The organism is Bacillus sp. C1, assembly GCF_054570475.1.
This window is the reverse complement of record NZ_JBTMZT010000001.1, coordinates 1-57,047: the sequence shown is the minus strand read 5'-3', so window position 1 is coordinate 57,047 and position 57,047 is coordinate 1. Positions and strand designations below refer to the sequence as shown.

Sequence of the window (57,047 nt, the reverse complement as noted above, 5' to 3'; positions counted from 1 at the left end):
AACATATCCTTTGTTTTCTGCATCTTTAATCGCCCGATAAGCTGTTCCTTCACTTACACTCAAATCTTTTGCAATTTGACGCACAGAAATTTTATGCCCGACCGGCAGGCTATTGATATGTTCTAAAATTTGATTATGTTTGGTAGCCAAATGGTTTCACCATACTTTCTTTTCCCTAAATTCTTCATGTGTTGTATTTTTAGTATACTATATTTCCGAAACTGTTACACTGTACTTTTATGTAGCTGTACTATTTTGTTTATAACAAAATTATTCTTACAACAGTGTAATACTATTGTCATCTCATTCGATAGTTTGCCCCTGATTTCAAATGTACAATAAAAGCAAGAAATCAAACAAAGGAGCGATTGAAAATGAAAAAATTTTTAGAAGTTGTAGGTGCTGTCTGTTTAGCTTTCGTTAATGGAAAAAAGGTAGCGTTGGAACTAAATGAAACACCACAACAAACATTACGAAAAACAAAAGAAACATCAAAACAAGTACAGACTTTCCAACCCATTTTACACACATAAAAACCCTTCACTTGTTGTTTTCAAATGAAGGGTTTCTATCTTATAGTGTAATACTTTCTCCAGCTTCTAATACCTTCCCTGTACTACTTGTTAGTTTTTGAACAAAAAGATGCGGGTCTTGTTCAATCACCGGGAACGTATTATAGTGCATTGGCACAACCGTTTTTGCTCCAATCCACTCTGCAGCTAACAGTGCATCCTCTGGCCCCATTGTAAAATTATCACCAATCGGTAAAAATGCTACATCAATGTTAGTAAGAGAACCAATTAACTTCATATCAGAAAATAACGCCGTATCTCCTGCATGATAAATTGTTTTCTCTTCTGCTGTAAATAAAATCCCCGCTGGCATTCCTGTATATGTAATCGTCTTATTTTCTTCATCAATATAACTAGACCCGTGGAATGCTTGCGTAAACTTCACTTTTCCAAAACCAAATACATGCGATCCACCAATATGCATCGGATGCGTATTCACACCTTGCCATCCTAAAAATGTCGCAAGCTCAAATGGGGCCACAACAACTGCATTATTTTTCTTCGCAAGCGCAACTGTGTCACCGACATGATCCCCATGACCGTGCGATAAAATAATGGCATCTACCTTTACATCTTCAGCCTTTAAATCTGTCTTCGGATTTCCTGTTAAAAACGGATCAATTAAAATAACCTTTCCATTCGTTTCAACCTTTACAACTGAATGCCCATGATAAGATACTTTCATCGTTATATCTCTCCCTTGTTTACATTCACACCTATTATTCTACACGATTTCGCAATTTCCTGTCTTTTCAAACAGCGATTTACTTGTCATAACACTTTCATCCGATGTAAAGTTATACATGTAACTGAAACCTTGGAGGTGCCAATCTATGAATACTAGATTAGAAAACTTAATGCAATGGCTACAAGAACAAAACGTGGAAGCTGCTTTCTTAACTTCTACACCGAATGTCTTCTATATGACCAACTTCCATTGTGAACCACATGAAAGACTACTCGGTCTATTTGTATTCCAAGAAAAAGAACCTATTTTAGTCTGTCCTAAAATGGAAGAAGGCCAAGCTCGAAACGCTGGCTGGGCTCATGAAATTATCGGCTTTAACGATACTGATAAGCCATGGGATATGATCGCAAAAGCAATCAAAGATCGCGGTATTGATGCGAATAAAGTAGCGATTGAAAAAGAACATTTAAATGTAGAACGCTATGAAGAATTAACAAAATTATTCCCAAAAGCATCTTTCCAATCCGCTGAAGAAAAAGTACGCGAACTTCGCTTAATTAAAGATGAAAAAGAACTTTCTATTTTACGCCAAGCAGCTTACATGGCTGACTACGCTGTTGGAGTTGGTGTAGAAGCAATCAAAGAAGACCGCAGCGAATTAGAAGTGTTAGCAATCATTGAACACGAGTTAAAGAAAAAAGGCATACATAAAATGTCATTTGACACAATGGTATTAGCAGGCGCAAACTCTGCCTTGCCACACGGTATTCCAGGCGCAAACAAAATGAAGCGCGGTGACTTCGTACTGTTTGACTTAGGTGTAATCATTGACGGTTACTGCTCTGACATTACACGTACAGTAGCATTTGGCGATATTTCAGAAGAACAAACACGCATTTACAATACTGTTCTAGCTGGTCAATTACAAGCGGTTGAATCATGTAAGCCAGGTGTTACATTTGGTGCAATTGACTATGCTGCTCGCTCTGTTATCGCAGATGCAGGCTACGGTAATTTCTTCCCGCACCGTCTTGGTCACGGGCTTGGCATTAGCGTACACGAATATCCAGATGTAAAAGAAGGGAACACATCTCTACTAAAAGAAGGGATGGTCTTCACAATTGAACCAGGTATTTACGTACCAAACGTAGGCGGCGTTCGTATTGAAGATGATATGTATATCACAAAAGATGGATCAGAAATTTTAACGAAATTCCCGAAAGAATTGCAATTTGTGAAATAAGAAAAAAGGTAGCGAATGTGCTACCTTTTTTCAGATCGTGGAGAAAGGGAAATACTACAAATTTATAAAAAGAAACATAGTGATTTGCCGAGGTTTGTTCGTATAAAGTGGTGAATGAAATTTTATCAACGATTTTTTAAATATATCGATCGCTTCTCATCATATATCAGCGCAAATTGAAATATATCAGCTATTCGACAAAGAATATCGACTAACCAACAAAAAAAGCAAAATCTCCTAACTCCTGTTTCCCAACAAACTCAAAAAAAGGTAGCGCGGTGCGCTACCTTTTTTCCATATCATTTTTCTCTACTATTTCAAATTTCTTCACAATCATTCGTTCCGGATAAGTTGTAAGGATCTCAGAAGACCATACTTTTATTTTATATCCTGATTTCAATTGTTTATAAGAACTTTTATCATCAAAGCTCAAAACCGTATTAGCTGGAAACTCCCCATTCATTTGCTGCTCCATATAATTTTGCAACTCTGTTTTTGTGTCAAATTTTTTATTCATGATAAAGTATACCGTATCACCGTTTAGCATCACATATCCTTCTTCTGTACCAGTTTGTTTAAACGCACATGACGTTAGTAGTGTGAGAGAAATACCTAGAAAAACAAATATACAAAGTATTGTAATTTTCTGCTTCATTTCATCCCCCTAGACTCTAATGTCTTGTATGTATTTCATTTTTATCATAACATTAAAAGTAAGAATATTCTAAATTAAAAGGAGAGATATAATGGAACAACTCCAGCAACAATTAGAAGAGCTTCGTACCAATCATTATAAAATAGATTCTACAATGAACTTAAATGAGTTAAGTTCAAACATGCTTGAAAATATTGGTGCAACTGATGGATATTTACGAGACACATTAATCTATACAACCTTTTATCACCTAATTCACAATGACCATATTTCGCACAAACAATTGCAAAATTTATTATCCGAAAGTATAAGTGAACAATATTTATTTTACAACATTCATACTGACGATTAGGATGCTGTATTCACGCGATCATTTACAACATTATTACTTGCTTTAATTTTAAATGCCGATACAAAACATAACTTTTTATCACCGCCTGACATCATACAGGTGAAAGACAAATTAGTTTTATACATGAACCAAGAACACGACTTCCGCGGATACGTTAACGATTGCGGATGGGCTCATAGTATCGCTCATGTCTCGGATACATTTGAAGCACTCGCCAAAAACCCAAAACTTGAAGCGGAACATTATCCAGAAATACTACAAACCTTGTTAGAAAAAGTTAGTGTCCATACAATGTATTATAAGTATGAAGAAGACGAACGAATTGTCTATCCTATCGTCGCGATGTTGCAAAATGGATTAAATGAAAAAGAACTCATTACAGCTCTTCATTCTTTAGTAAACCAAATGCAAGTTCAAAAATCTGCATTATCTATCGTGGCTTATATGACGTTATACGGAAATATAAAATCATTCTTACGAAGCCTCTTCTTCAAATTAAGATCCTTATCCATATGTGAAGAAGCGGAAAAACAAATTGAAATAGTATTAAACGAATTAAAAAGATACTAGTAAAAAAGAAGGCCCATCAAAATGTGCCTTCTTTCATCTCACTAATATTTAATTGAAACTTTACAATCCAAACTGAGAAAAGGTGTACGAAAATCGCGATAGCCATACATGTTCCGTTCAAAAAATTTAAAATCGGGTGCGAGTATACATGCTCTAAACCATAAGACGCTCCAATGAAAAACATTGTTATGTAGATATAGATTGCTCCGTGTATTTGCTTCATATAGGCCCCCTTTTCTCTATATTATAACACAAATTTTCAGATTATTCTAATTAATACTTTATGATCAATATTTCTCAACCATTACATATATGTTGCCCCTTTTAACTGTCGTGATTCCTCTGTTTTTTCTATGCAATCTTGATTAAGTAATTATAAACCGCCTTCGATTTTTTTATTAATAATGATTTAAACGTATCATGGCTCATTCTGTTCTCCTTTCTATATACACGATGTTTGAGGGTTTGAAATGTATACACCTTTTCTAAAAAATTCCACAAACAAAAAAGCCCATCTATTTGATGCGCTTTTAAACATACAAAGAATATTACTTCATCGCTTCTTTAACAACATCTTGGATCATTACAACTTCGGTTTTCATATCAGTAGCTGGTGCCTCTTCATCAATACATTCATACCAAAATTCTACATGCTTTTTATCGATTTCATGCTGAGAACTTTCGACATCTGTCCCGCCTTCTCCTTGCACAGAATACCAATATAAGTACTCTTCTTCATCTTTTATTTCCCGGAAAATTGTCTCTACATACATTTTCTCGTCATTTAATGTCAAAAGCACTTCTTTCATATGATCATTGAGCAGTTTCATCCATTCATCAACGCGGTGACTCTTTCCTCGTTTTACTTTGAACCTTGTTAATTCGACGTTCATTTTTATTCCCCCATCATTTTTCGTACATATAAAACATATTCTATTGGATGACAAAAACCTAGGTTACTAGCTAGCTTTTGTGAAGGAATGTTATCCATATTACAATCCCAGCACGGCGTAATCCCATTTTGGATGCAATGTTCTATAAAATAAGTTGCGACTAACCTAGCAAATCCTTTTCCTTGGTAGTTTGCATCTGTTGCGATATCAATTTCAGCAAAACGATTACTCCTAAAAATCGAAACACATTCAGCTACTACCTTTTGATCTTGTACGATACAAAATCCAAATCCATGTTTCAAAAACGATTCTTTTAATCCCCAATACTCTTTATAATAAGACTCCGTAAATTCCGTACTTTTTTCTATTATGTTTTTATCAATTCGTATAACCTTGTATGTAACATCAGCTAATTCTCTTTTCCTATCTTCAAAACGCTCTCGTTGAAATAGAAATTTCTTTCGAGGGATTTTCCGAAAAGAATCCTTGAAATGATTTTCAATCACTATCTCCCACTCTTTACTAGAAGTAAAAAGTGTAAACCGTTTATTCTTTGTTAAAATGTCATTTTCAAGATAAAAAAACAACGCATATTGAAACTCTTGATCATGAGTATCTCCAAACAAATAGTAAATACCATTAGCAGTCGCAATCATTCCTGCTGTTAACCTCTCATTCACAAAAATTTCACCATCTATCATTTGATTGCATACTGCATAGGCAAAAGTAGATGTTTGCTTATTCGTTTCTAAAATAGGAAAAATCTTATGATATTCTGCTAAAACTAACCTTCTCATACGCACTCCACAATAACAGTATCCGCTTCTACGTTTTCGAAGCAAAGATTAACAGTGCGCTGCAAAGCTCTCGTTCGATGAACCGTACCTGCTGGAATTAATATTGAATCGTTTCGTTTTAATACCGCTGTTTCTCTGTCTTTGAAATCGATAAGCAATTCTCCTGCTAAAACAATAAACAATTCATCCGAATTCGAGTGAAAATGCCAGTCATATTCTCCCGTAAACACCGCAATACGTAAACAATGGCTATTCACATTTGATACAACAAAATTTTTGTGCTGCTCTGTAATATCTTTTGTGAGTTCTAGAAGATTTACTTTCTCCATCGTTTCTCCCACTCTCCTGATCCTTTTTCTATTTTCCCCAAAACCAGCCGATTGCAATTACAATTGCAATGATCCAAAACTCCATTTCTCCAAAATCAAATGTCCTTTTTTGCTTTCTTACTTTCTTCACTTCTTCTTTTAATTCTTGTACGGTTTTCTCTAAACTAACGATAGCTTCCCGCATCTCATTCAAATCATTGCATTCTTGTACTTTTGCTTCTGGTTCTTTCGTTACATTCATGATTGTACTCTCTTTCTATAATGCTCTACTTTATCCTAGTAATCTCTTTCAAAATCCCAGCGGTTCATTCTGAATCATGCAACGTTTTATGTTTAATCTCCGCCGCCTCCGCAATCCCCACCCCCACTATCGCTTGCACTACTACAATCATTATCGCTAGCGTTTACAAATCCAGTTGATGAATCGGAGGAAGAAGAATATTTCTTTTTCGATTTTCTCCTCTTATTTTTTTCACTTTCACGGCTTGGCCATATTGTATCAAACACTACAAAAAACATACCAATTGGTATAAAAAAAGCAACCCACTGTAAGATATCTTCCAAAAATTCAGGGGTTATTTCTAACTGATAAAATATTCCAAATAAATATATAGATACAATCACATATAAAATCATACTGCTATATCTAGCAATTTTCTCTATACGAAGAACCAACTTCTTTTGAAATGGTATATTCTGTTCCTGCTTTTTCTTTATATATTTCTGTCTTCTGATTTGTTTTTTCTTCCTATTCTTTCTCCCCATGACGTCCCTTCCTTTATGTTCTTTACGCATACAATTACAAACTATCACAAGAAGAATTATATTAACAAGTAAAATACCCTAATTTTCCAACATTTCAAAACAAAGCATTTACTCTCTAACTTTTCCTATTGTAGATAAAACTACAACGCATCCCAAACCAAAGCTACACCAAAAAGCAAAATGCTAGCTAAAGGATCTAATTGTAAAAGATTGATTGCCAATGTCATAGTATTGTTTCCTTTACATTTTGTAATGTTTTATATACTTTTCGTAAAGTTATATTTACAAATTACCTAAAATTAGTTATTATAAATGTAATAATTTTACATAAAGGAGATATAGTGGATTTGGTTACAAATAAAGTGAAACAATTCCGCGTTGTTAGAGACATCACCCAAGAGCAACTTGCTTCCGCTGTTAACATCACCAGGCAATCCCTCATCGCCATTGAGAAGAACAAATACAACCCCAGCTTAGAATTAGCCTTAAAACTATGTGAATTTTTCGATTGCAAAGTGGAGGATTTATTTCGATTAGATAAAACTGGGGAGGAATAATAATGAAAAATAAATTTAGCCCAGAAATTGTATCGCATATTACTATTCTTGTATTAGGGACGACATTTTTTTATTTTAATGAAGAAGGTCTTCGTTCTGCTCTTATATTTGCTGGTGGCTATACTATCTTTGGCTTATTAATAGAAATGGCTAAGCGACTATTTTTTAAGAAAAAGAAGAAGGAAGTCGAACAGTATCCGTTACCCGTAATGGACGAAAGAATTGAAAAACTAAGCTTGAAATTTGCAGCTCAAATCTTTGGACTTTCTCATTTAATCGGTGCTGCAATACTTTTTGTTTTATTTATAACCAATAAAGATTCGATGCTACGAGTAGAATATATCTTGTATTATGTAATGGGTGTTCTTATCTTTACAATGTTTTTCGGCTTAAATATTGTAAAAAAATTTGACCAATAAGCCCAAGAAAAAAGACCTTCCCTATACAAGGAAGGTCTTAAAATAGTTTCTTTTATGATAAAGCAGGAGCTTTTTCAAGAAGCTCTTTCGCATCAGCGTATTGTAAGCCGTGTGCTTCTGCAACTGCTTCGAATGTTACATAGCCATCTAATGTATTAATACCTTTTAATAATGCAGAGTTGCCTAGGCAAGCTTGTTTATAGCCTTTGTTTGCAATTTGCACTGCATATGGTACTGTTACGTTTGTTAATGCAAGAGTCGATGTACGTGGAACCGCACCTGGCATGTTTGCAACTGCATAGTGAACAACGCCATGTTTTTCATAAGTTGGGTTGTCATGTGTTGTAATGCGGTCAGTTGTTTCAAAAATACCACCTTGGTCAATTGCTATATCAACTACAACAGAACCTTGTTCCATTGATTGAATCATTTCTTCTGTTACAAGCTTTGGTGCTTTTGCACCCGGAATTAATACTGCACCAATAACAAGATCAGATTCTTTTACAGATTCTGCAATGTTATAAGGATTAGACATTAATGTTTTTACTTGGTTACCGAAAATATCATCTAGTTGACGAAGACGGTCCGCACTTAAGTCAATAATCGTTACGTCAGCACCTAAACCTACTGCAATTTTCGCTGCGTTTGTACCAGCTTGACCACCACCGATAATTGTTACTTTACCGCGTTTCACCCCTGGAACGCCTGCTAGTAAAATACCTTTACCGCCTTTTGTTTTTTCAAGGAATTGTGCTCCAATTTGTGCAGACATACGACCAGCTACTTCACTCATCGGTGCAAGTAGTGGTAAAGAACGGTTGTCTAATTGGACTGTTTCATAAGCGATAGATACAACTTTGTTATCAATTAAAGCTTTTGTTAATTCTGGTTCTGGAGCTAAGTGTAAATATGTGAATAAGATTAAACCTTCACGGAAATAACTATATTCACTTTCAATTGGCTCTTTTACCTTCATAACCATATCTTGATTCCATGCTTCTTCAGCAGTTTCAACAAGTTTCGCACCAGCTTGTACATATTCTTCATCTGTAAAGCCAGATCCTAAACCTGCACCCTTTTGAACAAAAACTTCATGACCATTGTGTACTAAATGTACAGCACCAGCTGGCGTCATTGCCACGCGGTTTTCATTGTTTTTAATTTCTGTTGGAATACCGATACGCATTATTAATTCCCCCTTGAGTTATGAAATGACCCCTGAATCATTTTTTAAAGCGCTTTCTACGCTCTTATATTTTAACATAATATCTCAATATTTGACAAAAAATAATGCGAGTTTTCCGATAGAATTTATCTATTTTTGTCGATATCGATGAATGACATCGACAGCACCTGTTACTTCTATAATTGTCCCTGTAATCATATCGGAATCTTCCTCGCATAGAAACGCAATTGTACGAGCGATATCTTCCCCTGTTCCCGATCTACCAATTGGTGTCTTATCGTCTTTTCTTAAACGTGCCTCTTGAATCGTCGCCTCTTTCATTTCACCAATAATATCTCCTGGACAAACCATATTCGCTGTAATGCCATGTTCCGCTTCTTCATAAGCAATTGTCTTTGTTAACGAAACAAGCCCTACCTTCGCGGCAGCAAATGCTGAACGATACATCCAACCAGGCGCACTATCTGCTCCTTGAAATCCGTAATTGATAATACGGCCAAAACGCTCTTTTCTCATAATTGGAACGACAAGTTTTAATAAATGAAACACTGCTGTTAGGTTTCCTTGTATCATTTCATTCCATTCATCATCTTCATAATCAATTAAATGCTTACGTTCAAAGACGTAAGGGCCTGCATTATTAATTAAAAAATCAATTTTGCCAAAGCGCTGAATCGCTTCTTCTACTATTTTATGTAAATCTTCTTTTTTCGTGACATCCGCTTGTACAAACTGCAAACGTTCTTCCATATGCTTATATGTTTCTTTCATTGTTTTTACAGCATTGATATCACTATGATATGTTACTGTCACCGAATATCCTTTAGCCAATAATTTCTCTGTGACTTTTCTTCCTAAACCTTTCGTACCGGCTGTAATGAGCGCGTGTCTCACACACATGCCTCCTTTTAAATTACTATACTCCATATGTAACAAGTTCTCCCCACAATTACAACTAAAAAGAATTAAAACAGAGTTTTCGAAATTCTGTAACGTTTCTAGGAAGCATATTATCATAATTTGTTTTATAATTAAGTTGTAAAAGGTTAGAGAATGAATTGGGAGGAATCTACTATGAATAATACATATACAAATATTTTAATTGCAGTGGACGGTTCCAAAGAAGCAGAAAAAGCCTTTAAAAAAGCAATTCAAGTCGCAAAGCGCAACGATGCAACATTAACAATCGCTCATATCGTTGATGTGAAAGCATATTCTGCAGTTGAGGCATATAGCCGAGCAATTGCTGAGCGTGCAAACCTATTTGCAGAAGATCTATTAGAAGACTACAAAAAGACTGCACTTGACGCAGGTCTTGAAAAAGTAGAAACTATACTCGAATTCGGTAATCCAAAATCGAAAATTTCAAAAGACATTGCTCCAAAACATAAAGTAGATTTAATTATGTGTGGTGCAACTGGTTTAAACGCTGTAGAACGCTTCTTAATTGGTAGCGTCTCTGAACATATTATTCGCTATGCGAAATGCGATGTCCTTGTTGTTCGCGGTGAAGAAGAGCAAGGGGAATTATAATTTATAAACAATATAAAAACACCAAACCTATATAGGCTTGGTGTTTTTTCACTTTACATACTTCCCAATAAATACAAAGCATGCTATACAAACTATGAAAATCGCATATAAGGATGGCGGTAAAAACTTCATTACCCATAATCCCATTGTAATGGTCGCAAGTGTCAAATAACCCAATTTCGCATAGTATGTCATTTTTTTTCGTAAAAGAAATACATGTACATAACCAATTGGTGGTGTAACTAAACAAAGAACGAAAATAAACGTTGAATTGAAATACCATTTTTGTTTAGCAAGCTGTTCCATTTCTTCTTCTACCATTCTATCTTCTTGTTCCTTTATATCTTTTTCAAAAGAATCTTCATCTTCTCCAGTCTTTTCATTCATATACGGAATGAAGTGAAAAAAGAAATAGTAAAAAAATATTGTTGCCCCAATCTTTAAATCAAATCCTCTTTCTGCTATGCGTTCACTCATAAAGCTTAAAACAATTGGAAAAACGAAAACGTATGTCATCATCCAAAATGTTTTTTTTCGCTTTTTTCTCTTCCTCTCCTGTTCATCCTGTTTCTGTTTTTTCCGATAGAGCCATAGCGAAATACAACAATCCATTACAAATATACAAAAAATGAAAAGAGCGATATACATAGGTTTTATATATTGTAAAGTAACAATACCAGGGAAAGCATATTTCATCATAATGACCGTATATAAAATAATGACAACCCTATAAAACAACTCCATCTCCCCTTATTTTTAACATCCTAATAACAAGACATTAACATACAAAATACAGATATTGTTATAAATAAGTAAATTTCGGTTACGCTAAGAAAAAAACGAAACGAGGGATACTACATGGGCGATCACGAACGAATTATTTTAGATGTAAATAATGAAGAAATTGAAATGCTCGACACGATTTGCTCTCATTTTCAAGAAAAACACGGTGTTGAGCTAAGTCACGGCGCACTCCTCCGTGATTTAATGGATATTGAATATATTCGGATTACAGAAAATCGGCATAAATACGAATAAGAGAACTACAAAATGGCTGTTTATAATAAAAGACGTTCAGTAATTGGTAAAACCATCTTACTGAACGTCTTTTTAATCATTTATATACGATTATCTCTATGCCTTTTTAACAAATTCAGATTTTAATTTCATAGCCCCAAATCCGTCAATTTTGCAATCGATATCGTGATCTCCATCAACTAAACGGATACTCTTTACTTTTGTACCTATTTTTATAACGGATGAAGTCCCTTTTACTTTCAGGTCTTTAATTACTGTTACAGCATCACCATCGTTTAAAATATTTCCATTTGCATCTTTCACAACTTTTGTGTCTTCATTATTTGCAGTTTCTGACTCAGCCCACTCATGCGCACACTCCGGGCAAACAAATAGACTTCCATCTTCATACGTATATTCTGAATTACATTTCGGACAGTTTGGTAAATTTTGCATGTTTTTTATTTCCTCCATTATAAACATTTCAATTCCCTTTCCTATAGGCTCGTAAACATAACCATTACGAACTTGGAATTCACGAAAAACAGGGATATTTCTTATATACTGCCATAGTATTTTCGGATTGACAAGCTAACTTTATGTGAACATATTTTCTAAAAAAAGAGGATACTCTGCTCCTATATGGAACTTAGCATCCTCTCAACCTTATAAATTTACAGTCTCTCCCACTAACACCTTCGCTTTTTCCAACGCTACTTGAATTTGTTCAAACCCTGTCCCGCCAGCACTATTACGACGTTTTACCGCTGCATATGGTGAAAGAACTCCATATAAATCCTCTTCAAATAACGGACTCATTTCTTGATATGTTTCTAGCGGTACGTCTAATAGGTAGATTCCTTTTTGTGTGCAATGAAGAACGAGCTTTCCAACAATTTCATGCGCCTGGCGGAACGGCAGTCCTTTATTCGCTAAGTAGTCAGCAATTTCTGTTGCATTGGAGAAGTCTTGTGTTACAGCTTGCCCCATTTTTTCTTTGTTTACGGTCATTGTTTCTAGCATACCAGCCATAATATGAAGGCAGCCTTCTACTGTTCTCACTGTATCAAACATACCTTCTTTGTCTTCTTGTAAATCTTTGTTATACGCAAGCGGCAGTCCTTTCATGACCGTTAATAAACTAAATAGGCTCCCGTATACTCTTCCTGTTTTACCACGAATGAGCTCGGCCATATCCGGATTTTTCTTTTGCGGCATAATGCTGCTTCCTGTCGCATATTGATCGCTCATTTCAATAAACTGAAATTCTTGACTGCTCCATAAAATGAGCTCTTCACAAAAACGTGATACGTGCATCATTAATATGGATGAATTACTAAGAAACTCTAATATAAAGTCACGGTCACTTACCGCATCTAAGCTATTTTCATAGATTCCGTCAAAACCGAGAAGCTCCGCACTATACGCACGGTCAATCGGAAATGTCGTTCCCGCAAGTGCACCTGCGCCAAGCGGGGACATATTAATGCGCTTTAGTGAATCTTCATAGCGGTTTACATCGCGCTCTAACATCCAAAAATACGCAAGCACATGATGAGCGAACGAAATTGGCTGTGCACGTTGCAAATGCGTATATCCCGGCATAATCGTTTCAACATTTTTCTCTGCTTGATGTACAAGAACCGATTGCAGTTGTTTCGTCTCCTTTATAATATCTTTCACTTTATGACGTAAATATAAATGCATATCTGTCGCAACTTGATCATTACGGCTTCTTCCCGTATGAAGCTTCCCGCCAACGTCACCAATTTGTTCAATTAACATCTTTTCAATATTTAAATGAATATCCTCAGCATCTACTGAAAAAGTTAATTCGTTTGCTTGCGCTTTTTCTAGTAAATGTTGTAAGCCTTCTTTCATTTTATCGGCTTCTTCTTTTGTCACAATTCCTTGTTTCGCAAGCATTGTAACATGAGCGATACTTCCTTCGATATCTTCTACTACTAATTGTTGGTCAAAGGAGATGGAAGCCCCAAACTCCTCGACCCATTCTTCTGCTTCTGCTGTAAAACGACCGCCCCAAAGTTTGCTCACGCTTCCACCTTCTTCTGATTTACTTGGCTGTATACTTTTGTTGGAAGACCAAATAAAGAAATAAAGCCAATCGCCGCATCATGATTAAATTCATCATCCACTGTATATGTTGCTAATTTTTCATCGTATAGGGAATACTCAGATTTACGTCCTTCTACAATGGCATGACCTTTAAATAACTTCACACGTACCGTACCTGTTACTGATTTTTGTGTTTCTTGTAAGAAGGCAGCAAGTGCTTGTTTTAAAGGGGAAAACCATAAACCGTTATAAATAAGCTCTGTTAGTTTTTGCTCAATCATCGGTTTAAAATGAGCGACTTCTTTTACAAGCGTTAAATCTTCTAACTCTTTATGTGCTGTAAGCAATGTCATCGCTGCTGGACATTCATATACTTCACGTGATTTAATTCCAACAAGACGGTTTTCCACATGATCAATACGTCCAACCCCATGTTTTCCAGCAAGTGTGTTTAACGCCTTGATGAGTTCAGACAGTGAATAGGAAGTGCCGTTTAACGTTGTTGGTACACCTGCTTCAAATCCGATTTCCACAAATTCTGGTTTATTCGGTGTATCTTCTAATGCTAATGTCATTTCGTATGCCTCTTCTGGCGGCGCTGCCCATGGATCTTCTAAAACCCCGCACTCATTGCTGCGTCCCCATAAGTTTTGGTCAATAGAAAACGGACTATCTAAATTAATGGGAATTGGTACATCATTTTCTTTTGCATATGCAATTTCTTCTTCACGTGACCATTTCCACTCACGTACTGGCGCAATGACTTCTAAATACGGATCTAATGCTTGAATAGACACTTCAAAACGAACTTGGTCGTTCCCTTTCCCTGTACATCCATGTGCGACAGCACTTGCTCCTTCCTGCTCTGCGACTTCTACTAGTTTTTTCGCTATTAATGGGCGCGATAATGCCGAAACAAGTGGGTATTTTCCTTCGTATAACGTATGACCTTGCAATGCCATCAATGCATATTCATTCGCAAACTCTTCTTGAACATCAATCATGTAAGATTTAACTGCCCCTACTGAAAGTGCTTTTTCTTTTACAAACTCTAAATCTTTACCTTCCCCTAAATCTAAACAAAGTGCAATAACATCGTAATTTTTCTCTTGTAACCATTTAATTGCAACGGAAGTATCAAGCCCTCCGGAATATGCTAAGACAACTTTTTTCTTCTCCATTTTATATCCCCCTAAAGTATAAATATTCATCATAATTAATATTAATTCAAACTTTAACACCTTTCACAAAATGAATCAAGAGATATTAGCAAAAATTTTTCTAACAATTCCATCGAATTTCCGTCTTTTTTTCGGTACAATAAAGTGAAACTTTAATCAGTGGGGGTTTTCTTCATCCCCCACCGATTATTAGTTGAACCAATCGGGCTTTTACGGGCAGTTTGATCTCTCACCTAACTTCTTCGCTTTCGCTGAATTTTGAGGTGGGAGTCTTACTGCCCGTTAATGCGGGGTGAAAGTAGAATATGGGGGTGCCTATATGGAGCAATATTTTATATACGATGAACACCTAGGAATAGAAGTACCTGAATTGCAGGAAGAATGGGAAGATATCCCTGAAAAAATGCAGCATGCTATTTTATTAAAGTGGGAACAAATTCGCGGGAAAATACCAGATCGTATAAAAGAGCTTGAACACCATATTAATCAAAAACAGCATCGGTTAAATAACGAGGAAAACTTTGAGATTTCTTGTAGACTTAATTCTGAGATTGCCGACCTTGCCTCTGTCATTAACGATTTATGGCTTTGGTATCGTCTTACTCAACATGTATCTGAGGGGAAAACACACCATTAAAAAACATGCCCCCCTCATTTACTGTGGGTCATGTTTTTTTCATAACAAGGTTTGCAATATATGTTTTGCGCTGATTTCGCTAAGCATACATCAAATGGACCTACTAACAGATCCCTTTCTTTCGGTAACTTTACAAAAGCAACTAATTCTTCTTCATACTGAATTTTCTTTTGACAAAGAGAACATACTACATCTTTTCTTTTAAACATATCTTTGAACATAACGTCTCCTCACCTTTCATCTATCTATATAAATATATTCTCATACAAACTTGTTTTTGTAAAAAAATTACACATTATACATTCCCTGTGTCATATACTAACGAAAAGAGTTTGTATGGAAATATGATTCTAAAGGAGGTTAATTTGTATGAAAGCTCTATTTATTATCGGTTTAACTTTTCTAAGTGTCATTAGCTGGGACGCTTTTTTCAAAGAAAAAAGTGACAAACAGGAAACAAGCGAGTAAATTGTAGTACTCCTTTCTTATTACTTCTTGGACAACTTCTCGCTCTTCCTAAACAAATTGGACTATCCTACAAAAATATTTAAACAGAGCAACACCATTCCTATAAACTTACAAATTCTGTAGATTTTCTCCGGTTATTGTCGGTTTCCATCCGCATACATTTTATGAAAGTATGATATAATAATATAAAATCTTTTATAGAAAGGATTTAGATATCATGATCGCTCGAAGGAGCATGTGGCATCGAATTGATGAATCTTACACGTAGCGTATTTTTTTGCTTAGATACTTTAGTCTAGCGAAAAAAATACGAGAGTGGGGAAATTATGATTGCCCGAAGGATAATTTGGCAACGAAAAGACTCTTCTTACACATAGCGTTTTGTTTAAGTCGTATTGTTATTCGCTAAACAAAGCAAAGAAGAGAGCAGGATTGCTAAATGACAAATCCTACTCCAAGTTTTGTTTAGTCATTTTTAGGCTTAAACTAAAACGAAAGTAGGGAGAATTGATGGACGAGAGGATTATTCGTTATTTCTTCAGCGATATATAGCGTCGTTAGTTTGATGTAAACTAACTGAAGGCTATATGAGCTCGTAGTTAGTTTACAAGATGAAAAGAACTACTAACTACGGAAAGAAGGAATAACGATGAGGAACATCCAAAGTCGACAAATTATTAAAGAAATTTTTATGGTTTTAATCGGTTCATTTATTTTAGCAGCAGCGCTATATCACATTCATTTCCAAAATCACTTAACTGAAGGTGGTTTTGTAGGGATTGCACTGTTTATCCAAAACTTTTTTGATATTTCACCGTCTATTTCAACTGTATTAATGGATATCCCAGTCATTTTATTATGTGCTACATTTTTAGGTAAAAAGATGGTTGGCTATTCATTCTTAGGTTCAATTTCATTCGGAGTGTTTTATTCTTTAATGGAAAACTATTCTCCATTTACGGTAGATTTATCAAATCATTTATGGGTAGCTGCAGTACTAGGTGGCGCGTTAGCTGGAATTGGACTCGGTTTTATATTACGATTTGGTGGTGCAACCGGCGGAGACGATATTTTAACAATTGTATTAAGTAAAAACACGCGCTTTACAATTGGTCAAATTTTCTTCGTCTTTGATGCGATCGTACTTGCACTTTCATTATATTATTTAACTTGGACAGAAATTGCTTTTACTATTCTTTCAATTGCCATACAGGCAAAGACGCTCGATTACATTTATTATCCGGCGGAAGAAAAGAAAACGGTATCGATTCCAATGTCAAAACAACATGCAACAAATTAAAAAGCGAAAGGCTTCGGCCTCTCGCTTTTTAATTTGTTCTTTTTTCTTTTTCTATTATGTAACGCACTTGATAAAACCTGTTTACAAACTCTGTTACATTCCTTGTTAGACGATAATTCACTGTAGAACCAATTGCAATCCCGATAACTGGAATACCTTGAAAAAGTTTCCGGCGAAGCGCATAAATAGAGAACGTCTTCAAAATTTGTTTTAATACAATTTCCGTAGAGGCTGGTTTTAATACTTCTTCTTCCCCTTCATAAAAGAACGAATCTTCTTGTTCTAACTCCTGAAGTAAGTTATACCAAGCATATTGCTGAAGTCTTGCGGGCAAAAGAGCAGCATGAAATACTTTTAAAGCGAGCATCATTTCATACGGCTTGTTCACATCATGACCAAATGATGTTGCAATAAGTTGAACAGCTTTTACATTTAGCGCAATCATAACTGGAAAATCAGCTGTCAATAATAACAAACCACCGGCCCCAGTTGCTCCTCCCTGCACGAAAGAATATAAACGATGACGAGCTGTCTGCTGCTCTGCTATATATGTTAATTGATCAATGGATAATTCTTTCAATTCTTCCAGCTGCTCAATTGATTCATCAAACAACCGCGCTGTTCCTAAAATACGATTGCGTGCCTCAAGCTGTGATTGCGAGCTTTGCATCAATGCATGAAGATGAAACAACCATCCGTCTGCTTTCGTGAACAACGCTTTTCGCTTTTCCTCTGGAATCTTCGCAATGGAAGCCTGTAGCCACTTATCAAACATCTTTTGAAAATCAGTAGCTTCTTGTTCTAATAGCTGCCCTTCCCAATTTTTAACCTCTTGTAAAATGGCTTGTTCTCGCTTTGATCGCATTAACAATCACCTCGCTCAATTTTTTTCTATTGTAACATATTTCCGGTTTTTTCTTCGTACACCTGCTAAGCTAAACATATATTTATCCAATACACGTGAGGGATATTCATGTATCCGCGCGCGAAAGCATTTGGAATTGTACTTCATAACGAACGAATTCTCGTTCAAGAGTATAATGTAGAAATTGAAACGTATTACAGACTGCTCGGTGGTTCGATTGAATTTGGAGAGGAATCAGCAGAAACGGTGATTCGTGAATATAAAGAAGAGCTAGGTGCTCACATAGAAGTGATTGATTACTTAGGATGCCTCGAAAATATTTTTCATGAAGGCCATGAGATTATTCAATTATATTCTCTCCATTTTGTAGAGAGATCACCTTATGAAACCATGACAATTCCTATTATAGACGGAGAATCTAATACATATGCGACGTGGGTTCCGATTACAGCATTTCTGAATCAAGAAAAATATTGTATCCAAGTGGACTAACGGAATTTCTTGCCACAAAAAGAAAAGACGGAACCTTATAAGGTCCCGTCTTTGTTCATATATTAACCAATGTTTCCAAGACGTAATACGTCACGAGCAATCATAACTTCTTCGTCAGTTGGAATTACGATAATTTTTACTGGAGAGTGAGGGAAGCTGATGAATGCTTCTTCACCGAATACGTTGTTGCGTTTTGCATCAAAGTATACACCCATAAATTCAAGACCTTCTAATACGCGCTCACGAATGATTGCACTGTTTTCACCTACACCAGCTGTGAAGATGATTGCGTCAACGCCTTTCATACGAGCTGAATAAGAACCAATGTATTTATGGATACGGCTTACGAATACATCAAGAGCTACTTCCGCACGGTGGTCGCCTTCTTCTTCTTTCGCGATGATGTCACGTAAGTCACTAGAGAAACCAGTAAGACCTAACATACCACTTTTCTTATTTAATACGTTAACTACTTCTTCTACAGTTTGGCCTGTTTTTTCCATGATGTATGGAATTAACGCAGGGTCAAGGTTACCAGAACGTGTACCCATTGTTACACCAGCAAGTGGAGTGAAGCCCATAGAAGTATCAATCGATTTTCCGCCTTCTACAGCTGCGATACTTGCACCATTACCTAAGTGACAAGAAAGTAGACGCAAGCTTTCAAGTGGACGACCTAACAATTCAGCTGCACGCTCAGTTACATATTTATGAGAAGTTCCGTGGAAACCGTATTTACGGATGCCGTATTTCTCATAGTATTCATATGGTAAGCTGTAAAGGAATGCAGATTCTGGCATTGTTTGGTGGAATGCTGTATCGAATACTGCTACTGCTGGTACGTTCGGAAGTACTTCTTGGAACGCTTTAATACCAACAACGTTTGCTGGGTTATGAAGTGGTGCTAAATCACTTAAATCTTCAATGTCAGCTAATACTTGATCAGTAATTAAAACAGAGTCAGCAAACTTTTCGCCGCCGTGTACAACACGGTGACCGATACCGCTAATCTCATCAAGAGATTTCACGATTCCATTTTCAGTTAATTTTTTAAGAAGCATATTAACTGCTACTGCATGATCTGGAATGTTTGTAACTTCTTTTTGTTTTTCACCGTTCACAGTAATTGTGAAGATACTATCTTCTAAACCGATACGTTCTACTAAACCTTTTGTTAATACTGTCTCACTTGGCATTTCAAATAATTGGAATTTCAAAGAAGAGCTTCCTGCATTAATCGCGATGATTTTTGACATCTAGTCTTTCGCCCCTTTTTCTCTTGGTAGTTGTGTGGATAAAACCACAAACCGCTCGATTTTATCTGTTTACATGTACCAAAGATGAAAACGTTTCATCCCCAGTAAATTTTATACTCACGAATTTAATTTAAACATCGTACGCCATATATTTCAAGTGAAAAAATTATAACACCAAGAAAAAATATATATTACAGATTTCAAAAAAATTCAGTTTTATCTTGTATATATTACAAATTATTACACATAATACAAAACTGTATTATATATAAGAGTGCTTCTGTTACACAGATTACGATTTATGAGTTGCGAACCAAGTATTTAATTGATCCATAATGTTCTCCATCGCCTTCATATTAGAAAACTTAGGTAATTCCACTAACAACGCCTGTTTTGGCATCGTTACATTTGGACCTTTCTTTTGGAGAACAAATATACTTTTTGCATTTTTCTCGTTTTTAAACATGGAAACAGGAAGCTGTAATAGCCCTTGAATAAAGCTTGTTTCTTTAATAAATGCATGTAGTTTTGGCGCTTGCTCACTTTCAAAGATGAAGTTTGGTACTAAGAAGAATAAATATCCTCCTTCTTTTGTATGCTTCACACTTTGTTCAATAAATAAGTGATGTGCATACGACATTCCTTCATCTGCTTTTAACGTATATTCACTTGCACCTATTTCATTGGGATAAAACCCAACTGGCACATCACAAACAACTGCATCTACTGGATCAATATAAAGCGGCGCTAGTCCATCTTGATTGAAAAACTCAATTGCTCGCTTTTGTAAATTCGCATTCACTAAAGCAAGTCTAACAAGTAAGTCATCCACTTCTACACCAAATCCAGTTACCGTTGTCCCTTCTTGAGCACCATTAAAAATTGTCGTCATTAAGTTTCCTGTCCCAATCGCAGGATCTAAAACAACAATTTCTTTTTGGCCTTTCATAAATTTATGGAATAAATAACTCATAAACATTCCAACTGCATCAGGCGTCATTTCATGATTCGCCTGTATACCTTCTTTCATTCCTTTTAAAATAGCGAGCTGAAATGCTTTGCGAATTTCCTCGCTTTTATATGTTTCTTCATTAAACTTACTATATTCACGATTCAACCGTTCAGTTGTTGATTCTGATAATTCTTCTTGTAAAATTGCTCCTTCAAACAGGTTATCCCCTGTTTCTACAAGCGCTTCTAAGTATGTTACATCCAATTCTTTACGTAAAATTACGGTAGAAGAATCAAAAATAGAAAATAATGTTTCTACTGTCTGACTCACATATATTCCTCCTTCAGTCAATTACACATAACTTATATCATACCATAAAATGAGACTTTAATCAGCGGAGAGGTTTCTTCATCCCCGCTGATTATTAGCCTTCACCAATCGGGCATTTACGGGCAGTTGATCTTCCAAACAGCTTCTTTGCGTTACTGCACTTTAAGGTAGGAGATTTACTGCCCGCAAATAGCGGGGCGATTTAATTTTTTACCAAAAGAAAAAGCGAACTCTTTTTTAGAGCTCCCTTTTCAAAAATAACAACGATATCGGCGGTTCGACAATACATATGAAAAAGCGACCTCTTAGAAAGAGGCCGCCTTCAATCTTATTACTTAGCAGCTTTTGCTGCTTCTAATGCTGCTTCATAGTTCGGATGGCTCGTACCCTCGCTTACGTATTCTACGTAAACTACTTTGTCGTTGCTATCTACTACGAATACTGCACGTGCAAGTAAACGAAGTTCTTTCATTACTACGCCGTAAGCTTCACCGAATGAAAGGTCACGGTGGTCAGAAAGTGTTGCTACGTTTTCTAAGCCGTTTGCTGCACACCAACGTTTTTGAGCGAATGGTAAATCAACACTAATTGTTAATACTTTTGCATTTTCAATACCAGCTGCATCTTGGTTGAAACGACGAGTTTGAGCGTCACATACACCAGTATCGATCGATGGTACAACACTGATTAATTTTACTTCACCTTTGTATGTTTCTAAACTTACTGGAGATAAGTCGTTTGCTAGCACTTGGAAGTTTGGCGCTTGATCGCCAACTCTAACTTCTGTTCCAACTAAAGTAATTGGGTTACCTTTAAAAGTTACGTTTGCCACTTGAAAATCCTCCCTTATTTAAACAAAATATGTACACTGTAAATGATAGTTTGTCCCTATTCAGAATGCAAATAAAATTACTTTATTTACATAAAAAATAAAGAAGCTAACCGATCGATTAGCTTCTTTTCACTGTTATATTTCAAACTCAGGCTCCCCGCCTTTTCGCTTCTCCATCATTTCCTTCACTTTATCGACAGCTTGTGGTGCTAGCTCAATGATTTTATCAATCACATGTGTTTGTTTATCTAAATGCAATACTTTTATACCTTGTCCATTTATAACGAGAAAGGCAACTGGATTAATGGAAACACCACCACCGCTCCCGCCTCCAAACGGATGACGACCGGCGTTTTCTGTTCTTCCAAATTCGCTCCCTCCAGCAGCAAATCCAAAACTCACTTTAGAAACCGTTAAAATGACGCTTCCATCAGCTGCTTTAATTGGATCCCCGATAATTGTATTTACATCAGTCATTTGTTTTAAATGCTGCATTGCTGTTGTCATTAAACCTTGAATTGGATGATCCATTTTATCCTCCCTATGCTTGGATAGATTTTTCTGCTACACCAGATCTTTGTTTTCTCATAAACGAGAGGATTTTCACTCCTGTTACGAGGGCGCGATATATATGAAAGGATGCTGTTAATTCACCTTTCGTCGCAAATCCCTTCCCTTGAAATACAGGCGTAATTTCAAACTCTGGTATATCAATAACATGTGTATATTGTCCCAAGACACCTGCAGTCATACCTTTGACTCCCCATGCATATCCCGTAACAATTCCAGTACTAGCTGCATCGCCCATTCCAATTTGCGAATGCCATTTCCACTTATTGATTTTCACTTTTTTAAGAAAATCTTTAATAATAGTATGCATTTCTTGCAGCTTTTTTATCAATTCACCGGCACTATCGAGTTGCGCCATGATTTTATTTTCAATCCCGCCATCTTTCTCTGCCTTTTCAATTTTTTGACCGGTCTTTTTTTGCTGTTTCTCAATTCTTTCCAACACATCGAATGTATAGTGAATCATCCATATTTTCACTTGAAATAAACATTGTTTCTCCACTTCTGAATATAAAAACGTCACTTTCAGAGATAGTTTCGACAATATTATAAGTAAAATGAACAAGAGAAGAATTCCAATTCCAATTACAAGCCACTTCATTCGTACCATCCTTTCACTCCACATCCATTATCGACAAGTTCAAACAGGCTTAAACAAGCAAGACAAAATTGAATATATAAACTTTTCTAAAAATAAAGGAGGATTTTGACAATTTATATCGAAATATAATATTTGAGCATATCATTAGAACTTTTTCTTATGGTGCACAACGTTAAATTCAACTTCAATGGAGGGGTACACAATGACAGATCGTCGCAATTTATTTTTCTTTTATGGTGATGACAAAGCAGCTCTTGTCGAAAAAATGAAACCAATATATCGTACATTAGAGGAAAAGGGATTTACCATATTAGATCATCCAAAAAACGCAAACGCTATCGTCAGTGTCGGAGATGACGGCACCTTCTTACAAGCTGTTCGCAAAACAGGCTTTAGAGAAGATTGCTTATATGCAGGTATTTCTACGAAAGATGAAATTTCTTTCTACTGTGATTTCCATATCGACCATGTCGATACAGCCCTTCAAGAAATTACACAAAATGAAATTGAAGTGCGCAAATATCCAACAATTCAAATAGATGTTGATCATGGCACATCTTTCCATTGTTTAAATGAGTTTTCTTTACGCTCTAGCATCATTAAAACATTCGTAGTAGATGTGTACGTTGATGATTTATATTTCGAGACATTCAGAGGAGACGGTTTAGTCATCTCTACACCAACTGGAAGTACAGCTTATAATAAATCGTTACATGGGGCAGTTGTTGATCCATTAATTCCATGCTTCCAAATAAGCGAACTTGCTTCTTTAAATAACAACACATACCGTACACTTGGATCACCGTTCATCTTAAACCATGAACGTACATTAACATTAAAGCTTACTCCAGACGGTAATGATTATCCTGTTATCGGCATGGATAACGAAGCGCTTAGCATTAAACAAGTTGAAAAAGCAGTTGTTCGTTTAAGTGATAAACAAATTAAAACAGTAAAATTAAAACACAATTCGTTCTGGGAGAAAGTACAAAGAACGTTTTTATAAGAAAAAATGAGTGCTAGGAGATTCCCTAGCACTCATTTTTATCTTATATATAAATCCAATTTGATTTTCTAACAGATACATGATGGTTATGAAAAACAGACAGAGACCTCCACTCATTTTCTCCTTCTGTTTTCACATGGAATGGGGCTAAAAAAGGCACTGACCGCTTCTATCCATGGCCGGATCCTCTCATCCATCTGAAAAGAATGGTTTGATGTTCGTTTTTTAATTTGGAGTTATATATTGTCAAACAGCTACTATTATTGTTGATACACAATTTGACCATCTATTACCGTTTCCGTAACTTGTATATGTTTTATGTCTTCAACTTCAATTTCAAATACATCACGGTCCATTATGGTGAAATCCGCTTCATATCCCCGTGCGATTTTACCACGTTCGTTTTCTTTTCCAATTGTATATGCACTACCAGTTGTAAAGAGCGAAACAGCTTCAAAGACCGATAAACGTTCTTCTGGTATATAACATACTCCATCAATAAAACTTCGCCGCGTTACGGCACTATAGATTCCTAAAAACGGATTCACTTGTTCAATTGGCGCATCTGATCCACCACCACAATGTAATCCTGCACGGAGCAACGTCTTCCAAGCATAGGCATACTTTAGGCGATGCTCACCTAACTTTTCAACAACTGACGGAAAGTCAGACGAGACAAATACAGGCTGAAGATCAAGAATTACTGGCAAAGACTTCATTCGCTCAATTAAATCTTCACGAGCAAGCTGGCAATGAATAATCCGATCACGTAGTCCCTCTGCCGAAGGATATAGCTCCAGTGCAGCAATTACATATTCAAGAGACAGATCACCAATTGTATGAATCGCAACTGGCATATGTAAGTCACGTGCTTTTTTGACGAGCTCAGCCAATTCTTCACGCGAAAAAATCGCCACACCATTTGTTTCCTTCTCATCTTCATATGGTTCACTTAATAAGGCTGTTCTTCCACCAAAAGAACCGTCTGAAAAAATCTTCATCGCTCCAAATTCAATATAATGTTCATTTTCATATTCTTTTCGCTCATCTGCCACTTCATGATGAACGAGTAAATGTGCTTTAAAAGGTATTTCTTTTATAACGGATGAAAACGCATTGTACGTTTTTCGAAAACCACCGTAATAATTTAAATCCTCTGTATGTCCACCTACTAACCCGTACTTCCAACAATCTCGAATAGCTGTTTCGAGTGATCTTCGTAAATATGCTTCATCTATTTCAGGCTGAATATGCTTCATTAATTCTTGCGCTTGTTCATATAAAAGACCCGTTAATTCATTTGATGCATCACGGCCAATTTTGCCGCCTTTCGGTTCTTTTGTCTCAACTGTTATATTTGCTTTTTCAAGTATATAAGAATTCACCCACGTAACATGGCGGCAAACGCGCTTTAATACAATAGGATGCTCTTTCGAAATCGCATCTAAATCACGAACATGGACGTTTTTTGTATCTGTGAAATGATTTTCGTTCCAACCTTCACCTATAATCCACGTCCCCTTTGGCGCTTCATTTGCGCGCTCTCTAACGAGCAGGAGCATTTCCTCATAAGATGTACATGCCGACAAATCTAATCGAAGTAACCGTTCTCCATGCCCAATAAGATGCATATGGCTATCTACAAGCCCTGGAATCATCACCTTTCCTTCTAAATCATGTAACTTTTCAACTGGATACCGACTTTCTAACTCCTGTTTATTTCCTAAATCTATAACCCTTCCCTTATTAACATAAACAGCTTCTACTGTTTCATTTTCTTTCCTCATCGTATAAATATTCCCACCGTGCCAAATCTCTCCCATCTTCCCACCCCTTTTTCTTTCTAGTCTACAAAATTGAAACGAAGAAAAAAAGCACCACTCTACAAACTAAGTAGTTCCGTTTTCGTGGAGAAACATTGTAAATAGCATATGAATTAACATAGTAATTGGTATGCTTTTTACATTGGTGCATCAACTTTTATAAAGAAATTATGTTTAAAATAGCATAAACAGCACCTAAAATAATGTCGTGGCAATCGCTGTTGTCATCGTACGAATAAGGATGTTAATTCAAATATTAATTGGAGGCTATTTTGAGAAAAATTATAGGATGATACCATTTTAATTAAATATATACAAAGTTTGCGAAAAGACATACTTACACTAACGAAGCAGGATTGTAACTATAATAATTACGGAAGACTCGTTCCGATAAATTCCGTATAAAAAATATCGAGTGAATCATAAATTTTCACGATAATATGTATTTGTAAAGGAGGGAAATGAATGTTACAAGAATTCAATAATTTAATGGATTACATCGAAACACATTTAACGGAAGAAATCTCTGGAAAAGATATATCGAAAATTGTAGGACTATCTGATTATCATTTTAAAAGAATGTTTTCGTATATGGCTGGAATGTCATTGACTGAGTATATCAAAAATAGGAGATTATCGGTTGCGAATGTTGAATTAATTAACGGAGCAAAAGTGACAGATATTTCCTATAAATATGGCTATCAATCAATAGAAGGATTTTCAAGAGCCTTTCGTGAATGGAGTGGTTTTTTACCTTCAGAAGTAACTAAAAACAAATTTCAAAAATCATTTCCCAAATTTTCATTCTATATAGATATAAAAGGAGGAAAATCTATGGAATTCAAAATTGAAAAGAAAGAGAAATTTAATATAGTAGGTGTATCGAAAAGAGTGCCAATTCAATTCGAGGGTGAAAATAAAGCTATCTTAGAACTAGCCCAGTCCATTACCGAACAACAAAGAAATGAAATGCATCAATTAGCTGATTTATATCCTCATCAAGTCTTGAATGTTTCTTTTGATTTTGATGACGGATACCTGGAAGAAAAAGGATACTTAACTCATATGATTGGTTTCGCAACTACAAAAGAGAATCCATTTGATAATTTAGAGCAAATTACTATTGAAGAAAGTTTATGGGCAATTTTCCCTAATCAAGGACCATTTCCTGCTACACTTCAAGAAACTACCGCAAAAATTTATTCTGAATGGTTGCCTTCTTCGGATTATGAACTAGTAGAACTACCTGGAATTTCTTTTACAAAGTACAATGGTACATCGGAAAATGTATATAGTGAAATTTGGATGGCAGTAAAGAAAAAAGTTAGCGATAAACTTGGATGATTATTATATTTACAGAAGTTTTTTCGAAAATCACACATTAAAATTAAAAAGGTTGGGGTTTCCTTTAATTTTGACCCCAAACCTTTTTTGTGTGCTAATTATATTGTTATTTATGTTGCTAATACATATGTTATTTAACCTGTGTTTTCGGATTTTCTCCACGTTATTGGAACTACTTATTTACAAACATGGTGCTGCTCCAAAAATTAATGCTCGTTAGCTGGGATTGTTGAGACTTGCCACTCTACATTAAATTTATCTTTTACTTGTCCATATGCTGGACTCCAGAATGTTTCTTGAAGCGGCATTACAACCTCTCCACCATCTTGTAATTTCCCAAATACTTCTTTTGCCTTTTCAGCATCACTTACTCTAACCACTACCGTCACCTGTGATCCAATTTGATACGGTTGACCTGGGAATGTATCAGAAATCATAAGATCCGTATTCCCGATTTTTAAATGTGCATGTAAAATGTAGTCTTTCACTTCATCTGGGACAGTGAATTCTGGATTTTCAGGCATTTCTCCAAATGTTTGAATGACTTCAACTTTTGCATCCAACGCATGTTCATAAAACTTCACTGCTTCTTGTCCATTACCATTCAAAACTAAATACGGGTTAATACCTAAAATCATAAAAGACACCTCTTTTTTTCAAATTTTGAGTAGTCATTATACAACTCGAACGAGAACATTTGTTCTCATTCATTTTATCATACACAACATACACAAGCAACATTCTAATTCATCATTTGCAAATGTTTCATTTCTTATTTTGATGCCAGTTTCATTTCTTGCTTTCTAAGTTCAACACGTCTAATTTTTCCGGAAATCGTTTTTGGTAGTTCGTCTAAAAATTCAATTTTACGAGGGTATTTATATGGTGCTGTTAATTTTTTAACATGTTCTTGGAGTATAGGAATCAATGTTTCTTCCGTTTCTTGTATGTTATCTCTTAAAACAATAAATGCCTTCACAACACTTCCGCGAATTTCATCCGGGCTTGCGACAACCGCACATTCTCTTACATACGGGTGTTTCACAAGCGCATCTTCGACTTCAAATGGTCCAATTGTATAGCCAGAGCTAATGATAATATCGTCACCGCGCCCTTCGAACCAAAAATAACCTTCTTCATCCTTTTTCGCTTTATCACCCGTAATATAATAATCACCACGGAATTGCATCGCCGTCCGCTCATCGTCTTTATAATATTGTTTAAAGAGCGCTGGTGTTTCAATATGAACGGCAATATCTCCTACCTCGCCTATGGATACAGGTTGTCCTTCTTCATTTACGATATCTACATGATTACCTGGCGTTGGTTTTCCCATAGACCCTGGTCTCATCTCCATGCCTTTCATTACGCCAACAAGTAATGTATTCTCTGTTTGGCCATAGCCATCTCTAACTGTCACATTAAAATGATTTTGAAACGTTTCTATTACCTCTCGGTTCAACGGTTCCCCAGCAGATACAGCACTATGCAACGCCGTTAGCTCATATTGCTGCAAATTCTCTACTTTTGCCATTAAACGATATTCTGTCGGTGTACAGCAAAGTACGTTCACTTTATTATGATCTAATAACTGTAAATATGTTTTCGGTTCAAATTTACCGTGATATACAAATCCTGTTGCTCCAGAACCGAGCGTTGCTAAAAACGGGCTCCAAATCCACTTTTGCCATCCTGGACTAGCCGTTGCCCATACGACATCATTCTCTTCTATTCCAAGCCAATTCGGAGCGCTTGTACGCAAGTGCGCGTAGCCCCAGGCATGTGTATGAACCACACCCTTCGGATTTCCCGTTGTTCCAGATGTATAGGATAAAAAGACCATATCTTCTCGGTCTGTCTTTACAATTTCCAATTCATCACTTTCTGTTTCTAACGCCGTTTGTAAATTAATCCAACCGTCTACTGATTGCTCGCTCAATACGAACTTTTGCAGGGACTCCATCATGTCTACCCCTTCAAATTGCTTCATATACGGCTCATAACTAACAATTGCCTTTACTTCTCCATGCTGAATACGATATTCAATATCTTTTTTGCGAAGCATTTCTGAACTTGGAATCACTACAAATCCTGCTTTAATCGCAGCAATATACGTCATATACGCTTCAATTAAACGGGGCATCATAATGAGAAGCTTGTCCCCTTTTTGCAAACCGCTCTTTATAAAAGCGTTTCCAATTTTATTTGCACCTTTTATTAATTCAAAATATGTAACCTCTCTTCTATTCCCTTCATCATCTTGCCAAATTAAAGCAAGTTTCTCATTGTCATTCGTATATTTTTCTATCTCTGCAACTAAATTATAAGATGGTGGCGCTAATAATTCTTCTCTTTTCATAAACATCCTCCTCTGTCTTCTATGCCTCCCTTCTATAATAAAGAATTTTCAGTAAATTTTGAACCCTCTTCTTTTGACAAATTTTTCAGCCATACTTCGACAAAAAGAAGGAGCAGAAAAATCTGCTCCTTCTAAGCCATTATATATGGGAATTATTTGTGGAAACCTCCGCCTAATTGTTGTTCTGCTAGAGAAACTAGACGTTTTGTAATTTCGCCACCAACAGATCCGTTAGCGCGAGATGTTGAATCAGCTCCAAGTTGAACACCGAACTCTTGAGCGATTTCGTATTTCATTTGATCTAATGCTGCTTGAGCACCAGAAACTGCTAATTTATTTGTGCTTGCCATATGGTATCACCTCCTTGTGAGTATAGAGTGTGATAAACCATAGGACTTCATACATATCTATAGATGGTAATTTATGGTTTAAAAGGATGTTCAAAAAGTTCGGTAAAGATAGCTGTCGCATTTCTTCGTTGCGCGCCAGTCCGGTACTCGTGGCTTCCGCGTCTCGAACTGCTCGGCTCTCTTTATCCTCCTTTTTGAACAAGCACTTTTAGAAAAGATCTTCAAATTGTTCTTCTTCAGCCACTTCTACTGTTTGTAATACTATTGTTTCTGTACCAGCAACAGCGGATTCAAGGAGTGGTGTGAAGTCATATTTTGATTCAAAGCGATTCGCTTTTTCACGCTTCGGTTTTGTCGCTGGACTTGCTGGTGTAAATACTGTACAGCAGTCCTCATACGGACGGATTGAAATATCATATGTTCCAATTTCATTAGAAATTTTAATAATTTCTAGTTTATCCATCGTAATAAGCGGACGAATAATCGGATAGTTTGTAACTTCATTAATCGTATGCATGCTATCTAACGTTTGGCTTGCTACTTGTCCAAGGCTTTCACCAGTTGCAATCGCAAGTGCATTACGCTCTTCTGCAATGCGTTCTGTAATACGCATCATCATACGGCGCATAACTGTCATAGAGTAGCTAGATGGAATTTCTTTATTAATTGTTTTTTGCACTTCTGTAAATGGAACAAGATGAAGCGTTACACGTTTGCAATACTTCGTTAACTCTTGTGCTAAGTCAATTACTTTTTGCTTCGCACGTTCACTTGTGAACGGCGGACTGTGGAAGTGAACAGCCTCTACTGACACACCGCGTTTCATTGTTAAGTACGCAGCTACTGGGCTATCGATACCGCCAGAAAGAAGTACCATTACTTTTCCACCAACGCCAACTGGTAATCCGCCAGCTCCCATACGCTCATCACACATAATATAGCTGTAACCGCTGCGAATTTCTACGCGAACATTTACATCAGGGTTATGAACATCTACTGTAATATCCTCTGTATTTTCTAGAATATGACCACCGATCTCCGGTAGCAATTCCATTGTTTGCATCGGGAAGCGTTTATCAGAGCGGTGTACTGTAATTTTAAACGTTTTTACATCACCTTTTACTTGTAAGAAAGCAGCTAACGCACCTTTTTTAATCTCTTCTAATTCTGATGGTACTTTCATTGCTAAGTTAAATTTATGAATACCAAATACATCTTGTAATCTCTCTGCAATCGCTTCATGGTCTTCACCATTTAACTCAATGTACATGCGATCATGTGTTGCATCAATTTTAATATTTGGGAATTTCTTTAATTTAAATTTCACGTTATCTTTTAACGTACTCACAAACTTCGAACGATTTTTTCCTTTTGTCGTCATTTCACCGTAACGAACTAAAATGTACTCATATTTCATCATATTTCCTTACCTCATCACTTCATATAATTTTGGCAATGTTTCTTTTATAACTTCTTCAAATCGCATGACTTCTTCCATCGTATTCTCTGGTGCTAAACTAATACGAATCGCACTTGCTGCAGCAGCATGCGGTATACCCATCTCTATTAGTACACGACTTATTTCATTCGCTTTTGAGGAACAAGCTGATTTTGTTGAGACATATACGTCACGTTCTTCTAGAGCATGAACCACTACTTCTGGTTTTAAACCAACGAACGATACATTTAAAATATGCGGCGCTGCATATGGAAGCGACGTATTAATTGTTACGTCCTCCATTCCCTCGAAGAACTGGACGAGTTCTGCTTGTAACTTCTGTAAATGCACTCGCTTTTCTCCGGTCTGTTCCATCGTCATACGTAGTGCCTTGACCATCGCAACAATACCAGGTAAATTCTCTGTTCCTGAACGATAGCGAAGTTCCTGCTGACCTCCTGATAAAATCGGATCTAACCTTACGCCGTCACGTACATATAGAAGCCCTGTTCCTTTTACACTATGAAATTTATGTCCAGATATCGAACAAAGATCAATATAAGAAGCATGTAAATGAAGTGGGACTTTTCCAATTCCTTGCACATGGTCCACATGGAATCTTACTTTTGGATAATTGGCTAGTAATTCACCAACCTCAGAAACAGGCTGAATCGCCCCTGTTTCATTATTCACATGGATCATGGAAACAAGAATTGTATCCTCACGAAGCGCTCGTTTTACGTTTTCTACTGATACAACTCCGTGCTCGTTTACAGGTAAATATGTTACATCAAAACCGAGACCTTCTAATTGTTTATATGCTTCAAACACAGACGCGTGTTCAATATTTGTTGTAATAATATGTTTGCCACGAGAGCGATTCCTCATCGCTATTCCTTTAATCGCAAGGTTATTACCTTCCGTCCCACCTGATGTGAAAATAATCTCAGAGGGCTTAACATGAAGAAGCTCTGCCGCAATCGTTCTCGATTGCGTTAATAAACGCTCTGCTTCTCCTCCGAGCGAATGAATAGAAGAAGGGTTTCCAAAATATTTTCCTGCAACCGTTACGTAAGACTGAAGGACTTCTGGATATGGTTTCGTCGTCGCACTATTATCAAAATAGATCATCGTTCTTCCCCTTTCAGCGCTGTCACATCATATAATCATATCACAAATACATGTAATTACGCTAAATATACTGAGCGGTTCCATTTTAAAATGTAGAAGTATGCTTCTTTATTTTAAAACGAATAACACTGCTGTATTCCGCTATTCATTATAGCAACATCATCCGAGAATTTACACAAATCGAGCATAAAAAAACAAACCCCTTTTTCATCAAGGGGTTTGTTCGTTATCTACAAATTGGGCAATTTTTTGAACTACACCAGGTTCAAGTTGTTCTAAAACAGAAGCTGCTTGTTCTAACGCTGCATCGTATTCATATTCGCGGAACAATCTTTCTGCATTCTCTAAGCTTTCTGCCAAACCCGTATCATGACTGCGGTAACGATTACCGTATTGGATTAGCTTTTCAACTAAATACGCCTGTTCAATTAACTCCTGCGTCTTTTCATATACACCATTTACGGTTGAATATGCTTCTTCTAACATGTCATTTACAACATGCATATTCAGCGGTTTTAATTCTAATTGTCCATAAACACCTTGCATTGCCTCTTGGCCTCTTTGTAAATCTTCCATAATGCTTGCTGGAAGACCTGGTAAGTTAGACTTTTGCATAAAGCGTTTTGCTTCTACAATCATATGACGCATTTCTTGCAACTTCTCATGCGCTTCAAACTCTTCTTTACGCATCGTTTGCAGCATTTCTGTATATTCTACATGAAGTACCTTTAACGTTTCACATTGCTCATAAATCTCTTCCAGTTCTTCACGAATGACAGAGAAAGCAATATCTTGCTCTGCAATACGTAATTGCAACACTTCAAAGCGTTTCATTAAAATATGCATTTGTTTTTCAATCAACTTTTGTGACTCAATATCTTTATCTTGCAACTGATAGCTTTGTTTTACAAATTGCGTTTCGGATTTTGTCTCAATTGCTTTTTCATGAATTTCCTCTAAATCTTCATAAACAGTAACTGACTTTTTCTCTACATAATGCTTCGCATGCACTTCTTGTTCTAATTGATCATACAACGTATCCAGACGCTTTTTTATGCCTTCTATTTTCTCAGTGACTTCCGTTATGTGAAGTTCTTCTAAATCAATCAAACATGTTTGTAGTTGTTTGTTCATCTCTCGTACTTCTTTAGGAATTTCTAAATGATTTAATACATATCCTTGTCGTTTCATATCATCATGACCTTGTAACAAATCACTTAATTGTACTGGTAATGTCGCTTGACACTCGACTAATAAATCAGGAACTTCATGAACGATAATCTCTAAATTCGCTAATCCATCTGCCAAGCTTTTTACAATGTCACGCGCCTTTAAATAATCGCCGTTTGCAGTTGTCTCCTCAAACTCTTGAAACTTCGCCTGTTCGCTATCAAGTAACTCTTCAATTTTCTGTTCAGATTGTCCAAACATGTGACGATGAGCGAGTACACTCTTTTTCATACTACGATATGTATCACGTAAACCTTCAATTTCCGAACTATTTTTCTCATAGCTCTCTAACAATTGCTGCAGTTCATTTAACATCTCCGTAATGCGGTTATCCGCTTCATCTAAATCACGAATGGAGTCATTCATTAAACGCTTTGCTTTTCGGAAGGAAAATTGTGAGGCTGACTTTTGAGCGTTTTCTAATGTTTTATCAGCTTTTGGCAAAATCGTTGTAACAATTTCATCCCAATCTTCGCGCCACTTTCCAAACAATTCTTCTGTTTGACCAGTCATATTTAAATCTTTAACCCGTTTCAATTCATCTGCAACAGGCTTATCTTTTATCTCTTGTTTCCACTGCTCAAGTGCTTCAATATCTTTATATAAACGATTTCTTATCACAAGCTCTATCATGAGCAGCACCAAAATAGAGCTTACTACGATGATAACGATCGTCAGGATAGAATCCATGCAAAATAGCCTCCTACTTATATCTCTTTTTTTGTCCGTTCCGTTTATGAAATGGAAGGCATTATGTACAAAAGGGAACTCTTCCCCTTATATTTAACAACTAACAATGTATTAATCATACCATGTAATGATATGTTTTTGACCTAGTTTTTTTAAAATTTCATGTTTCTTTTGTTCCTTTTATATATTACTTCCTAAAAATTTCTGTATCTCTTTTTCATACATTTATTGTAATACCTGGATTGAACTACCTTCACTTCCTTTAGAGGAGAGGTAATAAGGACATCTCTTTCCTATGTGATACAAAATAAATCACTCTCGTTAATGGTGGTTCCACCTGTATAACACGAATCCCATCTTGCACCGTTTGTTTTACTGCACTTTCCGGCAATAACGTAATACCGAGACCTGCTCGAACCATAGCAAGCATCGGTTCAGCGTAAGACGTTTCTACAGCGATAGTAGGATTAACACCTATTCTCTTGAATGTTGTCACAACCATCTTTCTCATATCACAAATCTCCGGATAAATGATCAGTTTTTCATGCTGTAAATTCCTTAGTTGAACCGCATGCTTATCTTTATAAACATGTTCATTAGAAACAACGCAAACAACCTTTTCCCTTTTTACTTCTTTTATGAACTTAGCCCCTTCCACTTCCGAATCAATTAACATCGCATCAATCTTTCGCTCACGAAATAATTCTATTAACATTTTTGTATGTTCAATTTGCCATTCTACTTCGTATGCTTCTAATGAATCTTTGCATTTTGATATGTAATGAGCAGCTAAACTTGGCAATACCCCAATTGAAATTTTCTTCTTTTCTCGATGCTCTTTTAACTCTCCTTTCATTTCATTAATTTGATCTATAATAGGCTCAATACGTTTTATAAATAGTTCCCCAGCCTCTGTTAACTCCACTCCTTGTGCAGACCTTTTTAATAACTTCACTTCTAAATCCATCTCTAGTCTTTGAATTTGTTTACTGAGAGCTGGCTGTGAAATATGCAGACGTTTACTCGCTTTCGATAAACTCTTCGCCTGTTTCACCTCAATAAACGATTGTACTGCTTCTAAATCCATCTCATATACACCTCTAACAAAAAGTTATAACCGTTATAACAATTCAATATTTCCTGTACATCGAAAGTGAGCGCTATACTCATCTCATGCTTATTTTTATGAACTTACTATATCGAAAGAAGAAGGAGAAAGATACTCTTGAAGAAAAAACAAATGCTATTTGGCTCTCTTTTATGTCTACTTGCTGTAACAGCTTGGGGATTTATGTTTCCAGTTATGTCCAGCGCCCTACAATTTATAGATCCATTCTTTTTCACTACTTTTCGTTACGGATCAGCAGCTATTATTTTTATTATTCTTCTCTTTATGATCGAAGGGAAAAGTGCTTTTCACTTAGAAAAACAAACTTTCTATTTACTCTTCTATGGTACAGTCGGTTTTGCCGGATATGGATTTCTTGTTTTCTATGGACAGCAATTAGCAGGAGCCTCTGGTGCGATTCACGCAGCCATGATTCAATCTCTTATGCCACTACTTGCTTTACTATTACAATGGCTCTCACAAAATAAAAAACCACAAAACTATACATTCCTTTGTATGTTTTGTGCACTTATCGGTGTACTCCTTGTTATTTCCAAAGGCAATATTCATCTGTTATTTGGAGCAGCAAGTAATGTCTCAACGAATATGTTCATGCTCTCTGGTGTTATTTGCTGGGTTATTTACACAAACGGTGGCTCTCATTTTCAAACTTGGTCACCGCTTCGTTACACAACACTCACATGTGCATTCGGATCGATTTCGTTAATTTGTACTGTTACTGTACTAACCTATTTGAAATTCATTTCTATCCCTACGTTCCATACGATTGCTACAGTGCGATTTGAACTATTTTATATGTCTATTATCGCCGGTGTTGTCGCTGTCTTTTGCTGGAACACAGGGAATCGTCTTATTTCATCTATTAACGGCATCTTATTTATGAACTTAGTTCCTGTGCTCGCACTTACAGGTTCCATTTTCCGAGGCTATCAAGTTGCAAAAATTGAAGTAATTGGAGCAGTAATTACCATTATCGCTTTACTATGTAACAACGTCTGGCAACGAAAACAAGAGCGTATACAAACGGAAATTCCTTCTTGACCACCCCCACGGCTAAAGCACGTGGGCTTTCCCGCTCACAAATTCTGTAAAAAATACCCCCACCTACAATAATGGCGGGGGTATTTTATAAATGAACCGCTCGCGGCAGAGAATAATACATATGTGTTCCACATAATATTTGTTCCATCCATTGCTCCACTTCTTTCGTATACATTTCCAAAAAGAATGTTTCTGATGGAAACGAATGCAAAACCTCCGATATGTATTGCGGATATAAATACGGCATGTTTATCATGCCCTTTAATTGTGTCATAAACATTGTAAAAGACACCTTCTGAAACTCTTCCTGCATTTGTCCCTGCTGAATGATTTTCTCTATATAATATCTTTCTTTAGAAAAATAAATCGTCATCACTTCTCGAATTAGCGTTGTATCAAGCGAAAGCTCTCGGTAAAAAAATCGCGTAAGTTCCCTATGCTCAAATTGATAACGTAAAATGCCTCGTACAATTTGATTCATCACTTCTCTAGCTGGTAAGTACTCTCTCTGTTCAAATGACCTCTCAATTACCCCGATATATCCTTCTAAAAAATCAGTTATAAGCTGTTCTAATAAACCTTGCTTTCCAGCAAAATAATATGAAATATTAGCCACATTCACATCCGCCCGCTTTGCAATATCTCGCACCGACGTTCCATCATACCCTTTCGTATTAAACAATGAAATTGCCGCATCAATTACCTTTTGTTTCGTCTGCTTCATGCGCTCACTTCCTCTCACCCTGAACAGCTATAATGTAAATTTCTTGACTTTTAAGACAAATTCCTTTAATTTTCTATCGACAAAGTCATATGTAATACAGCGTATTTTGCTATGATTTTACATTTCTCGATAGAAAGGGTGACGTTTCCATGTTTACGAAAGAAAGTTATGCAGGATCACGTGAAGGTCAATATGAAACAGTAATTAAACAACTTGATGCATTGTTAACGGGCGAATCGAATGTAGTTGCAAATTTAGCAAATGCTTCGGCTCTTCTAAATCAGTTTTTAGAGCGCATTAACTGGGTTGGTTTTTATGTAACAGAAGGAACAGAGCTTATACTTGGACCATTTCAAGGAATGCCTGCGTGCGTACGCATCCCATTTGGACGCGGCGTTTGCGGCGCTGCAGCTGAAACAAAAACAACGCAGCTTGTTGCAGATGTTCATCAATTTCCAGGTCATATCGCTTGTGATAGTGCCTCTAATTCCGAAATCGTTGTTCCGATTATAAAAGAAGGCAATGTTATCGGTGTACTCGACATTGATAGCCCCGAGAAAAATCGTTTCGACGAAGTCGACCAGCGATATTTAGAGAAATTTGTGGAAACGCTCCTAAAACATATGTAAAAGATGAGAGCCATCAATTTACGAAATCGATGGCTCTTTTTTTCACTCTCCATTTACATGAGAAAATGTATTTGATCGCTTCTGTAGCGCATGCGTTAAATCCAGGGCGATATCCTCCCATGATTCTAGTCCAACAGATAAGCGGATTAAATTATCAAAAATGCCCATTTCATGACGTACTGCCGCTGGAATGACAGCATGCGTCATCGTTGCTGGATGCTGCACTAACGTTTCTGTGTCACCAAGGCTCACCGCAATTGTAATAAATTGCAATTCATTCATAAATGCCTGTGCCTCTTCTTTTCCACCTTTAATCGTAAATGAAATGACCCCGCCCCCGCGCTTCATTTGGTGAGATGCGATTTCTCCTTCTGGATACCAAACTTCTTCCACACTTTCCTGATTTCTCAAAAACGTTACTACCTTTTCCGCATTATCACAGTGCCGATCCATTCGGACAGCTAACGTCTTTAATCCACGCAGCAACAGCCATGCATCAAAAGGTGCCATAATTCCTCCGATATCTTTTCGAATTGGCCTAATTTGTTCAGCTAGCTCCTTCGTTTTACAAACCATCACTCCTGCAATAACATCCCCGTGACCACCAATATATTTTGTAGCACTATGAAGAACAACGTCACAACCAAATGAAAGAGGTGTTTGTAAGTAAGGTGAGCAAAATGTATTGTCAACAACGACAAGCAATTCATTTTGTTTTGCCACCTTCATAACCTTCTCTAAATCGATGAGCTTCATTGTTGGATTAATTGGTGTTTCAACAAATATTAGTTTTGTATTTGGACGAATTTTTTCTGTAATCTCTTCTTCTGTTTCCATATCGCATAATGAATGTGTAATCATAAATTTCTCTTCTAGTACTTCTAAAAAACCGTACGTACACCCATATAAACCATTTGAACAAACGATATGATCTCCAGCCCGTAAAAATGCAAGAAGAGTTGCCGAAATTGCTGCCATTCCAGAACCGAACGCAAGCGCCGATTCGCCTCCTTCTAAAATAGCCATGCGTTCTTCGAATAATTCTACTGTTGGATTACCGAGTCTTGAATAAATATAAGCTGGATCTTGCCCAGCAAAACTTGCCTCTCCTTGCTGCGCCGTTTCAAATGTATAAGTTGAAGTTTGAAATAACGGCGGCGTTAAACTTCCTTTATGCATCTTCGCATCATACCCGTGATGAATAAGCGCTGTTTCTATCTGTTTCTTTTTCATAAAAACATCCCCCCTTATGTCTTTATAATATGTAAGCGTTTTCTGTCTGTTGCTATGCTTTCTTTCACACTGTTTCGAATTCCTTCTTGCAGTTTCCAAAATTTCCATGCATAAAACGAAAAAGAACTCGCTTGACGAAATCCCAGCAAAAAGATATAATAGCGTTTGTGTAAAATAAAAAGGCAGCCTTGTAATGTGAGTTTATCGTTTGTATTTTGTTCCTCACGTTTGAGGTGTATCTCGTAACTCCCTGCTGCTGGAGCGAAGGTACATGAAAACAAAATGCCCGTAAATATCGATTACGTCTGTTTTTATTTTACGAAAATAAAAACACTAAAGGAGGAGTCAACTATGGCTCGTTATACAGGTCCAGCTTGGAAACTGTCTCGTCGTCTTGGAATCTCTCTAAGCGGCACAGGAAAAGAATTAGAAAAACGCCCTTACGCACCAGGTCCTCACGGTCCTAACCAACGTAAGAAACTTTCAGAATACGGTTTACAATTACAAGAGAAACAAAAACTTCGTCACATGTACGGCATGACTGAGCGTCAATTCCGTCGCACATTTGACCAAGCAGGTAAAATGCCAGGTAAACACGGCGAAAACTTCATGATCCTTCTTGAAGCTCGTCTTGACAACCTAGTTTACCGCATGGGCTTAGCTCGCACTCGTCGTGCAGCTCGCCAATTAGTAAACCACGGTCACATCATGGTAGATGGCGCTCGCGTAGACATCCCATCTTACCGCGTAAAACCTGGTCAAACTATCAGCGTTCGCGAAAAATCTAACAACCTTGTTGTTGTTAAAGAAGCGATCGAAGTTAACAACTTCGTACCAGAATACTTAACTTTCGATGCTGATAAATTAGAAGCTACTTACACTCGTCACGCTGAGCGCGCTGAGTTACCAGCTGAAATCAACGAAGCATTAATCGTAGAGTTCTACTCTCGTTAATGACAAAAAGCCGATCCTTTTGGATTGGCTTTTTTCGTTCACCTAACACTTATGTAAAAAGGAGGATAAAGACAGCGATTCGCTATCTTTACCCTCCTTTTTTTGAACGTCCTCTTATATATAAAATAAAATTATTTATTATCCTCTTCTTTTTGAACATACACATAAGCATCTTGCGGATTTTTATGTACCTCACCTTGTGTATTCTCCGCCAACTGACCAGCATTTAACAAAGAAAAGATGATGAGCGCTTCTAGTGACATTTTGTTTTTTCACTCCCTTCTTTTATGTTATACAAATATCATACCGCTTACATGTGATTTCCGTATGAACTTGAAAAGGAGATTAAAACAAAAAAGCTTTGAGGGAATGCCCTCAAAGCTTCTTATTAGTAACGAATTAAGAAATATTTCTTCTTACCGCGACGAATAATTGTAAATTTACCTTCAATGCGGTCTTTTTCTGTTACAACATAATCTAGTGCTTGTGTACGCTCGCCATTTACGTAAATTGCACCGTTTGTTACATCTTCACGTGCTTGACGTTTTGATGGTGAAATTTTGCTTTCAACAAGTAAATCAATTAATACTGTATCTTCTGCACTGCGTTCAACAGATGGTACATCTTTGAAACCTTGCTCAATTTCGCTTGCAGTTAGTTCCGCTACAGAGCCGCTAAATAATGCTGCAGAAATTTTAATCGCTTGCTCTAGTGCTTCCGCCCCGTGAACAAGTTTTGTCATTTCAGAAGCTAACGCTTTTTGCGCTGCACGTTTTTCTGGTGCTTCCGTTGTTTGTTTTTCTAACTCAATAATTTCTTCATGAGATAAGAATGTGAAGTATTTCAAGTATTTTACAACATCACGATCGTCCGTGTTAATCCAGAACTGGTAGAACTCATAAGGCGTTGTTTTTTCTGGATCTAACCAAACTGCGCCGCCCTCTGTTTTACCAAACTTCGTACCGTCAGATTTTGTAACAAGTGGAATTGTTAAACCAAATGCTTTCGCATCTTCTTCTGATTTACGAATTAATTCAAGACCCGCTGTAATGTTACCCCATTGGTCACTACCACCAATTTGCAGACGGCAACCTTGTTGTTGGTACAGATTTAAGAAATCATATGATTGTAAAATCATGTAACTAAATTCAGTAAATGAAATACCTGTTTCTAAACGAGATGCTACTGTATCTTTTGCTAACATGTAGTTTAAACCGAAGTTTTTACCGATGTCGCGTAAGAATGTAATTACATCTAAGTTCCCAAGCCAATCATAGTTATTTGCCATTGTTGCTGGGTTTTCTACATTTTCAAACTCTAAGAAGTTTGAAAGCTGATTTTTAATACTTTCTGTGTAGTAAGCAACTGTATCTTTCGTATTTAATGTACGTTCTGCTTTTTTACCACTTGGATCTCCGATCATACCTGTACCACCGCCAACAAGTGCGATTGGTTGATGACCAGCTAATTGGAAACGACGTAACATTAATACTGGTAACATATGACCGATGTGTAAGCTATCTGCTGTTGGGTCAAAACCACAGTATAATTTTACACTTTCTTTTTCTAATAATTGTTCTAAACCTTCAGCATCTGTTTGCTGATTAATTAGTCCGCGAAATTCAAGATCTTGTAAAATACCCATATCCTACATACTCTCCTTTAAATTAATAGAACGTGAAATTTGAAAACATAAAAAAATCGCCCCTTAAATAAGGGACGATTTTGATTATCGCGTTACCACCCTAGTTGCAGGCAAAAAAGGCCTACCACCTCATTCACATAACGGCTCAGCACCGTCTTTTCCCTTTTGAATAACAATTCAATCGAAAAAAGATGCTCTAGGGGCGTAATTCGCGATCATCTATGTGCTGATTTCCACCGACCATCAGCTCTCTAAAACAGGGAAATGATCACTACTTCTCCCTTTCCACGCTCAACTATTTATATACTTTCCTTTATACCATCATTTGTATCGGTGTGTCAAATAGAGGTGAACCCCATTTTTTACAAAGTCGTGATCAATATCGTAATAAGAGAGAAAATGGGAACACCCACTAATAGTGAAACATGAAACACAATTGATAAATCATTTCCAATCGTTGCTTCTATAGGATCTTTTGCTGGAGAGGCAAGAAATTGAAGGAACCGTTCTAAGCGACTTACTTCTTTCGAAAAATCCGGCACTTCTACATAATCGCTATCTAAATGCATATTTAATTTATATTCCTTATCAAAGGGATTTTCGCTCAATATCATCCACCTCCAGCAATTGTTTCAATTTCTTTATGCCATTGTGAAGCCTCGATTTCACCGTTCCTACGGGAATATTGAGTACTTCTGCAATTTCCTTTTGCGGCATATCATGATAATACGAAAGGATAAGGACGGCCCGCTGATCCTCAGGCACTTTCAACATCGCGTCTCTTACTGTAAGACGATCTTCTTGTGAAAACTCCCTCTCCTCAATTGGTACTAAAAACGGCAACAAAGATCGCCACTTTTTTCTTCGATTTAGTTTATTAATCATGAGCCGATAACCCATTTGGAACAAGTATGTTTTAACCTTTCCTTTTTCAATCTCATACATATGTTTCTTACGTTCTAACGTCAAAAACGTATCTTGGACAAGGTCTATACTCAATTGCTCATCGCGGTTAAATCGATATAAAAACGTATATAACGCAGGTTTTATTAAGATATATAATTTTTCGCCAGCTTGCTTATCCCCATTTTTATATGCAAGCATGAGCTCTTCCTCAATCCCAATTTGCGCCATGTTTTTTGATTTCCTTTATTCCTTTTAACGTTAATGAAATACGAGAAATTAAATATATACTTGCAACAAGTGTCCACGTTGGAGATTGAATCGTTAAAAACTGTACATATGCATTTTGAATTGTTAAATTACTCATAACTAAAACGCTTAACACTTGTTCACATATATATGCATACATCGCAAGACAAACAGAAATGGTATCAAATACATTCCAGCGAAAATATATTTTTGTTTTTGTAAAATCAATCTTATTTCCTTCTTTTCGTACAATATACTTCCTATCAAAAGGTATTAAAATCCCAAGAATAACAATCATCATTATAAATACTACAACACCTGAAATAATAAATCCCATCTGCATATAAATCGGCCCCCTTAATCTATCATGTCATAAACTTATACAAACGAAGGAGGCAAATGGTTCACAACTTATTTTATTTTTTTACTTTTGAAACGGTCAGCCCATCACCAATCGGAATAAGCAAAGATTCTAACTGAGGATGATTGGCCACAGTTTCATTAAATTTCTTCATTAGTTCCGTATGACGTTTCGGTGTAGCACCTGAATCTGCTACGCTACCGCCCGCAAGTACGTTATCCGCAACGATTACAGCACCTGGTTTCGCTAGCTTAATACAGTAGTTCAAGTAATTTTCATAGTTTTCTTTGTCTGCATCAATAAAGAAAAGATCAAATTGCGTATGCTCTTCAACTAGTTTTTCAAGACTTTGTAAAGCAGGTCCAGTCATATATGATACTTGATCACCAAAGCCGGCTTTGGATACATTACTGTACGCTAATTTTGCATATTTCTCTTCTAATTCAAGAGAAGTTAACTTACCTTCCCCACCACCAAATCCTCTAGCAAGACAAACTCCACTATAGCCGCCAAGAGCCCCTATTTCTAGCACATTTTTAGCTCCTGAAATGGAGACAAGCATCGTTAGCAATTTCCCAGAAGAAGGAGATACCGATATAGGAGGCATCTCATTTTCTTTTATGGACAAAATAACTTCTTCCAAAAGAGCATCTTGTTTTTGGAACACTGAATCAATATAACTGTTAAGTTGATTCATTTTATTCCATCCCTTTCTCGTTACGATCGATTGCAGCAGCTTCTGTTACTTCATTTTTCTCACCTTGTACTTCTGTTGTTTCACTTTCGTGTATTTCAAATAATTGAGAAAATTCGTTAATTACCATATCAATAGCTTTTAATTCCCCGATTAAAATTTGGTGAATCGATTGAAACTCTGGTGCATCTAATTGTTGTTTAATCGTTGAACGTTTCAAATTCATCATTTCTAAAAAAGCAATCGCTCTTCCTCGGCGAAACGTTTTTGGGCCACGGTGGTGTGAACCGTCTTTCCCTCTGTAACGTTCACCATGATGATGCCCTTCTCTCTTAAAGTCCTTAAATGTTTCCTTTCTCATTACAAAACCACCCCTTCGTATACAAATGTATACATATAGTTATTTGTATCAATTGTATACATTTGTATACATAATGTCAATTTGAATTCAAATTCTAAACTCCGCTAAAAAAGGTTGATCGCAAAGTGACTCCCGCTATTTGCGGGCAGTAATATCCCCACTGATTAAAGTTTCACTTTATCTCAGTTAACAAATTCTCCAAACATACAAAAAATATCTGTCCGTTATGTTTTTATATAAGAACACAACAGACAGATATAAATAATTCAAAAGCTATTTTATTTCTTTTATTATTTTCGCCGGATTTCCGCCAACTACAACATGATCAGGGACATCCTTCGTCACAACTGCACCGGAAGCAATCACCGCATTATCCCCAATTGTTACACCCGGATTAATAATCGCCCTCCCGCCAATCCAAACGTTATTCCCAATTGTTACTGGTTTTCCGAATTCCTTTCCGCTTATGCGCTCGATTGGATCAAGCGGATGCGTCGCCGTATAAATATGAACACCTGGAGCTAGCATGCAGTTTTCACCGATTGTTACTGGGCATACGTCTAAAATGACACAATCAAAATTTGCATAAAAGTTTTCGCCAACATGAATGTTATAACCGTAATCACATTTAAAAGCAGATTCAATATGAATATTATCTCCTGTCGTTCCAAATAGTTCTTTTACAATTGCACTACGCTCTTCATATTTTATTTCTGGCGTTTCATTTAATTTTCTTGTTAATATGCGGGCCTGCTCTCTTTCTTGCACAAGTACTGGATCAGCAGGTACATACATTTCTCCTAGTATCATTTTTTCTTTTTCTGTTTTCATCTTATCCTCCCCTTGTAACTCGTACATACGAGTTACACATTACCATTGTCTCACCAAAAGATGTTTTAAGCTATAGGAAATAGTATTAATTTGTGACAGAGTATCTATAAATTCTCCCTATCTTCCTTTCTATCATTTCTATTCAATACCTATATAAATCCATTTTTATTTTTCGACACATAGCCCGGTGCTAGGAAGAACATAAAGTGAACTACACTCATTTTCTCTCTTTGTTTTCACTTGGCATGGGGCAAGAAGAGAGGCTGACCGCTTCTATGTATGGCCGGATGCTCTCTCCCACCTAAAAAGAATGGTTTTATGGCATTTTTTCAAGTTGTATTTATATAGCATAAAAAGAAAGGTCCGGACGCAGTATACGTTCAGACCTTTCTCTCTTAATCTTCCATCGTTGATAAATCGCCTGTTGGTAAGTTTAACTCCCACGCTTTTAGGACGCGGCGCATAATTTTACCGCTTCTTGTTTTCGGTAATTTATCGCGGAATTCAATTTGTCTTGGTGCGGCATGAGCTGCTAAGCCTTTTTTCACAAATTGACGAATCTCTTCTTTTAGTTCATCAGACGGTTCATATCCAGCACGCAATGCGATAAACGCTTTAATAATTTCTCCGCGCACTGGGTCTGGAATACCAATTACACCAGCTTCCGCTACAGCAGCGTGCTCGATTAATTTACTTTCTACTTCAAATGGACCAACGCGCTCACCTGATGTCATGATTACATCATCGATGCGTCCTTGGAACCAGAAGTAACCATCTTCATCCATATATGCAGAGTCACCTGATACATACCAATCTCCTGGCATGAAGTAAGACTCATACTTTTGCGGGTTGTTCCAAACAGCACGCATCATAGATGGCCATCCCTTAGCAATCGCTAAGTTCCCCATTGTATATGGCGGTACTTCATTTCCTTCATTATCAACAATTGCTGCCTTCACACCTGGAATTGGTTTTCCCATTGATCCTGGACGAATTTCCATACATGGATAGTTACAGATTACTTGTCCTCCTGTTTCTGTCATCCACCATGTATCATGAATGCGAAGACCAAATGCGTTCATACCCCAGCGAATTACTTCTGGATTTAATGGTTCCCCAACACTTAATACGTGACGAAGTGCTGATAAATCATGTTTCTTAATTGCCCCTTCGCCTGCTCCCATTAACATTCGGAACGCCGTTGGGGCACTATACCAAACCGTTACACCGTAATCCTCTAGCGCTTCATACCACGCTTCTGGACTAAAGCGTCCTCCTAAAATCACATTTGAAGCTCCTACTAACCACGGCGCAAAAATACCGTAAGCCGTTCCTGTCACCCAGCCTGGGTCAGCTGTGCACCAATATACATCATCTTCTTTTAAATCAAGCACCCATTTTGCTGTTTGATAATGCTGTACCATCGCATTTTGGGCATGAAGAACACCTTTTGGCTTTCCAGTAGAACCGGAAGTATAGTGAAGAATTAACCCATCTTCTCGGTCTAACCATTCGATTTGCAATTTATTAGAAGCTTGTTCAAATAATGGATTAAACGCAACAAGCTTTCCGCCTTCTTCTACATTTTCTCCAACAAGAAAGACTGTTTTTAATGCTGGTAGATCATTAAGTGGAACACGCTCTAACAATTCAGGTGTTGTAATTAACACTTTTGCTTCGCTATCTTCTAAGCGATCCCGCACTGCTCCTTCCATAAACGCTTCAAATAATGGCCCAACAATCGCCCCTAATTTCACTGCACCAAGAAGGGCAAAATATAATTCTGGTGAGCGCGGCATGAAAATAAAAACACGATCTCCCTTTTCAACATCCCCATAATTTTTCAGGACATTTCCTGCTTTGTTGGAGAACTCTTTCATTTCTTTAAATGTATATTTCTCTTTACGCGATCCGTCTTGATAATAAAGAGCTACTTTATTTTTACGATCAGATTTCGCATGTTTATCAATCGCCTCATATGCCATGTTTACTCGTCCTGTTTCATACCAAGAAAAGTTTTTATTTACCTCTTCCCAGTTAAAACTTGCATATGTTTCTTCATAATCTGGCAAATTATTTTCTCCTTTAATGACAGGAAGTGTTTCTACTTTCATACTTTACATCCCCCTCCTATGTATTCTATTATCTATTATAATGACATTATTTAAAATTTTCAGTATTTTTTGTTGATTTTTAGACAAATTTTTACTGACAAAATTCGATTCACATCGCATATACTGTAAGGTACGATATAGAAAAATGCACAAACTCTCAAGGTGGTGAGTAAAATATTGATTCATCAAAAAACATATAATGTAAGAAACTTAAAAACGGCAAAAGGAACTTTAATCATTGAAGGTCCAGTGTCTACACATAATCTCGAAATGTATGAATTTCATCCGGATTTAGTTGCATTTCGTCCTGCCGATCAGCAATATAAAGCGATTATCGAAATTTCTAAATTACCAGAAGCTCGTCTCATTATCGCAAGACATGACCGAATGATTGTCGGATACGTTACATACCTATATCCTGATCCGCTAGAGAGATGGTCAGAAGGAAAGATGGACAATTTAATTGAACTTGGTGCGATTGAAGTCGTCCCTGCATTCCGCGGGTGTTCAGTTGGGAAAAATTTATTAGAAGTTTCAATGATGGATGATCATATGGAAGATTATATTATATTAACGACTGAATATTACTGGCACTGGGATTTAAAACAAACAGGTTTAAATGTTTGGGAATACCGAAAAGTAATGGAAAAGATGATGAATGCTGGCGGACTAGAATGGATGGCAACAGATGATCCAGAAATTTGTTCCCATCCAGCTAACTGTTTAATGGTTCGCATCGGCAACCGCGTCGATACAAATTCAATCCAAGCTTTTGACCGCTTACGCTTTCAAAATCGTTTTATGTATTAAGAAAGGGGGCTTATGAAATGATTGTAGAAGAAATTATGAATCAACATGTAATAGCGCTGCACCCAGACGATACGATAGAAATAGCTCTGCGCACATTAACTGCGCAAGGCATTCGACACATTCCAATTATTGATCATCACAACATTGTAGTCGGTATTATTTCCGATCGCGACGTACGCGATGCGAGCCCGTCTATTCTTAATGAACAAGTTTCAATGGATGCACTTAAACAACCGATTCGATTAATTATGAAACAACCAGTTATGACATGTCATCCTCTCGATTTTGTTGAGGAAATTGCGACGTTATTTTTTGAAAATAAAATCGGCTGCCTTCCTGTGACGAAGGGCGGAAAGCTTGTTGGGATTATATCCGAATCCACAGTCTTGCATACGCTCGTAAAACTAACAGGTGCCCATCAGCCAAGTTCACAAATTGAAATTCAAGTAAAAAATGAACCTGGTATTCTCGGAAAAGTAGTTGCTATTTTTAGTGATTTACGCATTAATATTGTGAGTGTTCTCGTCTATCCAGCAAAAGATGAGAATGATAAAGTACTCGTTTTCCGCATTCAAACGATGAATCCTCTAAAAGTAATCAAAACATTAGAGACAAAAGGCTATCATGTCTTATGGCCAAATATTACGGGGATACAGGCATGACTAGCGCCTTCATTTATTCAGATGATTTTCGGGGCTATTCCTTTAGCCCTGAACATCCCTTTAATCAGCTCCGCGTTACACTCACCTATGATTTATTAGAAAAAAGCGGGCTTATTCATCCTTCTCAAGTCATTCCACCACGAATGGCCACAGATGAGGAGATTGCTTTCATTCATACGGAGGAATACATAAATGCGGTAAAACGTGCTGGAGAAGGAAAATTAGAACAATCAATCGCTATGTCATACGGACTTGGGACAGAAGATACACCAATGTTTCCTAATATGCATGAAGCAAGTGCATTGCTTGTTGGCGGGACATTAACTGCTGTAGATGCCGTTCTTTCAGGTCAAGTAAAACACGCTTTAAATTTAGGCGGCGGGTTACACCACGGATTTCGGGGCAAAGCATCTGGATTTTGTATTTATAACGATAGCTCTATCGCTATAAAATATATGCAAAAAAAATATGGATTGCGCGTTTTATACATTGATACAGATGCTCATCACGGTGATGGTGTACAATGGTCTTTTTATGATGATCCTAACGTCTGTACGATATCATTACATGAAACTGGACGCTATTTATTTCCTGGAACCGGCGCTGTAAACGAGCGTGGCCAGGGCGGTGGCTATAGTTATTCTTTTAACGTTCCACTTGATGCCTTTACAGAAGACGAATCTTTTTTGCAATCATATCGTACTGTTGTGAAAGAAGTCGCCGCTTATTTTAAACCGGATATTATTTTAACGCAAAACGGAGCTGATGCACATTATTACGACCCTCTCACTCATCTTTGTGCAACGATGCAAATTTATCATGAAATCCCAAAGCTTGCTCATGAAATCGCCAATGAATATTGCGGCGGACGCTGGATTGCAGTTGGCGGCGGCGGATACGACATATGGCGCGTTGTCCCAAGAGCATGGGCACTCATTTGGCTCGAAATGAACAACATCCAAAACACATCAGGTTATCTCCCTCCAGAATGGATTGAAGCTTGGAAAGGACAAGCACATACAGATCTCCCCCTTACATGGGAAGATCCGAATAACATATATAACCCCATCCCTAGAAAACCAGAAATTGAAGAAAAAAATGCATTAACAGTAGCAAAATGCCTTGAAATTATTCGGAATAATACAAAAAAAGCTTTGTACTAAATGATAAGAATAGGGGATTCTCCTATTCTTATTTTATGGAGGAAAATGTTCATGTGGAAAGGGCAGCTCTTACATAAAAAAAACCCGCCAATACTTTGACAGGTTTACTATACGTTAAATCGATATCCAGCTCCCCACACTGTTTCAATATATTGCGGATGCGCAGGGTCCCTTTCAATTTTCTCACGTAATTTTCGAACATGAACAACAACTGTAGCTAAATCTCCGGCTGAATCTAATCCCCAAATCCGTTCAAATAATTGTTCTTTACTTAATACTTGATTCGGATTCATCACAAAAAATGTAAGTAAATCAAATTCTTTCGTTGTAAAAGCAACTTCTTCATTGTTTATGAATACTTTTCTAGCACGTTGATCAATAGAAATCCCATGGATATATAACATATCCCGCTGCTTGATCATATTTCCGGACAATCGCTCGTAACGTGCAATATGTGCTTTTACTCTTGCAACTAATTCACTTGGACTGAACGGCTTTGTAATATAATCATCCGCTCCGAGTCCAAGACCACGAATTTTATCAATGTCTTCTTTCTTAGCTGAAACAAGTAAAATCGGAATATCTTTCACAGCGCGTATTTGTTTACAAATTTCAAAACCATTCATCTTTGGAAGCATAATATCTAGAATAATCAGATCATATTGTTCCTGTAAAGCACATTGTAATCCTGTTTCTCCTGAATGTTGTACATCCACTTGAAAATCATGAATCTCTAAATAGTCGCGCTGTAACTCTGCAATACTGACTTCATCTTCAATTAGTAAAATTCGCTTCACTCTACTCACCACATTCCTGTACTTTTTTCAATGAAAAGAAAATACTTGTACTTTCTCCTAATTTACTTTCCGCCCAAATCTTTCCTCCATGTCCTTCAACAATTTGCTTTGCGATAGCTAAGCCAAGTCCACTTCCACCTGTACTAGAATTACGGGATTGTTCTGCACGATAAAAGCGCTCAAAGATGTATGGAAGTGTATCAGAGTCTATACCAACTCCATTATCTGTAACTCTTACTATTACCGCATTCGCTTCCTCTAGTAATGTAACCGTAATTTCTTTCTCCGGTTTATCCATGTACTTCACACTGTTATGAATTAAGTTGGATATAACTCGCTTCACTTTTTCGCGATCAGCTGTTACATAAACTTGTGCATATTTAGGCGATTGGAAGTGTACGTTAATTCCATATTCACTTAAGTCCATCCGTATTTCGTCTATTAAATCTTCCATAAATGAATACAACTCTATCGTTTCAAATTGAAATGGCACACGATTCAGGTCTAATTTTGAAAATAAAAAGAGCTCATCAATGAGTGTATCCATATGTGCTGCTTTCGTATAAATCGTTGTTAAATATCTATCCATCTTCTCCGGTGTATTTGCAACACCGTCTTTTATTCCTTCCACATAGCCAATAATAGATGTAATTGGTGTTTTTAAATCATGAGAGATATTCGAAATAAGTTCTTTTCGATTCTCCTCATATTGCTCCTGCACTTCAATGGATTCTTTTAATTTCTGCCTCATTTCTTCAAATGCTTTGTTTAATTGGCCAATTTCATCATGAGACGTAACTGGAACTTGAAAATTCAAATCACCTTCTTTAATTCTTCCAGTCGCATCCTTCAAGATGAGAATAGGTTTTATTACACTTCTTGAAACGAGATAGCTTAATAATCCAATGATAAAAATAGCTAACAGTAATAACGATATAAACAAAATGGGGAATAACTTTTCGGTTAGCTCCACATATGAACTTTGCTTGTTTAATACAAATATACTTCCTTCTTCATTATGAGGGAAATAAAAATCAAACTTTACGTAGCGATAAAATGTGTCATTTAATTCAGCCGTACCGCGACTATTAATATTCGTTGCTTCAAATTTTGGCAGTGCCCCTTTTAAATTAGAGCCTTCAATTGCTTTTGACGCATATGAAATGGTTTCTCCTTTTCTTACAACGATCTTCACACCTTTTTTCTCTAATGACGACATCATCGCTTCATCTAATAGTTGCGATTGATTCTGCTTAGCTGCTCCCTTTAATTCAAGAAAAGCATTTTCTTCATCTGGGGTCAGCGGCTTTTGAATATAAGAACTTTTATAAAAATTTTTCACTGATTCTAAATTCCCTGTTATTGAAAAAACAATTAAAAAGCCAGTAACTAACAAAAGAGTAATCGAAACAAAAATAACTGCTATATAAGACAACAGAAACCTCGTTTTAATAGACATAATTCAATTCCTCACTTTATAAATCTTCCTATGTTATTCATAAGCATAAGGAGATATTTCCAAATACTCAAGCGATTTTATAGTTATTTTAGCTGTAGTTTATGAAAAATTAATATTTGTATTTTATAGTAAAAATAATGCACCTATCTTCTAAGACAATTCTTACAAAATTATAATTCCTTACACTTATCAATGAGAAGTTGGTGAAATACACTATTAAAAAGAACTTTAATTTTTGTTTCCTTCCAATACATATGCTACAGTATAGTTGCTATACAACTATACAACTTATAAAAATCCATAACAGGGACGGGAAAACATATGAATAAACCTCGGATTGGTATGATTGGATTAGGCAGCATTGCACAAAAAGCTTATCTTCCAACTCTCACAAAAGAAACAGATTGGACATTTACGGGAGCGTTTACACCAAATGCTGAAAAACGCAAACAAATCTGTAAACAATATCGTATTCAAGACTTCACTAGCTTACAAACTCTCGCTTCAGAATGCGACGCACTGTTTGTCCATAGTTCCACTGCAACACATTATGAAATTGTTTCAGAACTGCTTCAAAAAGGGATAGATGTTTACGTTGATAAACCGTTAGCTGCTACTACTGAACAAGCTGAAAGATTAGTAGAACTTAGTGAAAAACATAGCCGAAAACTTATGGTTGGTTTCAATCGTCGTTTCGTTCCTATGTATGTGGCTGCGAAAGAACAAGCACATGATATTTCTTGGATTCGTATCGAAAAGCATCGTACAAACAAAGTCGGCCCATATACATATGATTTTACAATGCTTGATGACTATCTACATATTGTCGATACAGCTCGTTGGTTAGCAGCTGGTGATCTTCGTGTTGTTCATAATATGATACAAACTAATGAAAAAAACGAACTCCTTTATGGCCATCATACGTATACAAGTTCAAATGGCACATCACTCTCTACCGCTATGCATCGTCATGCTGGTACAAATCTAGAACAAATCGAACTTGTCACAACGGGTAAAATCATTCGTGTAAAAAACATGAATACGCTGGAGATTGAACAAGATAATCACGTTACACAAAGTGGTTCACCTTCATGGGAAACAACGTTAAAACAGCGCGGATTTGAAGATGCTGTTCACCATTTCATCGATTGTGTACAAGGAGATACAAAACCATTGGTTGATGGAGTAGAAGGTTTGAAATCACAGCAAATGCTACAATCATTATTACAATCTACAAACCGAAAATACATTACAAAATAAAACGCATTCATTTTTCTGAATTTACTTTCATTCCCATTCCCTCTTTATTTCTATCAAAAACTTCTATAGAATATGTTGATAGAAATTATAAAATTCATATAGCATCGTGGAAAGGATGGGAATCATACATGTGGAACGAGTTTAAACAGTTCGCTTTAAAAGGAAATGTTGTTGATTTAGCTGTCGGGGTTATAATTGGTGGCGCATTTGGTAAAATTGTTACTTCTTTAGTAAATGATGTTATTATGCCAGTAATCGGAATTTTACTAGGTGGTATTGATTTCAAAGATCTATCTTATCCTGTGGGAAAAGCAACGTTAAAATACGGCGCATTTATTCAAACTGTTTTTGACTTCTTTATTATCGCATTCTCTATCTTCTTATTTATTAAACTATTCAACAAGCTAACATTCAAAAAAGAAGAAGAAAAAGTAGAAGAAATTCCAGAACCAACAAAGGAAGAAGTACTACTTGGCGAAATTCGCGACCTATTGAAACAACAAAATGCTTCAAAAGACAACGCATAATAGAACGGACAAAAGGCATGCCCTTCATAGGACATGCCTTTTATATATATCCAATTTGATTTTCTAACAGATACATTATGGTTATGAAAAACAGATGGAGACCTTCACTCATTTTCTCCTTCTGTTTTCACATGGAATGGGGCTAAAAAAGGCACTGACCACTTCTATCCATGGCCAGATGCTCTCATCCATGTGAAAAGAATCGTTTGATGTTCGTTTTTTCATTTGGATTTATATATTATAACGTTTCCGAATTCATATGAATAAACAAAATAATACCGGCAACGACTAATATCATAATCGCACCTGCAAATAATGTGATCGCAACAAATACGAAACTAGCGCTCAAATTCACCGATATACTTTCAATAAAAATAGAAGTTACATACGTGATAAGGGCAATTCCTGCAAGAATACTTCCTGGAACAAAGCGCTTTAAGCCATTTTGTTTTAACGTCATATATGCAAAAAAGGCAGTCATACAAAGCGTAATTATCCAAAGAACGATCATCTTTTCTCCCCCCTCACAAGTCTTTTCTTTCTATTATACATGACATTTCGTAGTTGCAGGAAATTTTACTGCTAAACAGAATATGATAAAGGGATAGAGATATGTACTTAAAAGGCTTTTCTTTTTGAACGAAAGAGAGCATCCACCCATACGTAGGAACGGTCAGTGCCTTTTTCTTCCCTATTCCACGTAAAGACAAAAAAAGTAAATGAGTGGAAAGCTCTTTTTGTTTACAACACCGCAATTTGTATAGGTGGAGGGATTACTATTGAAAGATGACTACACTAGCTATGCCATATTAGAACAAATAGAAAGATTTGATTATATTACAATCGATTTAGAAAACAAATTTTTTTATATTGAAGTAGTCGATATCAAAACGAATAAAGTATTATTAGGTGTCTCTATTAATTTTAAAAAAGATACTACAACAGTAAACGGAGATATAGAAAAGTATCATACTTTACAAATAAATGATTTGTTAACAGGATTCAAAACAACCGCACAAATGTGTATAGATAATAATTTGCGTCATGCGGATGAACTATGGGCATTTATCGAAAATAATTAAGACTATATTTTCATTATGAAAGTAATCCTTATTACATACCTGCTTCTATCGTAGCTAGTATTATTTATAAAATTAAACATGAATAAAAAAACAAGAGCTATGAGCCCCTGTTTTTTGTCGTTTTTTGTTGGTTAGTCGATATCCTTTGTCGAATCGCTGATATATTTCAATTTGCGCTGATATATGATGAGAAACGATTGATATATTTAAAAAATCGTCGATAAAATTTCACTCACCATTTTATACGAACAAACCTCGTCAGCTCCCCCTCTCCACGGCAAAAAAACTCACAGCACCAAGCTGTGAGTTTTTCCTTTTCTTACTTCGTTGAATTTCTAAATTGAATACGGTGAGGTAAGATAACCGTATGATCTTCTACTTTTTCTTTGTTCATATATTTTGTCAGTAGACGCATTGCTACTGCACCGATATCATACATAGGCTGTACAACTGTTGAAAGCTGTGGACGTACCATTAATGCAAGACGTGTATTATCAAAACCAAGTACTTCTACATCTTCTGGTACGTTTAATCCAGCGTCTTGGGCTGCATGGATGACACCTAGTGCCATTTCATCTGAAGATACAAAGATTGCTGTTGGTTTTTGATCAAGTTCCCAAAGCTTTTCAAATGCTTCTAGACCTGAATCATATGTGTAGTCTCCGTCAATAACGAGATTTTCATCATATGCGATTCCTACTTCTTCTAACGCTTTTTTATAACCTTGTAATTTCTTCGCGCTTCCTGCTTTGTCAATGTAAGGACCTGATACGAAACCGATACGCTTATGACCTTGCTCTAAGAAATGTTTCATCGCATCATAAGCTGCTTGTATATAATCGATGTTCACTGATGACGTTTCATTTCCCTCATCAAATGATGCTGCTAATACAATTGGTACTGGAGACTTTTTAAATTCCTCTACATGTGTATCTGTAATATCTTCACCCATGAATACAATACCGTCCACTTGTTTACCAAGCATTGTATTTAATAAATGAAACTCTTTTTCTTTATTTTGATCAGAGTTACTTAAAATAATGTTATATTTGTACATTGTCGCGATATCTTCGATTCCACGTGCAAGTTCCGCGTAAAACGTATTTGAGATATCTGGAATAATAACACCTACTGTTGTCGTCTTTTTACTTGCTAGTCCACGTGCTACCGCATTTGGGCGGTATCCTAAACGATCAATCGCTTCTAATACTTTCTTTCTTGTTGTAGGCTTTACATTTGGGTTACCGTTCACAACGCGTGATACAGTTGCCATTGAAACGTTTGCTTCGCGCGCTACGTCATAGATTGTTACGTTCATCTCTTCGTACACTCCTTCTGTTTATGTTATCTATCTTTATGTATCGGTTCACTTGAATGAAAAAAAGACATCCACTCTATTTGAAGATGTCACTCCCGAGTCCTTTTACTAATGATACGATAAACATGCAGGCTCATACAATATTTTCCCGCAAAACTTTCGAAAAAATTCGCTTTTTTTCTCCTATTTTCGTATTTTTTATGTAAAAAAGGACATTTTCCGTAAAAAAGTCTATGCAACAAGTGTCACATAGACCTTATAACCGATTCGGATTATCTACCGCCAAATGCTTTTCATTCATAAACTCATTAAAGTTATCACCTTTAAGATAATTTATTATATCTGATAGATGTCAGGTTGTCACATAATATACATCACATTCAGAATCGTTCTCTTCTTTATTTTTAGTAACAAATTTATTCTTTCCTACCCGTAAACACCATGAATACTCCCCCACTTAGCAAAGCTTGAAGTGGAGGTTTCTAACGTTTCGACCTAACGGACGATTAACGTCAGCGGGGTTAACACACTAGCGAGCTGTTTCACGCCTAACCCCTCTATCCCGTTTTTCCATGCATTCGGGACTACTTTTCG

64 protein-coding genes, 3 pseudogenes and 1 other annotated feature (1 of these 68 running past the window's edge) are annotated in these 57,047 nt (G+C 36.6%); of the genes and pseudogenes, 21 read left to right on the top strand and 46 right to left on the bottom strand.

The genetic code is table 11. The features are described from left to right. A protein-coding gene (locus ACX5JI_RS00340) for a DRTGG domain-containing protein (RefSeq protein WP_459499137.1) crosses the window boundary here: on the bottom strand, positions 1–150 show its 5' end (the start). It extends 1,164 nt beyond the left edge of the window; only the first 150 of its 1,314 coding nucleotides appear in the window; the start codon lies at positions 148–150; its stop codon lies off the left edge, out of view. A gap of 224 nt (positions 151–374) precedes the next feature. Between ACX5JI_RS00340 and ACX5JI_RS00335 the strand changes: the two genes are divergently transcribed. Further along, a complete protein-coding gene (locus ACX5JI_RS00335; protein WP_459499136.1) occupies positions 375–533 on the top strand; it encodes a hypothetical protein in 159 nt (52 codons plus the stop codon). A 40-nt stretch (positions 534–573) separates the two neighbouring features. Here the strand turns inward: ACX5JI_RS00335 and ACX5JI_RS00330 are convergent, their stop codons facing one another. Further along, entirely contained in the window at positions 574–1,257 is a 684-nt protein-coding gene (locus ACX5JI_RS00330; RefSeq protein ID WP_459499135.1) for a metal-dependent hydrolase, read from the bottom strand. Positions 1,258–1,405: 148 nt separating this feature from the next. On the opposite strand from ACX5JI_RS00330, the gene pepQ reads away from it, so the two are divergent. Further along, entirely contained in the window at positions 1,406–2,503 is a 1,098-nt protein-coding gene (gene pepQ / locus ACX5JI_RS00325; protein ID WP_459499134.1) for a Xaa-Pro dipeptidase, read from the top strand. Positions 2,504–2,786: 283 nt separating this feature from the next. On the opposite strand, the gene ACX5JI_RS00320 is transcribed toward pepQ, so the two are convergent. Next, positions 2,787–3,158: a DUF3221 domain-containing protein gene (locus ACX5JI_RS00320; RefSeq protein WP_459499133.1), complete on the bottom strand. Its 372-nt coding sequence runs from the start codon at positions 3,156–3,158 to the stop codon at positions 2,787–2,789. Positions 3,159–3,249: 91 nt separating this feature from the next. On the opposite strand from ACX5JI_RS00320, the pseudogene ACX5JI_RS00315 reads away from it, so the two are divergent. Continuing rightward, a pseudogene (locus ACX5JI_RS00315) lies at positions 3,250–4,080 on the top strand (DUF2785 domain-containing protein). A 16-nt stretch (positions 4,081–4,096) separates the two neighbouring features. Here ACX5JI_RS00315 and ACX5JI_RS00310 read toward each other — a convergent pair. The 7 genes and pseudogenes from ACX5JI_RS00310 to ACX5JI_RS00280 all read right to left on the bottom strand — a co-directional run bounded on the left by ACX5JI_RS00310 (position 4,097) and on the right by ACX5JI_RS00280 (position 6,864). Continuing rightward, positions 4,097–4,303 (bottom strand): hypothetical protein, encoded by a 207-nt coding sequence (locus tag ACX5JI_RS00310; protein WP_459499132.1) that lies wholly within the window; start codon positions 4,301–4,303, stop codon positions 4,097–4,099. A 134-nt stretch (positions 4,304–4,437) separates the two neighbouring features. After that, positions 4,438–4,509: pseudogene (locus ACX5JI_RS00305) on the bottom strand (RNA polymerase sigma factor); the annotation flags it as partial. Between the two features lie 119 nt (positions 4,510–4,628). Further along, positions 4,629–4,973 carry a DUF6176 family protein gene (locus ACX5JI_RS00300; protein WP_459499131.1) on the bottom strand — a complete coding sequence of 115 codons (345 nt, stop codon included), beginning with the start codon at positions 4,971–4,973 and terminating at the stop codon, positions 4,629–4,631. 2 nt (positions 4,974–4,975) lie between these two features. Continuing rightward, positions 4,976–5,770 (bottom strand): GNAT family N-acetyltransferase, encoded by a 795-nt coding sequence (locus tag ACX5JI_RS00295; RefSeq protein ID WP_459499130.1) that lies wholly within the window; start codon positions 5,768–5,770, stop codon positions 4,976–4,978. Then, positions 5,767–6,099, bottom strand: coding sequence for a cupin domain-containing protein (locus tag ACX5JI_RS00290; protein ID WP_459499129.1), 333 nt, complete (start codon positions 6,097–6,099; stop codon positions 5,767–5,769). Before ACX5JI_RS00290 ends, ACX5JI_RS00295 begins: the two co-directional genes overlap by 4 nt. A 28-nt stretch (positions 6,100–6,127) precedes the next feature. Beyond that, positions 6,128–6,340, bottom strand: coding sequence for a phosphodiesterase (locus ACX5JI_RS00285; RefSeq protein WP_459499128.1), 213 nt, complete (start codon positions 6,338–6,340; stop codon positions 6,128–6,130). A gap of 92 nt (positions 6,341–6,432) precedes the next feature. Next, positions 6,433–6,864, bottom strand: coding sequence for a hypothetical protein (locus ACX5JI_RS00280; protein WP_459499127.1), 432 nt, complete (start codon positions 6,862–6,864; stop codon positions 6,433–6,435). Positions 6,865–7,169: 305 nt separating this feature from the next. Here ACX5JI_RS00280 and ACX5JI_RS00275 point away from each other — a divergent pair, with 305 nt between their 5' ends. Continuing rightward, positions 7,170–7,421 carry a helix-turn-helix transcriptional regulator gene (locus ACX5JI_RS00275; protein WP_459500242.1) on the top strand — a complete coding sequence of 84 codons (252 nt, stop codon included), beginning with the start codon at positions 7,170–7,172 and terminating at the stop codon, positions 7,419–7,421. Between the two features lie 2 nt (positions 7,422–7,423). Next, positions 7,424–7,840: a hypothetical protein gene (locus ACX5JI_RS00270; protein ID WP_459499126.1), complete on the top strand. Its 417-nt coding sequence runs from the start codon at positions 7,424–7,426 to the stop codon at positions 7,838–7,840. Positions 7,841–7,892: 52 nt separating this feature from the next. Here ACX5JI_RS00270 and ald read toward each other — a convergent pair whose 3' ends face one another. Next, on the bottom strand, positions 7,893–9,026 hold the full coding sequence (gene ald / locus ACX5JI_RS00265; protein WP_459499125.1) for an alanine dehydrogenase: 1,134 nt from the start codon (positions 9,024–9,026) through the stop codon (positions 7,893–7,895). Between the two features lie 129 nt (positions 9,027–9,155). Then, the gene (locus tag ACX5JI_RS00260; RefSeq protein WP_459499124.1) at positions 9,156–9,962 is read right to left on the bottom strand and encodes an SDR family oxidoreductase; all 807 of its coding nucleotides are present in this window, start codon (positions 9,960–9,962) and stop codon (positions 9,156–9,158) included. Positions 9,963–10,100: 138 nt separating this feature from the next. Between ACX5JI_RS00260 and ACX5JI_RS00255 the strand changes: the two genes are divergently transcribed. Beyond that, the gene (locus tag ACX5JI_RS00255) at positions 10,101–10,559 is read left to right on the top strand and encodes a universal stress protein (protein ID WP_459499123.1); all 459 of its coding nucleotides are present in this window, start codon (positions 10,101–10,103) and stop codon (positions 10,557–10,559) included. Positions 10,560–10,607: 48 nt separating this feature from the next. Here the strand turns inward: ACX5JI_RS00255 and ACX5JI_RS00250 are convergent, their stop codons facing one another. Next, positions 10,608–11,303 carry a hypothetical protein gene (locus tag ACX5JI_RS00250; RefSeq protein ID WP_459499122.1) on the bottom strand — a complete coding sequence of 232 codons (696 nt, stop codon included), beginning with the start codon at positions 11,301–11,303 and terminating at the stop codon, positions 10,608–10,610. Between the two features lie 114 nt (positions 11,304–11,417). Between ACX5JI_RS00250 and ACX5JI_RS00245 the strand changes: the two genes are divergently transcribed. After that, positions 11,418–11,597 (top strand): ProA domain protein, encoded by a 180-nt coding sequence (locus ACX5JI_RS00245; RefSeq protein WP_459499121.1) that lies wholly within the window; start codon positions 11,418–11,420, stop codon positions 11,595–11,597. Between the two features lie 96 nt (positions 11,598–11,693). On the opposite strand, the gene ACX5JI_RS00240 is transcribed toward ACX5JI_RS00245, so the two are convergent. The 3 genes from ACX5JI_RS00240 to ACX5JI_RS00230 all read right to left on the bottom strand — a co-directional run bounded on the left by ACX5JI_RS00240 (position 11,694) and on the right by ACX5JI_RS00230 (position 14,833). Then, positions 11,694–12,032 (bottom strand): zinc ribbon domain-containing protein YjdM, encoded by a 339-nt coding sequence (locus tag ACX5JI_RS00240; RefSeq protein ID WP_459499120.1) that lies wholly within the window; start codon positions 12,030–12,032, stop codon positions 11,694–11,696. 210 nt (positions 12,033–12,242) lie between these two features. Continuing rightward, on the bottom strand, positions 12,243–13,631 hold the full coding sequence (gene argH, locus ACX5JI_RS00235) for an argininosuccinate lyase (protein WP_459499118.1): 1,389 nt from the start codon (positions 13,629–13,631) through the stop codon (positions 12,243–12,245). Further along, complete coding sequence (locus ACX5JI_RS00230; protein ID WP_459499117.1) at positions 13,628–14,833, bottom strand: argininosuccinate synthase; 1,206 nt, start codon at positions 14,831–14,833, stop codon at positions 13,628–13,630. The genes argH and ACX5JI_RS00230 overlap by 4 nt, the downstream gene beginning before the upstream one ends. 319 nt (positions 14,834–15,152) lie before the next feature. On the opposite strand from ACX5JI_RS00230, the gene ACX5JI_RS00225 reads away from it, so the two are divergent. Next, entirely contained in the window at positions 15,153–15,470 is a 318-nt protein-coding gene (locus ACX5JI_RS00225) for a radical SAM protein (protein WP_459499116.1), read from the top strand. A 14-nt stretch (positions 15,471–15,484) separates the two neighbouring features. Here the strand turns inward: ACX5JI_RS00225 and ACX5JI_RS00220 are convergent, their stop codons facing one another. Continuing rightward, positions 15,485–15,691, bottom strand: coding sequence for a hypothetical protein (locus tag ACX5JI_RS00220; RefSeq protein WP_459499115.1), 207 nt, complete (start codon positions 15,689–15,691; stop codon positions 15,485–15,487). Positions 15,692–16,587: 896 nt separating this feature from the next. On the opposite strand from ACX5JI_RS00220, the gene ACX5JI_RS00215 reads away from it, so the two are divergent. Then, on the top strand, positions 16,588–17,238 hold the full coding sequence (locus ACX5JI_RS00215) for a YitT family protein (RefSeq protein WP_459499114.1): 651 nt from the start codon (positions 16,588–16,590) through the stop codon (positions 17,236–17,238). Positions 17,239–17,266: 28 nt separating this feature from the next. Here the strand turns inward: ACX5JI_RS00215 and ACX5JI_RS00210 are convergent, their stop codons facing one another. Further along, entirely contained in the window at positions 17,267–18,103 is an 837-nt protein-coding gene (locus ACX5JI_RS00210) for an EcsC family protein (protein ID WP_459499113.1), read from the bottom strand. Positions 18,104–18,211: 108 nt separating this feature from the next. Between ACX5JI_RS00210 and ACX5JI_RS00205 the strand changes: the two are divergent. Further along, positions 18,212–18,636 (top strand): annotated as a pseudogene (locus ACX5JI_RS00205) (NUDIX hydrolase). A 21-nt stretch (positions 18,637–18,657) separates the two neighbouring features. Here ACX5JI_RS00205 and ackA read toward each other — a convergent pair. The 5 genes from ackA to ACX5JI_RS00180 all read right to left on the bottom strand — a co-directional run bounded on the left by ackA (position 18,658) and on the right by ACX5JI_RS00180 (position 23,145). Then, positions 18,658–19,851: an acetate kinase gene (ackA, locus tag ACX5JI_RS00200; protein ID WP_459499112.1), complete on the bottom strand. Its 1,194-nt coding sequence runs from the start codon at positions 19,849–19,851 to the stop codon at positions 18,658–18,660. Between the two features lie 292 nt (positions 19,852–20,143). After that, positions 20,144–21,133, bottom strand: coding sequence for a class I SAM-dependent methyltransferase (locus tag ACX5JI_RS00195; protein WP_459499111.1), 990 nt, complete (start codon positions 21,131–21,133; stop codon positions 20,144–20,146). 331 nt (positions 21,134–21,464) lie between these two features. Next, entirely contained in the window at positions 21,465–21,965 is a 501-nt protein-coding gene (gene tpx / locus ACX5JI_RS00190; RefSeq protein WP_459499110.1) for a thiol peroxidase, read from the bottom strand. A gap of 135 nt (positions 21,966–22,100) precedes the next feature. Next, complete coding sequence (ytfJ, locus tag ACX5JI_RS00185) at positions 22,101–22,496, bottom strand: GerW family sporulation protein (RefSeq protein WP_459499109.1); 396 nt, start codon at positions 22,494–22,496, stop codon at positions 22,101–22,103. 10 nt (positions 22,497–22,506) lie between these two features. Continuing rightward, positions 22,507–23,145 carry a DUF2953 domain-containing protein gene (locus ACX5JI_RS00180; RefSeq protein WP_459499108.1) on the bottom strand — a complete coding sequence of 213 codons (639 nt, stop codon included), beginning with the start codon at positions 23,143–23,145 and terminating at the stop codon, positions 22,507–22,509. Between the two features lie 193 nt (positions 23,146–23,338). Here ACX5JI_RS00180 and ACX5JI_RS00175 point away from each other — a divergent pair, with 193 nt between their 5' ends. Next, positions 23,339–24,142, top strand: coding sequence for an NAD kinase (locus tag ACX5JI_RS00175; RefSeq protein WP_459499107.1), 804 nt, complete (start codon positions 23,339–23,341; stop codon positions 24,140–24,142). Between the two features lie 260 nt (positions 24,143–24,402). Here ACX5JI_RS00175 and ACX5JI_RS00170 read toward each other — a convergent pair whose 3' ends face one another. Continuing rightward, complete coding sequence (locus tag ACX5JI_RS00170; RefSeq protein WP_459499106.1) at positions 24,403–25,965, bottom strand: amidohydrolase; 1,563 nt, start codon at positions 25,963–25,965, stop codon at positions 24,403–24,405. 465 nt (positions 25,966–26,430) lie between these two features. On the opposite strand from ACX5JI_RS00170, the gene ACX5JI_RS00165 reads away from it, so the two are divergent. Further along, positions 26,431–27,309 carry an AraC family transcriptional regulator gene (locus ACX5JI_RS00165; protein ID WP_459499105.1) on the top strand — a complete coding sequence of 293 codons (879 nt, stop codon included), beginning with the start codon at positions 26,431–26,433 and terminating at the stop codon, positions 27,307–27,309. A gap of 206 nt (positions 27,310–27,515) precedes the next feature. On the opposite strand, the gene ACX5JI_RS00160 is transcribed toward ACX5JI_RS00165, so the two are convergent. The 7 genes from ACX5JI_RS00160 to ACX5JI_RS00130 form a co-directional block, all read right to left on the bottom strand. Next, positions 27,516–27,947, bottom strand: a complete 432-nt coding sequence (locus ACX5JI_RS00160) for a VOC family protein (RefSeq protein ID WP_459499104.1) — start codon at positions 27,945–27,947, stop codon at positions 27,516–27,518. Between the two features lie 134 nt (positions 27,948–28,081). Continuing rightward, entirely contained in the window at positions 28,082–29,668 is a 1,587-nt protein-coding gene (mbcS, locus tag ACX5JI_RS00155) for an acyl-CoA synthetase MbcS (protein WP_459499103.1), read from the bottom strand. A gap of 152 nt (positions 29,669–29,820) precedes the next feature. Further along, the gene (locus ACX5JI_RS00150) at positions 29,821–30,018 is read right to left on the bottom strand and encodes an alpha/beta-type small acid-soluble spore protein (protein ID WP_459499102.1); all 198 of its coding nucleotides are present in this window, start codon (positions 30,016–30,018) and stop codon (positions 29,821–29,823) included. Between the two features lie 208 nt (positions 30,019–30,226). Next, positions 30,227–31,438 (bottom strand): tRNA uracil 4-sulfurtransferase ThiI, encoded by a 1,212-nt coding sequence (thiI, locus tag ACX5JI_RS00145; protein WP_459499101.1) that lies wholly within the window; start codon positions 31,436–31,438, stop codon positions 30,227–30,229. Between the two features lie 6 nt (positions 31,439–31,444). Next, a complete protein-coding gene (locus tag ACX5JI_RS00140; protein WP_459499100.1) occupies positions 31,445–32,587 on the bottom strand; it encodes a cysteine desulfurase family protein in 1,143 nt (380 codons plus the stop codon). A gap of 210 nt (positions 32,588–32,797) precedes the next feature. Then, entirely contained in the window at positions 32,798–34,507 is a 1,710-nt protein-coding gene (gene ezrA, locus ACX5JI_RS00135) for a septation ring formation regulator EzrA (protein WP_459499099.1), read from the bottom strand. 262 nt (positions 34,508–34,769) lie between these two features. After that, positions 34,770–35,594, bottom strand: coding sequence for a LysR family transcriptional regulator (locus tag ACX5JI_RS00130; RefSeq protein ID WP_459499098.1), 825 nt, complete (start codon positions 35,592–35,594; stop codon positions 34,770–34,772). Positions 35,595–35,732: 138 nt separating this feature from the next. On the opposite strand from ACX5JI_RS00130, the gene ACX5JI_RS00125 reads away from it, so the two are divergent. After that, a complete protein-coding gene (locus ACX5JI_RS00125) occupies positions 35,733–36,677 on the top strand; it encodes a DMT family transporter (RefSeq protein ID WP_459499097.1) in 945 nt (314 codons plus the stop codon). A gap of 85 nt (positions 36,678–36,762) precedes the next feature. Here ACX5JI_RS00125 and refZ read toward each other — a convergent pair whose 3' ends face one another. Beyond that, positions 36,763–37,401: a forespore capture DNA-binding protein RefZ gene (gene refZ / locus ACX5JI_RS00120; RefSeq protein WP_459499096.1), complete on the bottom strand. Its 639-nt coding sequence runs from the start codon at positions 37,399–37,401 to the stop codon at positions 36,763–36,765. A 149-nt stretch (positions 37,402–37,550) separates the two neighbouring features. Here refZ and msrC point away from each other — a divergent pair, with 149 nt between their 5' ends. Then, positions 37,551–38,030, top strand: a complete 480-nt coding sequence (gene msrC, locus ACX5JI_RS00115; protein ID WP_459499095.1) for a free L-methionine (R)-S-oxide reductase MsrC — start codon at positions 37,551–37,553, stop codon at positions 38,028–38,030. Between the two features lie 42 nt (positions 38,031–38,072). On the opposite strand, the gene megL is transcribed toward msrC, so the two are convergent. After that, positions 38,073–39,263, bottom strand: a complete 1,191-nt coding sequence (gene megL / locus ACX5JI_RS00110) for a methionine gamma-lyase (protein WP_459499094.1) — start codon at positions 39,261–39,263, stop codon at positions 38,073–38,075. 351 nt (positions 39,264–39,614) lie between these two features. Between megL and rpsD the strand changes: the two genes are divergently transcribed. Beyond that, positions 39,615–40,217: a 30S ribosomal protein S4 gene (gene rpsD, locus ACX5JI_RS00105; protein ID WP_000135311.1), complete on the top strand. Its 603-nt coding sequence runs from the start codon at positions 39,615–39,617 to the stop codon at positions 40,215–40,217. A gap of 131 nt (positions 40,218–40,348) precedes the next feature. Here rpsD and ACX5JI_RS00100 read toward each other — a convergent pair whose 3' ends face one another. The 9 genes from ACX5JI_RS00100 to acsA form a co-directional block, all read right to left on the bottom strand. After that, on the bottom strand, positions 40,349–40,480 hold the full coding sequence (locus tag ACX5JI_RS00100) for a transporter (RefSeq protein WP_459499093.1): 132 nt from the start codon (positions 40,478–40,480) through the stop codon (positions 40,349–40,351). 125 nt (positions 40,481–40,605) lie between these two features. After that, complete coding sequence (gene tyrS, locus ACX5JI_RS00095) at positions 40,606–41,862, bottom strand: tyrosine--tRNA ligase (RefSeq protein WP_459499092.1); 1,257 nt, start codon at positions 41,860–41,862, stop codon at positions 40,606–40,608. Between the two features lie 67 nt (positions 41,863–41,929). Beyond that, positions 41,930–42,159 (bottom strand) — a binding site (T-box leader). 65 nt (positions 42,160–42,224) lie between these two features. Then, complete coding sequence (locus ACX5JI_RS00090) at positions 42,225–42,470, bottom strand: hypothetical protein (protein WP_459499091.1); 246 nt, start codon at positions 42,468–42,470, stop codon at positions 42,225–42,227. Further along, a complete protein-coding gene (locus ACX5JI_RS00085; RefSeq protein WP_459499090.1) occupies positions 42,451–42,996 on the bottom strand; it encodes an RNA polymerase sigma factor in 546 nt (181 codons plus the stop codon). Before ACX5JI_RS00085 ends, ACX5JI_RS00090 begins: the two co-directional genes overlap by 20 nt. Then, on the bottom strand, positions 42,977–43,357 hold the full coding sequence (locus ACX5JI_RS00080; protein ID WP_459499089.1) for a hypothetical protein: 381 nt from the start codon (positions 43,355–43,357) through the stop codon (positions 42,977–42,979). The genes ACX5JI_RS00085 and ACX5JI_RS00080 overlap by 20 nt, the downstream gene beginning before the upstream one ends. A 73-nt stretch (positions 43,358–43,430) precedes the next feature. Then, positions 43,431–44,072 carry an O-methyltransferase gene (locus ACX5JI_RS00075; protein WP_459499088.1) on the bottom strand — a complete coding sequence of 214 codons (642 nt, stop codon included), beginning with the start codon at positions 44,070–44,072 and terminating at the stop codon, positions 43,431–43,433. A 1-nt stretch (position 44,073) separates the two neighbouring features. Next, the gene (locus ACX5JI_RS00070) at positions 44,074–44,430 is read right to left on the bottom strand and encodes a hypothetical protein (protein WP_459499087.1); all 357 of its coding nucleotides are present in this window, start codon (positions 44,428–44,430) and stop codon (positions 44,074–44,076) included. A gap of 273 nt (positions 44,431–44,703) precedes the next feature. Next, positions 44,704–45,261, bottom strand: a complete 558-nt coding sequence (locus ACX5JI_RS00065; protein ID WP_459499086.1) for a maltose acetyltransferase domain-containing protein — start codon at positions 45,259–45,261, stop codon at positions 44,704–44,706. Positions 45,262–45,656: 395 nt separating this feature from the next. Then, complete coding sequence (gene acsA, locus ACX5JI_RS00060; protein ID WP_459499085.1) at positions 45,657–47,375, bottom strand: acetate--CoA ligase; 1,719 nt, start codon at positions 47,373–47,375, stop codon at positions 45,657–45,659. A 177-nt stretch (positions 47,376–47,552) separates the two neighbouring features. Between acsA and ACX5JI_RS00055 the strand changes: the two genes are divergently transcribed. From ACX5JI_RS00055 to ACX5JI_RS00045, 3 genes are read left to right on the top strand one after another with little or no spacing between them, the layout of a single operon-like run. Then, positions 47,553–48,185, top strand: a complete 633-nt coding sequence (locus tag ACX5JI_RS00055) for a GNAT family N-acetyltransferase (RefSeq protein WP_459499084.1) — start codon at positions 47,553–47,555, stop codon at positions 48,183–48,185. Positions 48,186–48,202: 17 nt separating this feature from the next. Next, positions 48,203–48,847: an acetoin utilization AcuB family protein gene (locus ACX5JI_RS00050; RefSeq protein WP_459499083.1), complete on the top strand. Its 645-nt coding sequence runs from the start codon at positions 48,203–48,205 to the stop codon at positions 48,845–48,847. Continuing rightward, a complete protein-coding gene (locus ACX5JI_RS00045; RefSeq protein ID WP_459499082.1) occupies positions 48,844–50,010 on the top strand; it encodes an acetoin utilization protein AcuC in 1,167 nt (388 codons plus the stop codon). Before ACX5JI_RS00050 ends, ACX5JI_RS00045 begins: the two co-directional genes overlap by 4 nt. A gap of 107 nt (positions 50,011–50,117) precedes the next feature. On the opposite strand, the gene ACX5JI_RS00040 is transcribed toward ACX5JI_RS00045, so the two are convergent. Both ACX5JI_RS00040 and ACX5JI_RS00035 read right to left on the bottom strand, forming a co-directional pair. Next, a complete protein-coding gene (locus ACX5JI_RS00040; protein ID WP_459499081.1) occupies positions 50,118–50,807 on the bottom strand; it encodes a response regulator transcription factor in 690 nt (229 codons plus the stop codon). A 1-nt stretch (position 50,808) separates the two neighbouring features. Continuing rightward, complete coding sequence (locus ACX5JI_RS00035; RefSeq protein ID WP_459499080.1) at positions 50,809–52,266, bottom strand: sensor histidine kinase; 1,458 nt, start codon at positions 52,264–52,266, stop codon at positions 50,809–50,811. A gap of 321 nt (positions 52,267–52,587) precedes the next feature. Between ACX5JI_RS00035 and ACX5JI_RS00030 the strand changes: the two genes are divergently transcribed. Next, entirely contained in the window at positions 52,588–53,526 is a 939-nt protein-coding gene (locus ACX5JI_RS00030) for a Gfo/Idh/MocA family protein (protein WP_459499079.1), read from the top strand. Between the two features lie 128 nt (positions 53,527–53,654). Further along, entirely contained in the window at positions 53,655–54,053 is a 399-nt protein-coding gene (gene mscL / locus ACX5JI_RS00025) for a large conductance mechanosensitive channel protein MscL (RefSeq protein ID WP_459499078.1), read from the top strand. Between the two features lie 238 nt (positions 54,054–54,291). Here mscL and ACX5JI_RS00020 read toward each other — a convergent pair whose 3' ends face one another. After that, positions 54,292–54,564: a DUF3917 domain-containing protein gene (locus tag ACX5JI_RS00020; RefSeq protein ID WP_459499077.1), complete on the bottom strand. Its 273-nt coding sequence runs from the start codon at positions 54,562–54,564 to the stop codon at positions 54,292–54,294. Between the two features lie 268 nt (positions 54,565–54,832). On the opposite strand from ACX5JI_RS00020, the gene dhp61 reads away from it, so the two are divergent. Further along, entirely contained in the window at positions 54,833–55,135 is a 303-nt protein-coding gene (dhp61, locus tag ACX5JI_RS00015) for a protein Dhp61 (RefSeq protein ID WP_459499076.1), read from the top strand. 319 nt (positions 55,136–55,454) lie between these two features. Here the strand turns inward: dhp61 and ccpA are convergent, their stop codons facing one another. Then, entirely contained in the window at positions 55,455–56,453 is a 999-nt protein-coding gene (ccpA, locus tag ACX5JI_RS00005; protein ID WP_459499075.1) for a catabolite control protein A, read from the bottom strand. Positions 56,454–57,047: the final 594 nt, after the last annotated feature.

Coding starts and splice junctions, on each gene's coding strand:
- ACX5JI_RS00335 (WP_459499136.1), top strand. CDS start 375: ATGAAAAAATTTTTAGAAGTTGTAGGTGCTGTCTGTTTAGCTTTCGTT.
- ACX5JI_RS00330 (WP_459499135.1), bottom strand. CDS start 1,257: ATGAAAGTATCTTATCATGGGCATTCAGTTGTAAAGGTTGAAACGAAT.
- pepQ (WP_459499134.1), top strand. CDS start 1,406: ATGAATACTAGATTAGAAAACTTAATGCAATGGCTACAAGAACAAAAC.
- ACX5JI_RS00320 (WP_459499133.1), bottom strand. CDS start 3,158: ATGAAGCAGAAAATTACAATACTTTGTATATTTGTTTTTCTAGGTATT.
- ACX5JI_RS00310 (WP_459499132.1), bottom strand. CDS start 4,303: ATGAAGCAAATACACGGAGCAATCTATATCTACATAACAATGTTTTTC.
- ACX5JI_RS00300 (WP_459499131.1), bottom strand. CDS start 4,973: ATGAACGTCGAATTAACAAGGTTCAAAGTAAAACGAGGAAAGAGTCAC.
- ACX5JI_RS00295 (WP_459499130.1), bottom strand. CDS start 5,770: ATGAGAAGGTTAGTTTTAGCAGAATATCATAAGATTTTTCCTATTTTA.
- ACX5JI_RS00290 (WP_459499129.1), bottom strand. CDS start 6,099: ATGGAGAAAGTAAATCTTCTAGAACTCACAAAAGATATTACAGAGCAG.
- ACX5JI_RS00285 (WP_459499128.1), bottom strand. CDS start 6,340: ATGAATGTAACGAAAGAACCAGAAGCAAAAGTACAAGAATGCAATGAT.
- ACX5JI_RS00280 (WP_459499127.1), bottom strand. CDS start 6,864: ATGGGGAGAAAGAATAGGAAGAAAAAACAAATCAGAAGACAGAAATAT.
- ACX5JI_RS00270 (WP_459499126.1), top strand. CDS start 7,424: ATGAAAAATAAATTTAGCCCAGAAATTGTATCGCATATTACTATTCTT.
- ald (WP_459499125.1), bottom strand. CDS start 9,026: ATGCGTATCGGTATTCCAACAGAAATTAAAAACAATGAAAACCGCGTG.
- ACX5JI_RS00255 (WP_459499123.1), top strand. CDS start 10,101: ATGAATAATACATATACAAATATTTTAATTGCAGTGGACGGTTCCAAA.
- ACX5JI_RS00250 (WP_459499122.1), bottom strand. CDS start 11,303: ATGGAGTTGTTTTATAGGGTTGTCATTATTTTATATACGGTCATTATG.
- ACX5JI_RS00245 (WP_459499121.1), top strand. CDS start 11,418: ATGGGCGATCACGAACGAATTATTTTAGATGTAAATAATGAAGAAATT.
- ACX5JI_RS00240 (WP_459499120.1), bottom strand. CDS start 12,032: ATGCAAAATTTACCAAACTGTCCGAAATGTAATTCAGAATATACGTAT.
- ACX5JI_RS00230 (WP_459499117.1), bottom strand. CDS start 14,833: ATGGAGAAGAAAAAAGTTGTCTTAGCATATTCCGGAGGGCTTGATACT.
- ACX5JI_RS00225 (WP_459499116.1), top strand. CDS start 15,153: ATGGAGCAATATTTTATATACGATGAACACCTAGGAATAGAAGTACCT.
- ACX5JI_RS00220 (WP_459499115.1), bottom strand. CDS start 15,691: ATGTTCAAAGATATGTTTAAAAGAAAAGATGTAGTATGTTCTCTTTGT.
- ACX5JI_RS00215 (WP_459499114.1), top strand. CDS start 16,588: ATGAGGAACATCCAAAGTCGACAAATTATTAAAGAAATTTTTATGGTT.
- ACX5JI_RS00210 (WP_459499113.1), bottom strand. CDS start 18,103: ATGCGATCAAAGCGAGAACAAGCCATTTTACAAGAGGTTAAAAATTGG.
- ackA (WP_459499112.1), bottom strand. CDS start 19,851: ATGTCAAAAATCATCGCGATTAATGCAGGAAGCTCTTCTTTGAAATTC.
- ytfJ (WP_459499109.1), bottom strand. CDS start 22,496: ATGGATCATCCAATTCAAGGTTTAATGACAACAGCAATGCAGCATTTA.
- ACX5JI_RS00180 (WP_459499108.1), bottom strand. CDS start 23,145: ATGGTACGAATGAAGTGGCTTGTAATTGGAATTGGAATTCTTCTCTTG.
- ACX5JI_RS00175 (WP_459499107.1), top strand. CDS start 23,339: ATGACAGATCGTCGCAATTTATTTTTCTTTTATGGTGATGACAAAGCA.
- ACX5JI_RS00170 (WP_459499106.1), bottom strand. CDS start 25,965: ATGGGAGAGATTTGGCACGGTGGGAATATTTATACGATGAGGAAAGAA.
- ACX5JI_RS00165 (WP_459499105.1), top strand. CDS start 26,431: ATGTTACAAGAATTCAATAATTTAATGGATTACATCGAAACACATTTA.
- ACX5JI_RS00160 (WP_459499104.1), bottom strand. CDS start 27,947: ATGATTTTAGGTATTAACCCGTATTTAGTTTTGAATGGTAATGGACAA.
- mbcS (WP_459499103.1), bottom strand. CDS start 29,668: ATGAAAAGAGAAGAATTATTAGCGCCACCATCTTATAATTTAGTTGCA.
- ACX5JI_RS00150 (WP_459499102.1), bottom strand. CDS start 30,018: ATGGCAAGCACAAATAAATTAGCAGTTTCTGGTGCTCAAGCAGCATTA.
- thiI (WP_459499101.1), bottom strand. CDS start 31,438: ATGATGAAATATGAGTACATTTTAGTTCGTTACGGTGAAATGACGACA.
- ACX5JI_RS00140 (WP_459499100.1), bottom strand. CDS start 32,587: ATGATCTATTTTGATAATAGTGCGACGACGAAACCATATCCAGAAGTC.
- ezrA (WP_459499099.1), bottom strand. CDS start 34,507: ATGGATTCTATCCTGACGATCGTTATCATCGTAGTAAGCTCTATTTTG.
- ACX5JI_RS00130 (WP_459499098.1), bottom strand. CDS start 35,594: ATGGATTTAGAAGCAGTACAATCGTTTATTGAGGTGAAACAGGCGAAG.
- refZ (WP_459499096.1), bottom strand. CDS start 37,401: ATGAAGCAGACGAAACAAAAGGTAATTGATGCGGCAATTTCATTGTTT.
- msrC (WP_459499095.1), top strand. CDS start 37,551: ATGTTTACGAAAGAAAGTTATGCAGGATCACGTGAAGGTCAATATGAA.
- megL (WP_459499094.1), bottom strand. CDS start 39,263: ATGAAAAAGAAACAGATAGAAACAGCGCTTATTCATCACGGGTATGAT.
- rpsD (WP_000135311.1), top strand. CDS start 39,615: ATGGCTCGTTATACAGGTCCAGCTTGGAAACTGTCTCGTCGTCTTGGA.
- ACX5JI_RS00100 (WP_459499093.1), bottom strand. CDS start 40,480: ATGTCACTAGAAGCGCTCATCATCTTTTCTTTGTTAAATGCTGGTCAG.
- tyrS (WP_459499092.1), bottom strand. CDS start 41,862: ATGGGTATTTTACAAGATCTTGAATTTCGCGGACTAATTAATCAGCAA.
- ACX5JI_RS00085 (WP_459499090.1), bottom strand. CDS start 42,996: ATGGCGCAAATTGGGATTGAGGAAGAGCTCATGCTTGCATATAAAAAT.
- ACX5JI_RS00080 (WP_459499089.1), bottom strand. CDS start 43,357: ATGCAGATGGGATTTATTATTTCAGGTGTTGTAGTATTTATAATGATG.
- ACX5JI_RS00075 (WP_459499088.1), bottom strand. CDS start 44,072: ATGAATCAACTTAACAGTTATATTGATTCAGTGTTCCAAAAACAAGAT.
- ACX5JI_RS00070 (WP_459499087.1), bottom strand. CDS start 44,430: ATGAGAAAGGAAACATTTAAGGACTTTAAGAGAGAAGGGCATCATCAT.
- ACX5JI_RS00065 (WP_459499086.1), bottom strand. CDS start 45,261: ATGAAAACAGAAAAAGAAAAAATGATACTAGGAGAAATGTATGTACCT.
- acsA (WP_459499085.1), bottom strand. CDS start 47,375: ATGAAAGTAGAAACACTTCCTGTCATTAAAGGAGAAAATAATTTGCCA.
- ACX5JI_RS00050 (WP_459499083.1), top strand. CDS start 48,203: ATGATTGTAGAAGAAATTATGAATCAACATGTAATAGCGCTGCACCCA.
- ACX5JI_RS00045 (WP_459499082.1), top strand. CDS start 48,844: ATGACTAGCGCCTTCATTTATTCAGATGATTTTCGGGGCTATTCCTTT.
- ACX5JI_RS00035 (WP_459499080.1), bottom strand. CDS start 52,266: ATGTCTATTAAAACGAGGTTTCTGTTGTCTTATATAGCAGTTATTTTT.
- ACX5JI_RS00030 (WP_459499079.1), top strand. CDS start 52,588: ATGAATAAACCTCGGATTGGTATGATTGGATTAGGCAGCATTGCACAA.
- mscL (WP_459499078.1), top strand. CDS start 53,655: ATGTGGAACGAGTTTAAACAGTTCGCTTTAAAAGGAAATGTTGTTGAT.
- ACX5JI_RS00020 (WP_459499077.1), bottom strand. CDS start 54,564: ATGATCGTTCTTTGGATAATTACGCTTTGTATGACTGCCTTTTTTGCA.
- ccpA (WP_459499075.1), bottom strand. CDS start 56,453: ATGAACGTAACAATCTATGACGTAGCGCGCGAAGCAAACGTTTCAATG.